This window comes from Microcoleus sp. D2_18a_B4 (assembly GCF_036702475.1).
Lineage (GTDB): Bacteria > Cyanobacteriota > Cyanobacteriia > Cyanobacteriales > Microcoleaceae > Microcoleus.
In genome coordinates this window covers 1-57671 of the sequence record NZ_JAUBTL010000036.1, presented here as the reverse complement: position 1 = coordinate 57671, position 57671 = coordinate 1, and the positions used below count along the sequence as shown (strand labels likewise).

At 44.9% G+C, this 57671-nt stretch carries 46 protein-coding genes (1 of these 46 running past the window's edge); 19 read left to right on the top strand and 27 right to left on the bottom strand.

The window, feature by feature from the left end; all coding sequences use genetic code 11:
• Positions 1–510, bottom strand: partial view of a class I SAM-dependent methyltransferase gene (locus tag QUB04_RS20060; protein WP_333143063.1) — the 5' portion only. 228 nt of this gene lie to the left of the window's left edge; 510 of the gene's 738 nt are visible here — the first part of the coding sequence; it begins with the start codon at positions 508–510; the stop codon falls past the left edge of the window.
• Positions 511–517: 7 nt separating this feature from the next.
• The gene (locus QUB04_RS20055; RefSeq protein WP_333143062.1) at positions 518–715 is read right to left on the bottom strand and encodes a hypothetical protein; all 198 of its coding nucleotides are present in this window, start codon (positions 713–715) and stop codon (positions 518–520) included.
• 576 nt (positions 716–1291) lie between these two features.
• Between QUB04_RS20055 and QUB04_RS20050 the strand changes: the two genes are divergently transcribed.
• Positions 1292–3835: a mannose-1-phosphate guanyltransferase gene (locus tag QUB04_RS20050; RefSeq protein ID WP_333287010.1), complete on the top strand. Its 2544-nt coding sequence runs from the start codon at positions 1292–1294 to the stop codon at positions 3833–3835.
• Between the two features lie 56 nt (positions 3836–3891).
• On the opposite strand, the gene QUB04_RS20045 is transcribed toward QUB04_RS20050, so the two are convergent.
• A complete protein-coding gene (locus QUB04_RS20045) occupies positions 3892–4056 on the bottom strand; it encodes a hypothetical protein (RefSeq protein WP_333287008.1) in 165 nt (54 codons plus the stop codon).
• Here QUB04_RS20045 and QUB04_RS20040 point away from each other — a divergent pair.
• Positions 4043–4600 (top strand): single-stranded DNA-binding protein, encoded by a 558-nt coding sequence (locus QUB04_RS20040; protein WP_333287006.1) that lies wholly within the window; start codon positions 4043–4045, stop codon positions 4598–4600. The two genes, QUB04_RS20045 and QUB04_RS20040, sit on opposite strands and share 14 nt — an antisense overlap.
• A gap of 150 nt (positions 4601–4750) precedes the next feature.
• Here QUB04_RS20040 and QUB04_RS20035 read toward each other — a convergent pair whose 3' ends face one another.
• The 3 genes from QUB04_RS20035 to QUB04_RS20025 form a co-directional block, all read right to left on the bottom strand.
• Entirely contained in the window at positions 4751–5098 is a 348-nt protein-coding gene (locus QUB04_RS20035) for a hypothetical protein (RefSeq protein ID WP_333287004.1), read from the bottom strand.
• Positions 5099–5549: 451 nt separating this feature from the next.
• Positions 5550–6812, bottom strand: a complete 1263-nt coding sequence (locus QUB04_RS20030; RefSeq protein ID WP_333287002.1) for an RNA-guided endonuclease TnpB family protein — start codon at positions 6810–6812, stop codon at positions 5550–5552.
• 258 nt (positions 6813–7070) lie between these two features.
• Positions 7071–7253: a hypothetical protein gene (locus tag QUB04_RS20025; protein ID WP_333287001.1), complete on the bottom strand. Its 183-nt coding sequence runs from the start codon at positions 7251–7253 to the stop codon at positions 7071–7073.
• Positions 7254–7392: 139 nt separating this feature from the next.
• Between QUB04_RS20025 and QUB04_RS20020 the strand changes: the two genes are divergently transcribed.
• Positions 7393–7617, top strand: a complete 225-nt coding sequence (locus QUB04_RS20020) for a helix-turn-helix domain-containing protein (protein ID WP_333107432.1) — start codon at positions 7393–7395, stop codon at positions 7615–7617.
• A 66-nt stretch (positions 7618–7683) separates the two neighbouring features.
• Here QUB04_RS20020 and lipB read toward each other — a convergent pair whose 3' ends face one another.
• Complete coding sequence (lipB, locus tag QUB04_RS20015) at positions 7684–8367, bottom strand: lipoyl(octanoyl) transferase LipB (protein WP_333286998.1); 684 nt, start codon at positions 8365–8367, stop codon at positions 7684–7686.
• A gap of 152 nt (positions 8368–8519) precedes the next feature.
• Between lipB and hpf the strand changes: the two genes are divergently transcribed.
• Both hpf and QUB04_RS20005 read left to right on the top strand, forming a co-directional pair.
• Positions 8520–9173: a ribosome hibernation-promoting factor, HPF/YfiA family gene (hpf, locus tag QUB04_RS20010; protein WP_333143055.1), complete on the top strand. Its 654-nt coding sequence runs from the start codon at positions 8520–8522 to the stop codon at positions 9171–9173.
• 175 nt (positions 9174–9348) lie between these two features.
• The gene (locus QUB04_RS20005) at positions 9349–9987 is read left to right on the top strand and encodes a Uma2 family endonuclease (protein WP_333286996.1); all 639 of its coding nucleotides are present in this window, start codon (positions 9349–9351) and stop codon (positions 9985–9987) included.
• 316 nt (positions 9988–10303) lie between these two features.
• Here QUB04_RS20005 and QUB04_RS20000 read toward each other — a convergent pair whose 3' ends face one another.
• From QUB04_RS20000 to QUB04_RS19990, 3 genes are all read right to left on the bottom strand, one after another.
• Complete coding sequence (locus tag QUB04_RS20000; protein WP_333208814.1) at positions 10304–10762, bottom strand: peroxiredoxin; 459 nt, start codon at positions 10760–10762, stop codon at positions 10304–10306.
• A gap of 476 nt (positions 10763–11238) precedes the next feature.
• Positions 11239–12135, bottom strand: coding sequence for a metal ABC transporter permease (locus QUB04_RS19995; protein WP_333286994.1), 897 nt, complete (start codon positions 12133–12135; stop codon positions 11239–11241).
• 140 nt (positions 12136–12275) lie between these two features.
• The gene (locus QUB04_RS19990) at positions 12276–13085 is read right to left on the bottom strand and encodes a metal ABC transporter ATP-binding protein (RefSeq protein WP_333286992.1); all 810 of its coding nucleotides are present in this window, start codon (positions 13083–13085) and stop codon (positions 12276–12278) included.
• A gap of 102 nt (positions 13086–13187) precedes the next feature.
• Here QUB04_RS19990 and QUB04_RS32565 point away from each other — a divergent pair, with 102 nt between their 5' ends.
• On the top strand, positions 13188–14747 hold the full coding sequence (locus tag QUB04_RS32565) for a metal ABC transporter substrate-binding protein (RefSeq protein ID WP_445301076.1): 1560 nt from the start codon (positions 13188–13190) through the stop codon (positions 14745–14747).
• A 269-nt stretch (positions 14748–15016) separates the two neighbouring features.
• Here the strand turns inward: QUB04_RS32565 and QUB04_RS19980 are convergent, their stop codons facing one another.
• The 3 genes from QUB04_RS19980 to QUB04_RS19970 are packed head-to-tail and all read right to left on the bottom strand — an operon-like array spanning position 15017 to position 21994.
• Positions 15017–18679, bottom strand: coding sequence for an ATP-binding protein (locus QUB04_RS19980; RefSeq protein ID WP_333286990.1), 3663 nt, complete (start codon positions 18677–18679; stop codon positions 15017–15019).
• Positions 18679–21711 (bottom strand): hypothetical protein, encoded by a 3033-nt coding sequence (locus QUB04_RS19975; RefSeq protein WP_333286988.1) that lies wholly within the window; start codon positions 21709–21711, stop codon positions 18679–18681. Before QUB04_RS19975 ends, QUB04_RS19980 begins: the two co-directional genes overlap by 1 nt.
• 13 nt (positions 21712–21724) lie before the next feature.
• Positions 21725–21994: a YciI family protein gene (locus QUB04_RS19970; RefSeq protein WP_190741349.1), complete on the bottom strand. Its 270-nt coding sequence runs from the start codon at positions 21992–21994 to the stop codon at positions 21725–21727.
• Between the two features lie 160 nt (positions 21995–22154).
• Here QUB04_RS19970 and QUB04_RS19965 point away from each other — a divergent pair, with 160 nt between their 5' ends.
• The gene (locus QUB04_RS19965) at positions 22155–22727 is read left to right on the top strand and encodes a Uma2 family endonuclease (protein ID WP_333286986.1); all 573 of its coding nucleotides are present in this window, start codon (positions 22155–22157) and stop codon (positions 22725–22727) included.
• A gap of 70 nt (positions 22728–22797) precedes the next feature.
• Here the strand turns inward: QUB04_RS19965 and pheT are convergent, their stop codons facing one another.
• Positions 22798–25284, bottom strand: a complete 2487-nt coding sequence (gene pheT, locus QUB04_RS19960) for a phenylalanine--tRNA ligase subunit beta (protein WP_333286984.1) — start codon at positions 25282–25284, stop codon at positions 22798–22800.
• Between the two features lie 405 nt (positions 25285–25689).
• Here pheT and QUB04_RS19955 point away from each other — a divergent pair, with 405 nt between their 5' ends.
• The 6 genes from QUB04_RS19955 to QUB04_RS19930 all read left to right on the top strand — a co-directional run bounded on the left by QUB04_RS19955 (position 25690) and on the right by QUB04_RS19930 (position 34942).
• Positions 25690–26919 (top strand): transposase, encoded by a 1230-nt coding sequence (locus tag QUB04_RS19955; RefSeq protein WP_333286982.1) that lies wholly within the window; start codon positions 25690–25692, stop codon positions 26917–26919.
• 250 nt (positions 26920–27169) lie between these two features.
• Positions 27170–28801, top strand: coding sequence for a serine/threonine-protein kinase (locus QUB04_RS19950; RefSeq protein WP_333286980.1), 1632 nt, complete (start codon positions 27170–27172; stop codon positions 28799–28801).
• Between the two features lie 8 nt (positions 28802–28809).
• The gene (locus tag QUB04_RS19945; protein ID WP_333286978.1) at positions 28810–28986 is read left to right on the top strand and encodes a hypothetical protein; all 177 of its coding nucleotides are present in this window, start codon (positions 28810–28812) and stop codon (positions 28984–28986) included.
• Between the two features lie 2 nt (positions 28987–28988).
• A complete protein-coding gene (locus tag QUB04_RS19940; RefSeq protein ID WP_333286976.1) occupies positions 28989–32165 on the top strand; it encodes an MASE1 domain-containing protein in 3177 nt (1058 codons plus the stop codon).
• Between the two features lie 163 nt (positions 32166–32328).
• The gene (locus tag QUB04_RS19935; protein ID WP_333286974.1) at positions 32329–34137 is read left to right on the top strand and encodes a PAS domain-containing sensor histidine kinase; all 1809 of its coding nucleotides are present in this window, start codon (positions 32329–32331) and stop codon (positions 34135–34137) included.
• Positions 34138–34459: 322 nt separating this feature from the next.
• Positions 34460–34942 (top strand): hypothetical protein, encoded by a 483-nt coding sequence (locus QUB04_RS19930; protein ID WP_333286972.1) that lies wholly within the window; start codon positions 34460–34462, stop codon positions 34940–34942.
• A gap of 120 nt (positions 34943–35062) precedes the next feature.
• Here the strand turns inward: QUB04_RS19930 and QUB04_RS19925 are convergent, their stop codons facing one another.
• Positions 35063–35575: a WbuC family cupin fold metalloprotein gene (locus tag QUB04_RS19925; RefSeq protein ID WP_333286969.1), complete on the bottom strand. Its 513-nt coding sequence runs from the start codon at positions 35573–35575 to the stop codon at positions 35063–35065.
• Between the two features lie 76 nt (positions 35576–35651).
• On the opposite strand from QUB04_RS19925, the gene QUB04_RS19920 reads away from it, so the two are divergent.
• Positions 35652–36875 carry a tetratricopeptide repeat protein gene (locus QUB04_RS19920; RefSeq protein ID WP_445301075.1) on the top strand — a complete coding sequence of 408 codons (1224 nt, stop codon included), beginning with the start codon at positions 35652–35654 and terminating at the stop codon, positions 36873–36875.
• Between the two features lie 125 nt (positions 36876–37000).
• Here QUB04_RS19920 and QUB04_RS19915 read toward each other — a convergent pair whose 3' ends face one another.
• The 3 genes from QUB04_RS19915 to QUB04_RS19905 all read right to left on the bottom strand — a co-directional run bounded on the left by QUB04_RS19915 (position 37001) and on the right by QUB04_RS19905 (position 40353).
• A complete protein-coding gene (locus QUB04_RS19915; protein ID WP_333286965.1) occupies positions 37001–37948 on the bottom strand; it encodes a radical SAM protein in 948 nt (315 codons plus the stop codon).
• A 31-nt stretch (positions 37949–37979) separates the two neighbouring features.
• Positions 37980–39311, bottom strand: a complete 1332-nt coding sequence (gene tcmP, locus QUB04_RS19910; RefSeq protein WP_333286964.1) for a three-Cys-motif partner protein TcmP — start codon at positions 39309–39311, stop codon at positions 37980–37982.
• Positions 39312–39480: 169 nt separating this feature from the next.
• Positions 39481–40353 carry an S-methyl-5'-thioadenosine phosphorylase gene (locus QUB04_RS19905; protein WP_333286962.1) on the bottom strand — a complete coding sequence of 291 codons (873 nt, stop codon included), beginning with the start codon at positions 40351–40353 and terminating at the stop codon, positions 39481–39483.
• A 209-nt stretch (positions 40354–40562) separates the two neighbouring features.
• Between QUB04_RS19905 and QUB04_RS19900 the strand changes: the two genes are divergently transcribed.
• Entirely contained in the window at positions 40563–40769 is a 207-nt protein-coding gene (locus QUB04_RS19900) for a hypothetical protein (RefSeq protein WP_015177188.1), read from the top strand.
• 582 nt (positions 40770–41351) lie between these two features.
• Here QUB04_RS19900 and QUB04_RS19895 read toward each other — a convergent pair.
• The 3 genes from QUB04_RS19895 to QUB04_RS19885 all read right to left on the bottom strand — a co-directional run bounded on the left by QUB04_RS19895 (position 41352) and on the right by QUB04_RS19885 (position 44255).
• Positions 41352–42191: a Tab2/Atab2 family RNA-binding protein gene (locus QUB04_RS19895; protein ID WP_333286960.1), complete on the bottom strand. Its 840-nt coding sequence runs from the start codon at positions 42189–42191 to the stop codon at positions 41352–41354.
• Between the two features lie 294 nt (positions 42192–42485).
• On the bottom strand, positions 42486–43706 hold the full coding sequence (locus tag QUB04_RS19890) for an adenylate/guanylate cyclase domain-containing protein (protein WP_333286958.1): 1221 nt from the start codon (positions 43704–43706) through the stop codon (positions 42486–42488).
• Positions 43707–43712: 6 nt separating this feature from the next.
• On the bottom strand, positions 43713–44255 hold the full coding sequence (locus QUB04_RS19885; protein WP_333286956.1) for a peroxidase-related enzyme: 543 nt from the start codon (positions 44253–44255) through the stop codon (positions 43713–43715).
• 589 nt (positions 44256–44844) lie between these two features.
• Between QUB04_RS19885 and QUB04_RS19880 the strand changes: the two genes are divergently transcribed.
• Positions 44845–46158 (top strand): valine--pyruvate transaminase, encoded by a 1314-nt coding sequence (locus QUB04_RS19880; protein WP_333286954.1) that lies wholly within the window; start codon positions 44845–44847, stop codon positions 46156–46158.
• A gap of 253 nt (positions 46159–46411) precedes the next feature.
• Here QUB04_RS19880 and QUB04_RS19875 read toward each other — a convergent pair whose 3' ends face one another.
• On the bottom strand, positions 46412–48583 hold the full coding sequence (locus QUB04_RS19875; protein WP_333286952.1) for a caspase family protein: 2172 nt from the start codon (positions 48581–48583) through the stop codon (positions 46412–46414).
• A 207-nt stretch (positions 48584–48790) separates the two neighbouring features.
• On the bottom strand, positions 48791–49972 hold the full coding sequence (gene sat / locus QUB04_RS19870) for a sulfate adenylyltransferase (RefSeq protein ID WP_333286951.1): 1182 nt from the start codon (positions 49970–49972) through the stop codon (positions 48791–48793).
• A gap of 192 nt (positions 49973–50164) precedes the next feature.
• Here sat and QUB04_RS19865 point away from each other — a divergent pair, with 192 nt between their 5' ends.
• Complete coding sequence (locus tag QUB04_RS19865; RefSeq protein ID WP_333286949.1) at positions 50165–50896, top strand: FkbM family methyltransferase; 732 nt, start codon at positions 50165–50167, stop codon at positions 50894–50896.
• A 179-nt stretch (positions 50897–51075) separates the two neighbouring features.
• Here the strand turns inward: QUB04_RS19865 and QUB04_RS19860 are convergent, their stop codons facing one another.
• The 4 genes from QUB04_RS19860 to QUB04_RS19845 all read right to left on the bottom strand — a co-directional run bounded on the left by QUB04_RS19860 (position 51076) and on the right by QUB04_RS19845 (position 55977).
• Positions 51076–52188, bottom strand: a complete 1113-nt coding sequence (locus QUB04_RS19860; protein ID WP_333286947.1) for a glycosyltransferase — start codon at positions 52186–52188, stop codon at positions 51076–51078.
• Positions 52189–52258: 70 nt separating this feature from the next.
• Positions 52259–53320, bottom strand: a complete 1062-nt coding sequence (locus QUB04_RS19855; RefSeq protein WP_333286945.1) for a DUF6745 domain-containing protein — start codon at positions 53318–53320, stop codon at positions 52259–52261.
• A 241-nt stretch (positions 53321–53561) separates the two neighbouring features.
• A complete protein-coding gene (locus QUB04_RS19850; RefSeq protein WP_333286944.1) occupies positions 53562–54161 on the bottom strand; it encodes a hypothetical protein in 600 nt (199 codons plus the stop codon).
• Positions 54162–54504: 343 nt separating this feature from the next.
• Positions 54505–55977 (bottom strand): site-2 protease family protein, encoded by a 1473-nt coding sequence (locus QUB04_RS19845; protein WP_333286942.1) that lies wholly within the window; start codon positions 55975–55977, stop codon positions 54505–54507.
• A 33-nt stretch (positions 55978–56010) separates the two neighbouring features.
• Here QUB04_RS19845 and QUB04_RS19840 point away from each other — a divergent pair, with 33 nt between their 5' ends.
• Positions 56011–56685: an MBL fold metallo-hydrolase gene (locus QUB04_RS19840; RefSeq protein WP_333286940.1), complete on the top strand. Its 675-nt coding sequence runs from the start codon at positions 56011–56013 to the stop codon at positions 56683–56685.
• Between the two features lie 289 nt (positions 56686–56974).
• Positions 56975–57535 (top strand): sugar O-acetyltransferase, encoded by a 561-nt coding sequence (locus tag QUB04_RS19835; RefSeq protein WP_333144761.1) that lies wholly within the window; start codon positions 56975–56977, stop codon positions 57533–57535.
• The last annotated feature ends 136 nt before the right edge of the window (positions 57536–57671 follow it).

The window sequence follows — 57671 nt, the reverse complement described above, 5'->3', positions numbered from 1 at the left end:
CATGACAATACTCCAATAGTCGATGGGATAGTAACAGCTAAAGCCTGTAGCGAGGCATAAATCGAACTGAGCCTCCTCGTAATTTAACTGGTGAGCGGGGGCCCATTCTACGCCTTTGAACAGCTTAGAATTGAGCTGAGGGCCGCGAGCGTTTAAGGCGTCTCGCGCTGCGCTGCTGATTTCTTGACCGTAAAAATATGCTTCCCAATCCCGCCAAGGGTAGATGAGAAAGCTGACTCCGCAGCCAATGTCTAAACAGCGCTGATTTTTTTGAGGTTTGGCAATTTTCCAGAAGGGAGAAACTGTTTTTGCTTGGAGAGTTCCTGCAACTGATTCTAGGAAAATCGGCATTGCTTCGACTTCTTCGGGTAAGGCGAAAGCTTCTCCTCGGTATTCGCGATCGAATCGAGAAGCGACTTGCGACAGTAAGACTTGCCAGCTATCTGATTTTCCTTTAGCAAACCAAGTCTGCTCCTGACCCGCTACTGGGCGATCGGACTTTTTAGACATTCTTGAATTACCTTTTAGAAGCTTTGAGAGCTTTTGTAAAGTTTTGGCGGTAAGGCTTATTAAAAATTAACGCGGGCCAGAGCAGGGAGAGCTTCAGGCGATTTGTAAAACTTCTGTCGAAGTTAGTGCGATTGAACCCATTCCAAAATTTCCAAATACCGCCACCGTAAGCGATCAGCAATGCCAAGCTAATTAACGTACTCATTTAAAAAACCCCTAAGCAATGGATAGGATTTTGGGTCAGCTAGTCAAAGCGCTACCCTTAATCTATCATTTATCAGATGCCAAAGCGCACCGATCCCCGTAATAATTCCACCTTCACAAAGAGACTTCAAAATCCCCGCTGGCCACAAACTTAAAAATAACACCCCTGAAATAGCTTTCACGGAGCAAGCAAGAAGGGGCTTCTGCCAAAAGTCGATCGTTCTGAGGACTTACACCATTTTAGATGGAAGAATTTAAGAATTAAAGAATTGGGAATGACTGATGAGATAAGGGTTTGGAGCACGGGCCTACAGTTGCATTCTTTTTTTTAACTGGTATTACCCAACATCCCTACAAATCCGAGCTCGACCGGGGGATTGGTGCGATGCCGCAAGTTCTAATTCGGTTGAAATCGGTTGCTGTTGGGGGACGGCCTGGCCGAACGGGATTTCACAGACGTGTCACTACTCAAAGATAATTAACTAAGAACTGATAGCTCGCGGCCGACGAATTACAGCAGGCAAACTTTTTCTAGCGGACAATAGCGGTAGAGAGCTTTCTAAGCAAGGAGGATTTTATGCGTGCAGTGCTGATGGCTGGGGGATCGGGAACGAGGCTCAGACCCCTGACGTGCGATTTGCCCAAACCGATGGTGCCGATTCTTAATCGCCCGATCGCAGAACACATTATCAATTTGCTAAAAAGGCATCAGATTACGGAAATTATTGCGACGCTGCACTACCTTCCCGATATCATGCGCGAATATTTTACTGACGGGGCAGAGTTTGGCGTTCAAATGACTTACGCTGTGGAGGAAGACCAACCGCTGGGTACGGCTGGTTGCGTCAAAAATATTGCTGAACTGCTCGATCGCACTTTTCTGGTCATCAGCGGCGACAGCATCACAGACTTCGACTTAACCGCAGCGATCAAATTTCACCGCAGCCAGCAATCCAAAGCCACGTTAATTTTAACTCGCGTTCCCAACCCGATGGAATTCGGGGTCGTGATTACCGAGGAAAATTACCGCATCAGTCGCTTTCTGGAAAAGCCTTCTAGCAGCGAAATTTTCTCCGATACTATCAATACCGGCATTTATATTTTAGAACCCGAAGTCTTGGATTACCTGCCGACACATCAGGAGTGCGACTTCTCCAAAGACTTGTTTCCCCTGCTACTGGAAAAAAACGAGCCGATGTACGGCTACATCGCCGAAGGTTACTGGTGCGATGTCGGCCAGCTAGATGTTTACCGGGAAGCTCAGTACGACGCGCTGCGGGGAAAGGTCAAACTGGATTTGAGCTACTACAACGAAGTTCGATCGGGACTTTGGGTAGGTCAGAATACTTTTATTGACGATAGCGCGATCGTCGAAGTACCGGTCATGATCGGCAACAATTGCCGAATTGGAGCCCGAGTTAAACTCGATGCAGGTACTGTGATCGGAGATAACGTGACAGTCGGGGCCGATGCCAACCTCAAACGTCCCATCGTCTGGAACGGAGCAATTGTCGGCGAAGACGCTCATCTGAGGGCCTGCGTGATTTGCCGGAGTACCCGCGTAGACAGGCGCGCTCACGTCCTAGAAGGTGCTGTCGTCGGTTCAATGTCCATCGTGGGAGAAGAAGCACAAGTGGGGCCAAGCGTGCGCGTCTGGCCGAGCAAAAATATTGAATCCGGCGCCCTGTTAAATCAAAATTTAATTTGGGGAGAACAAGCTAAGCGGAATTTGTTTGGTCAGCGTGGGGTTCAAGGACTGGCAAATGTGGATGTTACCCCGGAATTTGCAGTGAAATTGGGCGCGGCTTATGGCTCGACTTTGAAACCCGGGACTGCGGTATCGGTTTCTCGCGACCAGCGGAGCATTTCGCGGATGGTTTCGAGGTCTTTGATTGCGGGTTTGATGTCGGTGGGAATTAATGTGATCAATTTGGAATCGACGGCAATTCCGATCGCGCGCACGGTTTCGTCTACGCTGTCGATTGCTGGCGGCATCCACGTTCGCATTTCGCCCGATCGCTCCGACCACATTTTAATTGAATTCTTCGATATCAAAGGCATCAATATTACTAAAGGAGCTGAGAAAAAAATCGAGGGGGCTTATTTTAAGGAAGATTTGCGCCGAGCTCTAATTCCCGAAATAGGAGAGATGACCTACTTTAACCAAGCTCTCGATGTTTACAACCGCATTTTTGAGAGGCAGATGAATGTTGAGGCAATACGCTACAGCAATTCTAAGGTGGTAATCGATTACGTTTACGCGGTTTCTGGAGCAATTCTGCCCCAAATGCTCGCCAAGTTCGGCTGCGATGCGGTGGTCCTCAATGCCAGCCTCAAGCAGACTTCTCTAAGCAACGGGGAACGGGAATATTTGCTCGACCAACTTGGCCGGGTGGTGAAAGCACTCAGCGCTAATTTTGGAGTGCAGGTATCGGCTAACGGCGAACAGCTCATTTTGGTAGATGAGTCTGGGATAGCGATTCGTGGGGAAATGCTGACGGCGTTGATGGTAAATTTGATGCTGACTTCTCATCCCAAAGGTACAGTAGTAGTGCCGGTTCATGCGTCTTCTGCGGTGGAGGCGATCGCCCGACGCTATCAAAGCAAGGTAATCCGCACGAAGGCGAACCCAACTGCTTTGATGGAAGCTGCTAACAGGAACCCGAATGTGGTTTTGGGCGGCAGCAGCCTTATGGGTTTTATTTTCCCGCAGTTGCATCCCGGATTTGACGGAATGTTCTGCATTGCTAAAGTGATAGAAATGATGACGATTCAGGAGCGATCGCTCGGACAGATCAAGGCGGAACTTCCCCGCATCACCCACCGCAGTTACAGCGTCCGCTGTCCTTGGACGATCAAGGGTTCGCTGATGCGACATTTAGTAGAAACTCATTCGCCCGATCGTTTAGAATTATTAGATGGAGTGAAGATTTTTAACTACAGCGACGACAATTGGGTATTAGTTTTACCCGATGCTAGTGAACCGACCGTTCATATCTTCGCCAACAGTGAGGATCGAGATTGGGTATCTGAAACGTTGAAGGAGTACCGCGCCCTCGTTCACGATTTTGTCAGTCAAGCCGAGGCGGCGGTTCTCCAAGATAAATTTGGTCACGTGTAATCCGTCATCGGTGACAACTAATAGCGATCGGGCGCCGAAAAATCCGTAATTACCCATTACCACTTGGCAATTGGCAATTCCCCAAAGCAAGACGCACAAGTCATCGGTACAGGGATAGCTATTTCTTCCTTCTTCCGTCTTCCTTCTTCCGTCTTCCTTCTTCCTTCTTCCTTCTTCTTCCAATTCCCAATTACGCACAGAGAACAGATGAATAGCTGCATTTTGATGGCGGAAATAATTCAACAACCGCAACTACGTTATACTCCTGACAATCAACTTCAAATCGCTGAGATGTTGGTGCAGTTTCCCGGCCCAAAACCCGAAGATCCACCCGAACATTTGAAAGTGATAGGATGGGGAAATTTTGCTCAAGAAATTCACGAGAAATATCACGAGGGCGATCGCGTGATTATTGAGGGACGGCTGAGCATGAATACGATCGAAAGAGATGGTATTAAAGAAAAGCGCGCTGAACTGACAGCTCAAAGGATTTACAGTGTCGGCGCCGATGCCATGAGTGCGGCTCCCCCAGCTAGAACCGCCCCGGAACCGGCTCAAATTCGCGACAGCGCCCCGGCTAATGTGCCGAGCAATGTAGTACCTTTAGGCTCGCACAAGCGCAGTTCTAACAGCGCTCCAGGCGGCGCTAACCGCACGTCTAGTTCGGATTGGAACTCGCATCAGTCTTCAAATTCTGAGTCCGATCGCCAGTCGGGTTCGTCTAACGAAGCTGACAATCCCGATTACGATCCGATTCCATTTTAAAAATTAGGGTGCATCACTTTACAACTCGACTGTTGGATCGAAAGTGACGCACCTTAATTTAAGGGCGATCGCACTTCACGAAAAAAAGGGCGATCCTCTTCGAGGGCTGCGCTAACGAATTTGGCTGAACTACGAGCTAAATTGCAAATTTTACAGCTCGATCGTCACAACTTTTTTCTTGCTTTTTTCGTCGCGCAGCACGACGGTATTGTAGGGTGATGTATCCGTCCCCAGCGGAATTGGCAGCTTAAAGCTGCCGCTCTTATGCTTAAGTTCGCCTAAATCAATGCTTTTCGTTATATTGCCATCTGTTGCCAGATAAGCGCTAAGTTCGCCTTTATAATCTTCAATCAAAAAGTCTCTGAAGAAAAGAACTTCCCCAGGACCATCGACATCGATAGCAAGGATGACCGTACCGCTAAACGTTGCGCCTTTTTCTTCTTCATCAACCGTCGCCATTTTAATTTCCGAGGGGTCTTGACCGGACATATCTGGCATAAATTTTTTCTCCTGAGCAAAGCGCAATAATTAACAAGAAGCTTACCTGACGCTAGGGGCGAGCGCAAAACTCTTAGGACGTATTTCTGCATCGGTCTTGCTTCTGTCTGAGGTTAGAGAAGCCCGCGATCGCGCATTATACCCCCAAGTCTCGCAAACACCGCCGCGTTAATTCGATTCGATATTTAGCATCCTTAGTGTGGAGTTTTTAAGTGATTGGGTGGAGAATTGAGCCTGATGTTGTTGATAATTTAAGAGCGATCGCCCTTCACTCAAGAAAGGGCGATCGCCCTTAAAGATTATTCTTTCCAGTAACGGGTTAAAATCCGCATTACTTCACCTGCTAGAGGGGAGGGTAAAGGCGGGCTCCATTCCCCAACTTCTGCAAAACCCAAGACGTGAAGTAAATTGATGATGCTTTCCACTCCTTTGGGAATCCGTCCTGAAAAACTTACCCATAGCTACGCAAATCTAGACTTAGCTGGACATGAGTGCTTGTGGTGTTAACTTCCTGTTTCACAGTAGTGATAACATGACTGTTATCGGGTTTGTCTACTCCGCAGGCTGACACGGTGGAACTCACCGCCAATTCTGAACGTTTTGGAATAAATATTCCTTCAAGCCAACGTTCTATGTTTCTTGCGGCATTCAAGTCACGGTCTTGAATATTTCCACAACCGGGACATTCAAACGCTCGGACTCTTAATGGCATTTTATGCCGATGATTGCAGCAACTTGAGCAAATTTGACTGCTAGGAAAGAATCGATCTATAAGCGTCAATTTTGAGTTAAACTTTTCGGTTTTATATTCAAGTTGACGCTTGAATTCGTACAGGCCGCAATCAGCGATTGCACCAGCTAATTTGTGGTTCTTCAAAAATGCCTTAATATTTAAATCTTCAATCTTGACCTCACTGTGGTTTTTGGCGAGGTAAGTTGTTAACTTGTGAATGGCATCTTTTCTGATGTTTGACACTTTTAGGTGCAGCTTGGCTAGTTTAGCGATTGCCGAATTGCGGTTATTAGACCCTTTGACTCGCGCACAGACACGCCGTTGCAGACGTTTCATTTTACGGCTCATCCGACGATAAGCTTTGGGGTTCGCAAAGACCTCACCGTTAGAACAAACAGCTAGCTGCTTGATGCCGATATCAACTCCGATGGTAGGACGGTCAGAGCGAGCTGCGGGCTGCTCAATTTCGCACTTAAAAGCAATGAACCATCTGTCAGATTTTCGACTGATTACGCAGTTGTGGAACGCCGTAATTGGTAATGGTTCGTGTAGCCTAACCCAGCCAATCTTAGGTAACTTGACACGCTTGCCGTCGTTATTAATTCCTGGCTTTGCTTTGGTTCCTTGTTCGAGGTAGAAGGAGTCACTCGATACACCTTTCTTTTTGAATCTAGGCTGTTTAGATACCTTTTTGAAGCATCTATCCCATGCCGTTCTTAATTCAGTCAGAGCTTGCTGCGGGCTTGCCTTGGAAGATTCGTAATACCAGGGATGCTCATGTTTAACTTCCGCTACTAAGCGCTTGTGAAGATCAATTGCAGAAGGGATTTTAACAGTTTTATCCGTCTCCCTGATTTTTAATGTTTCAAGTATAATCGAATTAGCCCAATTGTAAGCGTGTCTTGCTAATCCGCAATGTTGCCGAAATCTAGTCACCTGTTTGTTATTAGGTTTTAATTCCGTCTTGAAACTGAGTAACATTTGCTTTTACCTCATTTCTGCTTTACTCTTATTGTATGCGGAATAAATGCGGAACAACAAAATGCCTAGAAAAAAGATTTACAGCGAGCCTAAACGTAAGGTCAACCTAAGCCTGACCGAGACTGCTACTAAGTGGTTAGAGGAAAAACGAGTTCAGCTTACCGCAAGCAGTCTTAGTGACGTTATCGAGAGACTTGCTAGAGAGTTACCCAAAAATTCCATCAATGGGTAACTTTGTCTAAGAATCACGTTACAGCTTTAAACCCGCAAATCAACAATCGGATCGGTTGTTTGTCGGTGGGTGCGCCGGTAATTTCTTCGCGCAGGAGTTCGGGAACTGACTTTGGTTGTGATATCATGAGTTTTAACTACAAAATGGTCGGATAGCGATCGCCCTTGAGTTTTCGAGGCAAAGGGGCGATCGCTTTTCCGTTTGGACATTCTGAGTATAGCTCAGTTTCCCAAATTAGTCAACTGCCAACCTCAAATAATTTACCGTAGCGGTTAATTAAAGGATAGTGAAGGTTGCGGGATGGTAACATCAGCTTGCAAACTCCAGGCTATTAATTGAGCATCAACAGTGGTCATCCGTTGGAAATTGGCAGTTGTAATGGCCGAGCGAAATATCAGCAATAAAGAGTTGGCTGCTTTGGTGGGAATGCACCCAACTTCGTTTTCGAGACTCAAAACCCGCCGTCGCCTCACGAGAATTGACGAATCCACTCTCAATGCTCTGTGCAAAGCGCTAAACTGCCAACCGGGCGATTTAATGGTGTATGAGGAAGACGAGCCCGATCGCACTTAAAGAACCGAATGCGATCGTTAGGAGTAAGGTGGACAGCGACGCACCCTACACATTCGTGAAGCGAAGCTATCCCGTAGGGAATCGCACAATTTCCACTGCAAAAACGCGAGCAAACTCAGCGACAAGGATCGATCGCACTCGATCGACCTCAATTCCGGGGATAAACTGCTCTAAACTCCCAACAGGTTTATCTGGAATCCCGCAAGGTACAATTTGCCCAAAACCGGCCAGATCCGGACAAACATTTAAAGCAAAACCGTGCATCGTAATCCAGCGGCTGACTTTAATGCCGATCGCACCTACCTTGCACCCATCCACCCAAACCCCAGTCATACCGGGAACCCGCGAACCCTTCAACCCCAAAACTTCCAGCACCCCCAGCAGCACTTCCTCCAACTGCCGCAAATACCAGTGCAAATCAGGCTGGTGACGGCGCAAATTTAAAATCGGATAGCCCACCAATTGGCCCGGACAGTGGTAAGTCACCTCGCCGCCCCGCTCAACTCGGTGCAGTTCCGGCAGAGTTTGGCTTGGGTCAAATTTCAGAAATTCCAGCTTTGCTCCCATTCCCAAAGTGTAAACCGGCGGGTGTTCCAGCAAAATCAGGACATCTGGCAAATCTGGCTTGTCGCGGCGTTCTTGCACAAGTTTTTGCTGGATTTCCCAAGCTTGGGAGTAGGGAACTTGTCCCCAATCGAGGAGCAAGCAGGGTTGTGCATTTAACTGTTGAGGGATGAGAGGATAAATCATGCAAAAAAGTCAATAGTGTTATTACGGAATATTGGCGCAGTTTAAATCAAGAATTGTCAACATATAATAAAAGATTTGGAAGATAAGTGTTTTCGAGAATACATAGTGCTACTGTATAAAATATACCGAAGTTACAGAAGGGAGGGAGCTCTATGAAGCTTGTTATCCAGGGTAAAAATATAGAAATCACCGATGCGATTCGCGAGTACGTCAATCAAAAGGTTGAAAAGGCAGTTAGCCATTTTCAAAATTTGACTACAGAAGTGGACATACATCTATCGGTGGCTCGTAATCCCAGGATCAATCCTAAGCAGACTGCTGAGGTGACAATTTATGCTAACGGCAGCGTTATTCGGGCTGAAGAAAGCACGGAAAGCCTGTATGCCAGCATCGATTTGGTTGCCGACAAGATAGCTCGTCAACTGCGGAAATTTAAGGAAAAACGCCACGACAACAAGACCCACAGTAGTGTTAAAACGGTTACGGCAGTTGAAGAACATCCTGTAGTAGCGGATCTAATTGGCGATCGAACTCCCGAACTTCCTGCTGAGGTGGTACGGACTAAGTATTTTGCCATGCCTCCAATGACTGTGCAACAAGCTTTGGAACAATTGCAGATTATCGATCACGATTTCTATATGTTCCGTAATGCGGAAACAGACGAAATTAACGTACTCTACGAACGAAAGACTCACGGTGGCTATGGAGTTATCCAACCCCGTCACAGCAACGGTAACGGTAATAGCAAAAATGGCAAAACTGCCGAAAGCGCTACATCTGAAAAATCGAGTGTTGCGAAAAGCTAGATAATTGCTGAGTGCTAATTGTTAATGGCTGCAAGCCGTTAGCAAAAAAGGACTAAAGTCCTTACTACGAACCACGAGTTTTTAGTAAGGACTTTAGTCCTTTCTTGGTTTTTTAAGATAATGATTCGTAGTCACGACTTGCGTGATATTTCCTAGAGAAAACGGATGAACAATTATGCTATTGGAGTTAAGACAATTAAAGATTCAACCGGGTCAGCAATTACTGGTTGAGGATGTTAACTGGCAACAATTTGAAAGTATTTTGGCGGAATTGGGAGAACGTCGTGCTTCCCGACTTTCCTATAGTAACGGACGGTTAGAAATTATGGTTCCTCTGCCCGAACATGAAAAAGCCAAGGAAATTATTGGCGACATGGTAAAAATTTTGTTGGAAACACGACAAATAGCATTTGAGTCGTTAGGTTCCACAACGTTGAAAAATGAACGCATGAGTCAGGCTGTCGAACCGGATACCTGTTTTTACATCCAAAATCAAGCAGCCGTTATCGGTAAAAATCGCCTCGATATGAGTGTTGATCCGCCCCCAGACTTAGCTATAGAAATTGATCTCACCTCTCGCACGCAGTTGGATAATTATCAAATTCTAGGAGTGCCGGAACTTTGGCGATACGCACGGCGAGGGCTACAAATCAACGTCTTGCAAGCCGAACAATATATTGAGTCTGATGTTAGTCCTACTTTCCCCAATATCCCGATTGTCGAACTGGTGAATCAGTACACTCAGCAGAGTCAAGTTGCTGGTAGAACCCACGCTATTCAAGCTTTTAAAACTTGGGTACGGGAAAATCTCTAGTCTCAGAACTTTCTTCTTCACTAAAAACCCTTAGTTCGGAATCAGGAATTTAGTTTTTTATGGTTTTTTAGACAATGAGGCATGAGGACTTTTGCAGGGCGGTTTCATTTTCTTGTAGGGGCAAACCCCCCGTGGTTGCCCCGATGCCTGAAATTCCCCTGAAATCATCTGTGGCTGGGGGCGGGCACGGGGGCACCGCCCCTACAAAATCCTGGTTTTCCGTAGGGGCAATCCGACCCCTACTCCCCGTGGTTGCCCCGAAACAGCCCTGATTACTTTCGTCCTCACTACCAACAATATATTTAAGAAAGTCCATCTAACTTTTGATGGTTTCTAAAGTTTTGAGTGCTTCGGCAACGTGTGCTTTGAAGTCTAACATGGAGTCAAAAATATGCTTGACAACGCCTTCTTTGTCAATGACATAAGTTACTCTACCGGGCATAATCCACAGGGTAGCTGGAACTCCGTATAATTGCCGCACTTTGTTGCCGGTATCGCTCAGCAGTGTAAAGGGTAGCTGATATTTGGTGGCAAATTGCTGGTGTGATTGTTGGGTATCTTCGCTAATTCCTATGACTTCTGCACCTGCGTCTTTGAAGACTTCGTAACTATCTCGAAAAGCGCAAGCTTGAGTCGTGCATCCGGGTGTGTCGTCTTTGGGGTAAAAGTAGACTATGACGTTTTTTTTACCTTTAAAATCTTTGAGGCTGACTGATGTGCCAGTTTGAGATGGTAAGGTAAAATCGGGTGCGGTGTCTCCTACTTTGACGGTCATGTTTTTTTAACTTAGTAGAGCTGTTTGCGGGAAATTTTAACTTTTGTTATTGTACAGTTTTTTGTGACCAATAGTTCGCAGTTGCGATCGCCCGCTGCGACAGCCTCCCATTTTTGCTTTGTCGCACTCCTAAAAAAAACCGTTTTTACCAAATCTGGATGCAGCCGACGATTCGCAGTTACGCGGATTAATTGAAGAGGCTTTTTTGAAGCGCCCATCCACAGGGATTAACGAAGATTTTTATTAACAATGGGATGGGCGGCGCTGAAGCGTTACTACTGAGATGCTGCACCATTCTCAATAAGCCTTTTAGGAACAGGCAAGATGCCTGTTCCACAAGAAAATTCACTCTTTGTGGAACAGGCCGAAAAGCCTGTTAAGGGCCTGTTCCACAAGAAAATTCACTCTTTGTGGAACAGGCCGAAAAGCCTGTTCATGAGAATTGTGCAAGATGTGAGTTACTACAAAGTTATTTGTTATCGGCCTTTGGTTAAATTTTTCAATTCTCGCCAGATTGGAGGAATTTGGCCGGAGTGTGTGCGGGGCTGGGTGAGGATGCCTTGAGTGGGACTGAAGAGCAATGATAGCACAAATAACCCCGATGCAACTAAAACTATTGCGGGCCCGGATGGTAAGTTATAAAAGTAGCTGAGATACATTCCGCTAATGCTGGAAATAACTCCGATTATTGCGCCTAAAATCATTACTTGGTGCAGGCGAGTGACTAGGAGATAGGCGGTACTTGCGGGTGTAATTAATAGGGACAAAACTAGCACTACGCCAACGGCTTTGAGGCTGGCAACTATTGTGAGGGCGATGAGTACCATCAGTCCGAAGTTGAGCAGGTTTACTGGCAAACCTGTTGCTTGGGCTCCTAATGGATCGAATGTGTAAAATAGCAGTTCTTTGTAAAAGAATACTACAACTAATAAGACTACGGCGACTATGACGGCTGTGTCGATCGCATCTTGGGGGGTAACGCCGAGGATGTTGCCGAAAAGAAAGTGGTTGAGGTCGATTTTGTTGTCTTTTTGGACGATCGTAATTAGGGTGATGCCGAGGGCGAAGAATGCCGAAAATACGATGCCCATTGCGGCGTCTTCTTTGATTGTCGATCGAGCTTTGATCCAAGCTATGATTACTGTACTCAAAACTCCGGCAATGAAAGCACCGAGAAAGATGTTTGCTCCGAGAATAAATGCGATCGCCAATCCGGGCAAAACCGAGTGGCTGATGGCGTCTCCGAGCAAGGCCAGCCGCTGTACCATTAGGTAGCTGCCGACGATCGCGCAGACGATGCCGACGAGAATGGCAATTAGGAGCGATCGCTGCATGAATCCGTACTGCAACGGCTCAATTAAGGTTTGTATCATAAAACGATAAAATAACAGCTAATTAATGACTAACAACCAAAGCAACCCGGTTTTATCCGAGATTTATCGTTGCCAAACCCAATATTATCAAAGAAACCGGGATCGAGAGCGTAACTCCTACATTAATGACTGCTGGCTAATTAAGCTGCTTGTCCGGCAAAGAACATTACTTGTCCGCCGTAGGCGCGGTAAAGGTTTTCTTTTGTTAGCACTTCTTGGCGCGAACCAGCGGCAATCAGTTCTGTATTTAGCAAAATTAAATCGTCAAAATTGGTGATTGATTCGCCTAAGTCATGGTTGACTACTAAGACGATTTTCCCGGCATTTGCTAGCTCGTGGAAGATGTCAAAAATAATATTTTGAGTTTTTTGGTCAACGCCGACAAACGGCTCATCAAAGCAGAAAATAGCAGCTTCTTGCGCTAAGGCTCTAGCTAGAAATACTCGCTGTTGCTGTCCGCCGGAAAGTTGCCCGATCGGTCTGTCTTTGTAAGCACTCATGCCTACTCTTTCTAAGGCATCGGCAGCGGTGCGGCGGCTAGCTGCCGAGAAGCGGCGAAACCATCCGGCTTTTCTGACTCTTCCCATCATCACGACATCCCAAACGGTGGCGGGATAGTTCCAGTCAATTTGCGATCGCTGGGGCACGTAGGCTACTGTTTCGAGTCGATCGGCGATCGCTTCTTCGCCCCAGGTAACAGTGCCGCGATCGGCGGGAATTAAGCCCAACATTGCTTTGATTAGGGTGCTTTTGCCGGCACCGTTGGGGCCAATAATACCCGTCAGCCTTCCCGGTTTGACGGAAAGATTGATATCTCTGAGTGCCTCTACCGTGCGGTAGTTTACTGCTAAGTGCTTAACAGCGATAATTTCAGTGTCGGTAGCGCTGTCTTTGAGGTGGCAAACCATTTTAGACCAAGGATTCTCGTTGGGGAAGGCGGCGGTATTCATGGCGGTGAGTCTATCTCCTTTTTATTAAGTTTACTGTAAAAATGAAAAGAATATGAAATCATCGGTAAATAGGAATAATCTGGAACGCACGAGAGGTAGATAATGGGACAGTGCAAGCTCGAAACCCCTCAAACCATAGGTTTGGCGGCGAAAATCTCAAGTCGGTTAAAACTTATATCTTCCACCCTTCTCAATAACAGGCAAGATGCCTGTTCCACAAAGAGTGAGTTTTCTGGTGGGGTGGGCATCCTGCCCGTCAAGAAGGGGCAAGATGCCCGTTCCACAAAGAATCAGTTTTCCTGTGGCACAGGCATCTTGCCTGTTCCTAAGCAAGTTATTGAGAATGGTGTCAGATGTGACTTAAAACTGATATCTTCCACCCTTCTCAAGAACAGGCAAGATGCCTGTTCCACAAAGAATCAGTTTTCCTGTGGCACAGGCATCTTGCCTGTTCCTAAGCAAGTAATTGAGAATGGTGTCAGATGTGACTTAAAACTGATATCTTCCACCCTTCTCAAGAACGGGCAAGATGCCCGTTCCACAAAGAATCAGTTTTCTTGTGGAACAGGCATCTTGCCTGTTCCTAAGCAAGTAATTGAGAATGGTGCAAGATGTGAGTTAAAACCGACGGCAATTGTGAAGCAACTTGATAAAGGGGAGTTTAGCCGTGAGTCGGGGATGGAAACCGCCGCCCCTGGATGGGACAAGTCCAAGGCATTTTGGATTAGAACTATTGCTTGCGGCATTTTGACTGTGGGTTTATTTAGTTGCGCTCAAACCCAGGGCGATCGCCTCTCTCCAGAGGCAGATGCTAAACCCAAGGTAGTTGCTACCAGCACAATTATTGAGGATTTGACCGATCGACTAGCGGGCGACGAAATTCAGTTAACAGGAATTTTGCAGCCGGGAACAGATCCTCACGTTTACGAACCGGTGCCAAAAGATTCTCAAGCTTTAGAACAAGCTAACTTAATTTTGTATAACGGTTACAATTTGGAACCGGGATTAATTAGGATGATGAATGCCGCCGGAATTAAGGCGCGGAAATTAGCAGTGGGGGAAGTCGTCAAGCCTTTGCTACTGAATAAACAAGGCAATACTGTACCCGATCCGCACGTTTGGGGAAATGTGGAAAATGTAGTTCAAATGGTGGAAGCAATTCGGGATGCGCTAATCGAACTGTCGCCGGAAGATCGGGAGAAGTTTACGCAGAATGCTGTGAAACTTACTGAAGAGTTAAAACGTTTGGATAGTTGGATCGAAAAAGAGATTAAAACTATTCCCGAAAAGCAGCGCAAATTAGTCACAAGTCACGATGCTTTTCAATATTACAGCCGCGCCTACGGATTGGGAGAGGCTAACAGTTTGATCGGGATTAGTACCGAGGAACAGCCGAGCGCTCAAACGGTGCAAAAGTTAGTAGAATCGGTGAAATCTGCGGGAGTTCCTGCTATTTTTGCTGAGACTACAATTAACCCGCAACTGATTAGAACAGTGGCGGAGGAAGCGGGGGTGAAATTGGCGGCGCAGCAACTTTATTCGGATTCGATTGGGGCACCCGGAAGCGAGGGCGATTCTTATGTGAAAATGATGTCGGCTAATACTCGCGCCATCGTCGAAGCTTTGGGGGGGAAATACACGCCGTTTGAAGTTAGCAAGTAGCAAGTATAGCCTTTCTCGGTAACATGAGGTACCCGACGTGCATAGGGCATAGGGCATAGGGCATAGGGCATACCTCACCACGCTTGAAAACCGCTATATGGTGCGTCAGAATAGTTTTATTTTCTGTGCGGATAGGGTGACAGCTAACTGATAGCCGTTTCCAACAAGAATGCAACTGTAGGTAATATCTAAACCCCAATAGTCATCCTTGATTCCCAATCTAAAATCTAAAATCTAAAATCTAAAATCGTCTGACGCACCTACAAGTTTCAGTTTACCTGCTTCGACAAAATTAAATTGAGTACGTTCAATTCGTTGGAACTTAAAAGATATTTATCTGTAAAAATCTTTTCTCGACTTTGCTCTAAACTGTAGCTTCTAAACACAATAAATGGGAAGTCTTGATACTTGTGCCCGATCGGCATTACACTATCTACAGGGTAGATCGATCGCACATAAGCCGACAAAATATCCCGAAACCGCCTATCTTCCGGTTCTTCCAGCTTGCTGTCAGCAAAATACTCCTGCATTTCCTCAGCGCTGACAAAAGCAAACAGCGGTATGGCATAATAGCGATCGAACTGCTGACTCTGCTCTTCAAAATACTGAGTTTTCTCCACATCGCTGTTGAGAAATTGCAATAACTCGATCGCACCTCCTCTTATAGCCGATATTACATTCTCCGGGGACGAATCGCTATCCCTAATTAGACGCATTTTGTGCAGCAACTTCTTCTCTAGACATTCCTTGATTTCTCGATGAAGCCGAATCTGATATGTTTCTACCAAAGTGCGATCGGCTAGAGGTACGATCAACAAACTACCGCAAACATGACCGAGTTCTAAATTATCATAGCTCAACAAACCATCAAGAGGATTGCACTTCTCCAAAAATTTACGATTAAAATCCTCCCGCATTTCCAGATAGAAATCGCTCTTTTGACGAGAATTATCAGAAGTTTTCAAAACATAATCCCCGCGACTCAAAAGCTGTTCCAGGCTCGTATAAACCTCCTTAAACAACATATTTCCTCGCTGGCTCTCGCTCTTTAATGTCTTAATAAGAGCCGCCATTTTGCTGCTAAAAGTATCCCCGACTGCGGAAACCGACTTACCGCCGATGGGAATCATCAAAAACTTTTCCCTACCTAAATAACCGTATCCCGAAATTCGCGTCATCACCGCCGTCTTCAGAATTAGCAGTAAATTCAACAAACTCAATTTGCTTTCTTGCAGGGAAAGTTCCGCATCATCAGCGTAATAAACTGCGGTATCAGATAGGTAAAAAACCAATTGTTTGTCTTCACCATCAAGGGTTTTACCGTTGTCATATTCTCCCCGTCCCCGATAAATCACCTGTATGATTTCCATCAGATTTTTCTCAATTTGGAAGCGGGGAATATCCACTAAAATATGCTTAGTTTTCGGGAAAGAAAGTCCACGACTTCCCGATGCAGTCATAAAGATTACTTTAGCTGTATTTTTGTATTTCTGTATTTTTTCTTTCTCCTCTTCCGAGATATTCGCGTGAATTTCCAGATAATCGGTAAACTGCTCAAACTTTTCGCGACTATCTTTAATTTTTTCAATTAATTCTGCCAATCTTTGCTTGTTCTGAATGTATACTATAATTTGTTCTACACCTGGGATTGCTAATCGCTGAGTGATATCCTCAATTATTTCAGATTGTACCCGCTTTACTAAATTAGTATTCTGTTTTAAAGGCGCATTTTCACTGTATTTAACAGTTTCGACAAATACCTTATAAGTTATCTCTAAACTGCGCGCAGGGTAGGAATTCGCATTAATCACCTTTGCAGCTAGATTGTTAAATTTAAAAGGAATAACTTGTAAAGGTTGAATTTCTTCCGAATCTTTCGCTAACTTTTTAAAATAGATTTTGTCCGGTTCCGGTGACGTGTTATCAAGGTGTTGTTTGATGACATCGCAGTCCACAATCGAAGCATCTGCGACAATAATTTTAGTATTAAAGCCGTGTTCTCGCTTGTGTAACTCATGTTTTTTGACAATCTTAGCAATTCCGGCTAAAAACTCAACCCCACCATCATCTCCCGTAATTTCATCTATCATAATGAAAATATGTTTGATACGACGGGATATTTCTTGCATCTTAGCGGAAATGACCCGTTTGTCCCGTTTATTGTAAGTATCTTGAAAAATTTTATCTAAATGCTCTAGGGTATTTTGTCGGTTTTCTTTCATCTTCACCGATTGAATAGAAACGGTAGCTACGATATTATTAGATACCTGGCAATTTATCAGCGCGTATATACCTTCGCAAATACTCTTAAGCACTCCATTTCCTTTGGAATTAATGGGTTTAATTACTGTTTCTCCCTTTTTTTCAAGTTCTGATTGATGATATTCCGTCCTCTGAATTCCTGAATCATCCTTGAGGAAGCGAACAGTTTTTTTTGTCAAATCGTCGCGATAGCTATTCGATGCGTACTTGACGGTACAGTGTCCTGAATTACTTTTGATGATATCGGCGTTAGTGTTGATACAAAATAATCGATTGTCGCACAGCAAACCAGTATTTTTATCTTGAAATTTTTCGAGAATATCTAAGTTTACTTGCTTGCGGGGACTTACGTACAGGAATAAGAAACCGTCCTCGATATGGCTTTTGAGGAAATTGGCGATCGCAGTTGTTTTCCCTATTCCCGGATTCCCCGTCAAAAAGATATAAGTTTCATCAGACTGAAGCGCTTTCACAATCAATTCAGCGTGAGCATTTCGCAGGTCTAATCCGCGAGAAATTTGCAAGTCATCTGCCAGTTTATCTGATATAATATCTATTGAATTAACAAAATTCTCGATTGTCTCTGTATGACATACAGGTTCAGTGGCATTTTTCCCAATTCCTAACAGAGAATCGACAAATTTTCTGCCTTCTTTGAAACTGCGAGCCCCGTTGAGTTGAATCACATCCAAAACTTCGCTGCGAGCATCGCTGATTTCTTGCTTCCTAGATTCATTTTTGTAAATTTCAGAACAAGTTGCTAACAGCTTAAGTTTGTCCGTGCGTAGGGAAATTGTGCTAATATTGCGATCGCCATAACCAACCACATTAAACAAAACCTCAGCATCACTTGAAATTATACCTGTTTGTTGCAAAAATCCATAGAAGCTGTGAGCGTAGCTACCCGCCTGAATCAGCTTAGCGCTTTCCTTATCCTTATACTTAAAAGCTGTAAAAAAGCGTTTTAAATCCTCCGAGAAATCCACACCTAAAGTGCTGGTATCCATCCGCAGATTAGAAAAAACACTTTTCGATCGCAAATAGCTAATTTCTCGGAGCAAAGACTTCCGCATCACCTCTATTTCGTTCAAATTCTCGACTTTTTCCGAAGCCAACGGGGGAGTAAACACAGATAAATCAACGCACAGAATTCTAAAATCCTTACCATTCTGTAACAAAAGCAGGGTATCAGCTTGCAAAAACTCGCCTTTTTCCTTGTAGCGACGGATGTAGGAGTTAATTTCATCGCCTGATAAATTAGGTTTCGCAGTTTTCAACTGACATAATACCTCTTTAAATCCTGCTTTTGCATCCTTATTATAAGTTCTGATACTGTTAGCATCGCTAAAACTGCACTGACAGTACAAAATCTTCACCAAATTTAAATTCCAGCCAGTAGATTTGATGTACTCCCGGAAAAAATTCAACCCACCTAAAAAGCCTTTTTGAACAAAAAATAAACTCCATTTTTCAACAATTTTAGCATCCAAACTACCGAGCAAATTAGCTTCTCTAGTAATTTCCGCCATCATCTTTGGCAATTTGAGTTTCTGCAAATCTAGACGATAGGAATCCCCGAAATTATGAGCTATATTTTCCCGCTGAATATATGCCAGAATGCCGATATTGAATCCTACTTCAAACAGCCGCCCAAAATCTTCACCGATCATTATTTTGTACCTCTCTCACCGACATTTAATACTTCTCTTACCTTATTCAAAAAAGCCAGCGAGTTAAACTCAGCATTCCCGCCCGGATGACTAAACACAGATAAAGCACCAACGGATTCATCACCGATAATCTGCTCGTAGGGGTCAACTTTAAAACTCATATCTTTTTTGCGAGCTTCATAGCGATAAAAGTGAAAAATTGTCAAATAATGTAGCAACGTATCTTTAATAGCACCGTCGTAAATTAACCCTTGGTGAAGGTCTTGATCGTCCAGAATTCCGTCGTATATATGCAACAGAGTCGAGTAGGAAATCACACCGTTATAAAAGTTTTTCTCCTCCTTTACCTTAAGTCCGTTAAACAAGTTAAAAAACATTACAGCTTGTTGACTGGTATCTGCAAACAAGCTCGAAAGCTCCATAGCATCCTGAATGTAAAAAGGTTTTCCCTTATCACCTAGGAAACTGCGGACATAGTATTTATCAAAAAACATCGGATAAATTTTGATATCTCGTCGCTCTCCCTTCAAAGTTCGGAGCAATTTTTTTGACATAAAAGACAATTCCTCGTCTTCCTCAGTCTTTGTAATATGCAGCGTACTCATGTAAGGTGCTTGCGAAATATATGCGAAATTCCGATATCCTTGCTGATAAAGCTGACTCATTGCATCTTCAAGGATTAACGGCTCAGTATAAAGGCGGCTGACACTGTAATTCTCGGAAAAAGTTTTCAGCACTTTGACTTCAATTGCATCGTCTTCGAGGCGATTAATCCCAATAGCTTCTCCGATTAAACTAGCTGTTCTTTGGAAGCGGTTTTTATTACTTCTTTTAGCATCACTGTCGCGACTGGAAACAACAATGATTGCTAAATTATCTAACTCTGGAGATAACTGCACATTGCTAAATTTAAATTTTTTAGGCAGAATTGAATACATTGAACTCAAACCGTTATGAACTTTGTAACTATTTGGATCTTCTCTAATACGAAATCCCTGAGAAGTTGAGCGTTGTTTTTCACTCAAAATGTGAGATAATGTTTTGGAAAGGTTAGCCATAAATTTTTCTGAGGGCGAAGGGTGTTTGTCGTCACCTTCATGCAGCCTCACCATCGGAATAAATAAGTTTTTTGCAGTATTTTCGAGTAAAACTCTCAGGCAGATATAAGACAGCAGCAACATCGTAAATTTATACACAAAAGCCGCCGCAGGTGGTAAACCTTTATCACCGCTGTCTAGTCGTTTGTCGTCATAAGGAAACAAAACTAATTTTGTTAAAAAATGCTGGCTGTAAATTTTTCTCGAACGATCGGCTTTAGGTGCTGAAAGCATCGGCAAAATATCGACACCTTTGATATTGTATTCCATGCTGAAATTTTGGCGTTCATCAGTAGGAAAATAGCGGACATCTTCGATAGTAATATTTATCGGTAGCTGACAGATTGCTGTTTCATCAACACTAGGCTGTTCGACGACAATATAATGCAGTGTCTGCTTGTAATTTCGATCCAGAACTTCATTAAAAAATTTACCATTATCCAAAATATTGTCAATGTCTTCTAACAGACCTCTTTTGAGGTTTACGTGTCGCGTTTCTGTGCGGCTTGGCAAAATTGTCTGGCGTTCGATAAAGCCTTTCAGCATTCTTTTAAGATGGGTGATTTTATGTTTAACATTAACCTGCTTAAAGCGTGTGATAAAATTTCGGAAAAGTCTTTTTTTGATTTCCTCATTATCACGATTTAATACATCTTTCATGAGTTGCTCAAAAGCCGGAATAGGATTAAATTCAAGTTCCAATTCAGGGTTATAATTTGGCGAGCCTGGAGTGTGGGGAGATGCAAACACACAGTGATACAAAAATGCTATTTTTAACACTTTGCGGACGAAGGTTTCGGTATTAGCATCTTCGGTAAGTTCTGCTTTGTGTTCCTCACTATCGGGATTTAGCAGATTCAGATGATATTCAAATACGTCCTTTCCACCGCGCGCTTGAACTGGGTTGTCTAATTTTAGTTTGAGACCAAATATAAATTTACGTTCGTTCCGATGATTGTCCGTGCTTTCTCCCAAGTAACCTTCTACCAGGGGAATAATTGGCAGCGCATCTAAAAATTCCGATCGCGCAAAAATCTCTCTGTAATTAACTCTAACACCAGCATAATTGGCAGCATACTCGCCATCGGATTTATTACTGTCGTTGATGTAATCTTCTATCAATCTGAGACGACGAATCAAATCTTTTAAATAGATGATTCCTACAGTATCTGTGCTGCTAGCGCTGATGTGTTCCAGCAGATACTCCAAATAAGTAATCTTGGCTTCTTTGTTAATTTTTCCTAGGGTTTCTTTGTCAACCAGTCGGAGCAGTTTATGAAAATCCGAGTATTCATTATTAACCATCTCATCAAGACGCTGGTTCAGTTCTTGCCTATCGTTGCTATTCTCGGCATTTTCCCTAATGTAGTTTTCTAAACCCTCCTTTAGCTGTTGTTGAAAAATATCGGTATTTCGCACAGCAATAGTCAATTTATGCAGTTTTAAAGTCCCAGGACTTCCAGAAACCCGGCGTTCCAAAGTTAGCTTTTCTTTTTCTAAAGAAGTGTGGCGAGTACCAAAATCGTATTTGAGACCTAGCTTTTTGCCGTCTCCCTGAAAAGAGGATGAATCTAAAGGAGTGATTAAGCTAGCGACAAACTTTTCAATTGAAGTATTTTGTGGGAGCAATTTAGATGCTAAGTGCTGCCGCAAACACTCTTTAATCTGCCTGACTCGATCGCCAAAAATCTCCTCAACTTCCGGCGGAAAATTAACCGTAGCAGCATCTGCTTGACGTTCATAGGAACCCAATGGTGTCGGCACTTGCATTTTTGCAACATCAGCAGCGATCGCATCAATATCGACGATCAGACGGCGGCGGTCATCTGATATATTAAACGGGTTTTTCGATTGCAAAACTTCTAAAATCTTGTCCAGCAAATCGCCATAGTCCACTGGAACTAAATCGCTGTCACCCAATGTTAAGCGGTTCACCCTGTTCACCCCTTCAAAAAGCTTGAATCCACTCTTTCACATCGTACTCAGTCCAAACCCCATTTACCCAATAAGGATCGGCTTCCACCAATTGTCGCACGGCCGCCTCATCTTCCGCTTCGTAAATTGCAAAAACTTTTGTTAAATCTTTCGTGGGCCCGATCGTACTTAACACACCCGATTCCTTCTGCTTAGCCAATCCGGCTAAATGAGCATCTCGAAACGGAGCGCGTTTTTCGAGAACGTCTTCGCAGTAACTTCCCCACATCACATATTTGGTCACGGTTTTGAGCCTTAGATGAATTTGTTTAAAAGTTATTGTACAATAAGAGTAAGAGGATTTAACGAAAATTTTAACGATAAGATTAATGAACCGCAGAGGGCGCAGAGGGCGCAGAGGAAGAGGGGAAAGAGAGAGGATTGTTAGATAGGAGAAGATGGCTATGACTTTATTAGATATTCGTTTGTTGACGGTTCAAGAGTATCACCGCATGGCAGAAATTGGTATTTTTGAGGAAGACGAACGAGTTGAATTATTGGCAGGACAGATAGTAAAGATGGCTGCAAAAGGAACAGCACACAGTGCAGCGGTGACACGCACAGAGAAGTTACTGGAAAACCGTTTGGGAGAGCGAGTTTTGGTGCGGCTGCAAGATCCAGTTCGGCTCAATGATTACTCGGAACCTGAACCCGATCTTGCTGTGGTCGTACCCGATCCGCTTTACTATGAAGACCATCATCCAACTCCTTCTGAAGTTTATCTGATTATTGAAGTAGCCGATACTACGCTGAGAACAGATTTGGGGATAAAAGCAAATCTTTATGCTCAGTCAGGAATTGCTGATTATTGGGTTTTGGATGTTAATAATCGGCAACTTCACGTATTTCGAGAGCCGACTCAGGATGGCTATGAGAGTATAGTAGTTCTTGGAGATGATGCGAGTATTTCTCCTTTGCAATTTCCTGATTTTTATTTTATGGTTGGGGAGATGTTGCGGCCGTTGGTGACAATTTAATTAACGTTAAAAATTGAGTCCGCCAGGGAATTCATTCCCTGGCAGTTTCCATTGCTGAGTAGCAGCCTCTTTAGCTTCTCAAACTAACGCCGAATTTCTCAACTAAAACATCGCGAACTTTTTGTTGTGCCGGTTCGACATCGCTTTCGCTCAAAGTTCGATCGCCCGCGCGGTAAATTAACCGAAAAGCCAAACTCCGCTGTCCCGCCGGCACGTTGTCGCCCCGATATTCGTCGAACAATTCCACGGAATCCAGCAAACTACCCGCCGCCTTTTTCATCGCACTCTGCATCTCAACAACCGGAACTTCAATCGGGGCGAAAAACGCAATGTCTCTGTCAGAAGCGGGGAAACTCGAATAACCCGCGAACTTGCGAGTTAAGTTGTTCGATCGCCCTAATTCACCCAACAGCACCGCTAAATCTAATTGAAACACGTAAACCTGCTCTGGCAAATCCTTTTCCTGCTGCAATTGCGGGTGCAACTGTCCGAAAACCCCTAAATGTTTCCCGTTTAACGATAACGCAGCGGTGCGGCCCGGATGCAGCCTTGTGGGGCGGGCATCTTGCCCGCCACTAATAGGATAAACATCCTGTTTACCATCATCTTGTCGATATTCCACCGACAAACCCAACTCTTGAAATGCGCTTTCCAAAATACCTTTGGCCTCAAACCAAGTCAAAGGTCGATCGCGCCCAGACTGCTGCCATTTCCACACAGTCGGATCGCCGCCGATAATCCCCGCAACTGCATCCGCTTCCTTCATTGCATCCCCATCTTTCCAAAAAATGCGGCCGACTTCAAAACCGTTTAGTGCGCCATTTCCCTGTTCCAAATTGTACTGGAAAGCATCAATCAAACCCGACAGCATTTCAGTCCGCAAAGCTGAATACTCCACAAACAGCGGATTCGCCAGCACTACTTGATTGTCTCCCTCAGTTTTCACTAAAGAATAGTGCATCAACTCCGTCAACCCGGCCGCCCGAAAAGCCGATCGCACATTCCGAATTGCCGCATATTCTGGTGACAGATAACCGGGTTCCGTTTTGCTGGGCAGAGTATCGCAGAAATTGTCATAACCGTGGAGTCTGGCAACTTCTTCAATTAAGTCAATTTCCCTTTCTAAATCGCGGTAGCGGTAAGGAGGAACAGTTATCGCAAACACCCGTTCTTTTTCCGTCTGCACAACTTCGCATCCCAAAGCTGTCAGGATATTTTTCACCTCTTCCGGTTCCAGATATTTAGAACCGCCGGTTTGTCCTCTTTTCAACTGCCCCAAAACCAGATTTACTCGGTCTAAACGCAATTCGAGCGATCGGCTAAAACTCAAATCATCCCCCGAACTCGCCGTTTTCTGCACCGTCGCAGTGCCTCCAGCCAACTCCAAAATTAGGGCAACAGCGCGGTTGCAGGCCGTCGTCAATGCCGCCTGATTTACCCCCCGTTCGTAGCGGATCGATGCCTCGCTGCGGAGGCCTTGAGCGCGCGCAGAACGGCGAATCGTTGCCTGGTCAAAAATCGCTGCTTCCAAAACTAAATTTTGCGTGCCTTCGTGAACTTCCGTATCTTCGCCGCCCATTACGCCAGCTAAGGCAACGGGTTTGTCGCTAGCAGTAATTAACAGATTTTGTGCTTGCAAATTGCGGTTTTGTCCGTCCAAAGTTTTGAAGGATTCCCCTGATGAAGCAAAGCGGACGCCGATGCTGATATCTTGAGTACCGGTGAAAGATTGCAGGCGATCGCGATCGAAAGCGTGCAGCGGTTGTCCCCATTCCAGCAAAATGTAATTAGTTACGTCAACTACATTATTAATCGGCCGCACTCCCGCCGCCTGCAACCGCTGCTGCAACCAAGCTGGAGAAGCAGCAATTTTCACACCTTCAATTGCCGTGCCGATGTAAATCGGGCATCCTTGCGCTTCCGATATTTCTACTGCCAAACCTGGACTTTCTTTGCCCTCAATCACAACACCATTCGCTTCGGGAATTCTCAAACTCGCCCCAGTCAGCGCCGCCACTTCCCGCGCTACACCCACCATGCTCAAAGCGTCAGCACGGTTGGCAGTTGCTGTCAAGTCTAAAATCACATCGTCTAAACCCAAAAGCGGGCGAATATCGCTGCCCAATTCGGGATTTTCTAACTCGAAAATGTGAATTCCGGCTGACTCTTTAGATAGTCCCAATTCCGCCAGAGAGCAAATCATTCCTTCGGAAGGAACGCCCCGCAATTTAGCAGGTTTAATCTTTAAATCAATAGTCGGGAGAAAAGTGCCGACAACAGCGACAGGCACGTAAATGTCTGCCCTAGCGTTGGGTGCGCCGCAAACAATATTCAAAGCTTGTGAAGAGCCGACATCCACTTGACAAACTCTCAATTTGTCTGCATTCGGATGCTGTTCGCAGGCGATAATTTTGCCCAAAACTACACCGCTTGCCCACGGGCGGCGGTCTTCGATTTCTTCAACTTCAAAGCCTGCCATTGTCAGGGTTTCGGCTAATTCTTCCGGCGATATCGCCACATCCACCAATTCCCGGAGCCAGTTTAGAGAAATACGCATAATTTAGTCAGTAGTCAGTAGTTAGTTGTCAGTAGTTAGTTGTCCGTTGTCCGCCCCGGCGAACTTCGACTGTGTAGCCTCAGCATAAATTATCGGACACTTATACCACATTAGTTTATTTTTGTCAACACCTTTTTGTGATTGACGCAAAAACGAGCGATGAGTCCAAAGGTCACTAATTGGTGACAAATTAGTAACATTCTCAAAATAGAATGAGGTATGCTAGAAGTATCTGACAGGACAAAGAGCATCTAAATTTAGCTCAATAGCTTTCATCTCCGCACTCTATCCGATCGAGGATGAGTGGCGGGATAAAAGCCCGCCCATCAAGGGGGTTCGAGGCCCCGTAGATGGACAATTATTTTTTATTTCAAGACTAACTTTCAAGCATGGTATAATTATGGCATGATTAGAGCATATAAATACAAATTACGTCCTAACTCATGGCAAGCCAATCAATTTGATGAGTGGCTTAATTTGTTGCGGATGCAGTATAACTATAGGCTGTCAGAGCGTTTTAACTGGTATGAGTCCACTCGTTGCCCTCTCGATTCATGCTCTCTGGTATCATGCAGTATTGCTCCCATACTCGAACAGCCAGATTATTACTGGCAAAAGCGAGACTTACTCAATACCAAAAAGCTATTTCCTGAGTACAGACAGATTCATTCTCAGGTATTGCAGAATTGTGTTGAGAAAGTTAAAAAAGCTTTTGATCGATATATCAAGGCTGACAAAACTGGTCAGCGTTCTGGCAAGCCAAGATTTAAAGGGAAAGGTAGATATCACAGTTTCACCTATAGCCAGATGAAACAGGACTGCATCAAAGGTAATCGCATCACTTTACCGAAAATTGGTGACGTGAAGATTATCTTGCACCGTCCTATTCCCGATGGATTTAAAATCAAAACTGTTCAGATTGTCAAAGCTGCGGATGGTTACTATGTCACCTTGACTTTACAAGATGTCACCGTGCCAACCCTACGCTATGATATCAATCTCGATCGTGCAGTTGGTATTGATATGGGACTCAAGGATTTCTTGATAACCAGTGATGCTGATACTGTAACCATTCCTCAGTTTGCTAGAAAAGCCCAAAAGGATAAAAAACTGCGAAATAAATCTGTCTCTCGCAAAAAGAAAGGCAGTAATCGCAGACGAAAAGCTGTTAAACGTCTTGCTAAACATCATCAAAAAGTGGCAAGGCAACGCAGAGACTTTCATTGCAAGACTGCAAAGCGATTACTAGACAAATACGACCTAATTGGCTTTGAAGATTTGAATGTCAAAAGTTTGGCTAGAACTAGGATGGCAAAGTCAATCCTAGATGCTGGTTGGAGTGAATTCCTATCTATTCTGGTTTGTAAGGCTGAAAGTGCTGGCAAATTGGCTATAGCTGTGAATCCAAATGGCACTACCCAAAATTGTTCTAGTTGTGGTACTCGCATCCCTAAAACTATTGCCGACAGATGGCATAGTTGCCATGTCTGCGGTCTTGAACTAGATAGGGATGTGAATGCTGCAATTAATGTCAAGAATATTGCTGTCGGGCGGACAGTGATTAAAGCTCAGCGTGCTTCCGATGCAGATGCAGGATTAGCTGAGAAGCCCACCCTATACTCGTCCGCGAGTTAGGGTTGGGAGTCGTCACCAAGTCTTTAAACTATCTTCAAGGATAATCTACCGAAAAAACTCACAGCAGCGAGATAATCAAAATAGGGAAAAGATATCGGCCTAATAGACTTAGGTGCAATTCCAATTCGCAACCGGACGCACGGCCCGCCGGCAAATGATAGATCAGTATTTCTACCAGAAGCAGGAACAGGCAATTTGTGCGTCGATCGACGCTGACAAGATCAGAACAACATAGGCAAACTCAATCAACATGAGCTACTGCGTAAATCCGGGCTGTCCACATCCTCAAAACCCTGCTGACTCTATTCTTCAGTGTCAGACTTGCGGTGCGCGGTTATTGCTGCGCGCTCGCTACCGAGTCATTGAACCGTTAGGACAAGGAGGTTTTGGAGCTACATTTCTGGCAAAAGACATCTCATTGCCCGGTCAACCGAGTTGTGTAGTCAAACAACTGCGACCCAGTAGTTCGTCGCCGCGAGTTTTAGAAATGGCGCGGGAATTATTCAAGCGAGAGGCAAAAACCCTCGGCCAACTGGGCGACCACCCGCAAGTACCGAGGCTGCTAGATTATTTTGAAACGGAACAGCAATTTTACTTAGTTCAAGAGTATGTTAAAGGCTCGACATTGAAACAAGAAGTCAAGCACTCAGGTCGTTTCAACGAATCGGATGTTAAAAATTTTCTATTAGAAATTCTGCCAGTAGTGCAATATATCCACAGCCAAGGAGTAATTCACAGAGACATCAAACCCGCAAATATTATTCGCCGAGTTCAAGACGGCCACTTAGTTCTGATTGATTTCGGAGCGGTAAAAGACCAAGTTAGCCAAACAATATTATTAGACCCCGCCGACCAAAGCGCCAACACGAAATTTTCAGTCGGCACATTTAGTTTTGCTCCCCCGGAACAAATGGCGCTGCGGCCGATATTTGCCAGCGACATCTACGCGGTGGGGATGACTTGCTTGTACTTGCTGACAGGAAAATCGCCCAAGGATTTAGATTTTGATGGAGTAACCGGCGAAATTGTTTGGCAGCCCCACGTTCAGGTAAGCCCAAATTTTGCGCGGATTCTCGAAAAAATGCTGAAGCCGATGGTTGGTCACCGCTTCCAATCAGCAGCAGATGTCCTCAGAGCTCTCTCTGGCGAATTTGAAGACCCAAGTCTTGTCGATGGCTTGGCAACTCAATTCAACGGCTCTTCTCGTGCAGTTGAAGAACCGACAATATTTAATGAGGAGGGTTCTTCGTGGTCACGGCCTGAGAGCAAAATTAATCACGATTTACGATCGAACCACACCCGCGCTGGTAGAAGTTCCTTCACCCAATCCGGGAACACGGGGATGCAGCCCAGAGTTTCCCGGACTCTGGCTGAGTCAGGCAGAACTTTCGGAACGGTTGGACATTCTAGCGGCAATTTAGCAGCGTCAAAGCTATCGAAAGTTGCTCCTAAGTGGGACACCAATAGCTTGCGAGCGGCATATTTTAAAGGCAAGCGCGATTTTGCTGACTGCGATCTGTCTGGCCTACAACTGCAAAAATTGCAGTTAGCGGGAAGTAATTTTTATCAGGCTAGGTTGGTGAAGGCAAATTTGCAAGCAGCGGATTTGTCGGGGGCGAATTTGGGTCACGCCCGGTTAATTCAGGCGAATTTGCGAGATGCCAACTTGACAGAGGCTTATTGCAGCACTGCCAATTTTGAAGGCGCGGATTTCCGAGGTGCTGACTTGACGGGGGCTTATTTGACTAAGGCGAATTTGCGGGGAGCAAATTTGTGCGGGGCGAATCTTACGAACGCTACAGTTTCTGAGGAACAACTGGCAATGGCAAAGACCAATTGGCTTACTGTTAAGCCGGATGGTAAGCGGACTTTTGGATTTTAATAAGTCAGTTGTCAGTTGTCAGTTGTCAGTTGTCAGTAGGCAGTTGTCATAAGTTAACAGTCAACAGTCAACAGTCAACAGTCCACAGTCAACTCCCCCAGTCAGGTGAGTCGTCAGGAGGAAGCTCGATCGCCCCAAAGCCGCCTAAATTAAGAACTAGGAATGGAGGATTCGATCGCACCTAAACATGAAACTGCTCAACCGCCGCACTCGAACGCTTCTGTACACCGGCATCCTGGCGCTGGCCTACTTTGTTACCGGAAAACTCGCAGCGTCGATGCTGGGACTGGTGAAAGGCGAACCCTCCCCCGTGTGGCCGCCCGCCGGTATTGCTCTAGCGGCACTGCTACTGCAAGGGCGACGGATGTGGCCGGGAATTGTCCTCGGTTCGGTGCTGTTAAACTCTACCGGCGGTATACCGTCGGCTGTTATTGCCACATCGGCCTTTAGCGTCACCCTGCAAGCGCTGGCTGGAGAGGCTTTACTGACTTGGAGCGGATTTTCTACCAAACTCGATCGACTGCGAGATGTTCTGGCTTTAGTAGCGGGCGCTGTCATCGGGTCTACTCTTGTGGGTTCTATCCTCGGCAACTTGGGTACGTGCATTTTTGGTTGGGCTCAGTGGAGCAATTTCTCTCGCAACTGGTGGACTACGTGGCTCGGAGACGGCATGGGAATTTTGATTGTAACGCCCGTGCTGCTGACTTTGAACCACGTCGTTAACAGTTTTAAATTTCCACTAAAACTCAGATATTTCATTATTCTCAATTACTTGTTTAGGAACAGGCAAGATGCCTGTTCCACAAGAGATGAATTTTCTTGTGGAACAGGCATCTTGCCTGTTCTTGATAATGGTGTAAGAGGTGAGAAACAATCTCGGATTATTTCTATTTTAAAACCCTTTTTTAACTGGGAAAGTTACCAATCACAAGTTACAAATTATCCCCGGAGATTTCCTGCACCTGAAAACCGCTACAATCTTCTATTTTTAATCATTAATTATTCAGAAATAGCGCTCTGGCTGACTCTCTTGCTGAGCGTTAGCTGGCTATTTTTTTGCTCAAAAACACAAGCGGCGATCGCTCAGTATCCGCTGGAGTATCTGCCTTTTCCTCTAATAGTTTGGGCTGCCCTGCGGTTTCAACCGGCGGGAGCGATTTTTGCTTATTCGATCGTCTCTTACATCGCGATTTGGGGAGCAGTGCAGGGAGGCGGCCCGTTTTTGGCCAAAAGCGATAATCTCAAACAGGCGGTTTTATTTTTACAAGCTTTTACCGGTACGATCGCCCTTGTGGCTCTGATGTTGGCCGCCGCCGTAGCAGAACGCCAGCAAGCGCTGGTGGAGGTGCGCCGCACGGCAGCCATGCTGCGCGATCGCGAAGCTAGTTTAGCCAACGCTCAGCGCATCGCTCACTTGGGAAATTGGGATTTAAATTGCGCCGCCCTCACAGCAACTGACAACTGCCAAGAATCCGCAGAACATCATATATCTAATATCGAATTGCGGTGGTCAAACGAACTTTACCGCCTCTTGGGTTTTGCTCCTGGAACTGTCAAACCGACACCAGAAGTTTTTTTGCAGGCGGTACATCCAGAAGACCGAGAATTGGTGGCGCGATCGCAGCGCCAAGCTATGTTTGAACGCCAAGCCTATTGCATTAACTACCGAATTGTGCTGGCAGATGGCTCCGAACGTACTGTCTGCGAACAGTCGGCAATTGAGTCAGGGGCGATCGCCGCCACAGTCCAAGACGTTACCGAACGCCACCGCGCGGAAACCGCTTTGCGGGCGTCCTCCGATCGCGATCGCTTGCTCTCAGAAATCGCCCTGCGAATTCGCAACTCCCTCGACCTCGAAGAAATTCTCAATACTACTGTTGCCGAAGTCCGGCAATTTTTCAAGGCAGACCGCGCTTTCATCGGTATTGTGGACGCGGACGGGGTAAATCTTCCTAGCCCGGTGTACGGTAAGGTTGTGGCCGAGTCTGTGGGAAGCCAATGCCGTTCTCTTTTGGGGTGGGTACTCGCTGACGAGAATCATCTCGAAAGCCAGAAAACTTTTTATGCTAACAACCGCGTCCGATCTATCTCCGATTCTGCTAGCGTTCAACTCAGCGTTCCAATTGCCCAATTGTACAGCGACTATCAAATTCGCGCGACGTTAAATGTGCCGATCTTCCTGGGGGATGAATTGTTCGGGATCTTGGCCGTCAACCAGTGTTCGGGGCCCCGCCAGTGGCAGGAATTTGAAATTGATTTGTTGGAAAAACTCGCTACCCAAGTGGCGATCGCTCTACAGCAAGCCCAACTTTTGCAGCAGGTAAAAGCTCTCAATGCCAACTTGGAATCTCAAGTCGAGGAACGCACCCACCAACTACAGCAAAAAATGCACGAGTTGCAAGAAAGCAACCGCTTGAAAGACCTATTTTTGCACGCAGTTTCTCACAATCTCCGCACTCCTGTTATGGGAATGTTAATACTGCTAAAAAATTTGCTCAACAAATCGCCCTCTGACTCTCTACAAGATGTTCCGGTTTCTCGATCGATTTTGCAGCGCATCGTTCAGGCCAGCGAACACCAGTTGACTATGGTTAATGCCCTGCTCGACGCTCACGCTAGCGAGGTCAAAGGGATTGTTCTCAATACTGTACCGCTGCATTTGCCGTCTTTAGCTTCAGCCATTGTTGCCGATTTAGAACCGATGCTGGCCAAAAATCAAGCAAGTTTGACTCAGGATATTCCGGCGGATTTGCCACAAGTCAATGCCGATCGCCAACACTTGCAGCGGGTGCTAGAAAATCTGTTGACTAATGCTATTAAACACAATCCTCCAGGAGTCAATATAACTTTTAAATCCGAGGTAATTGAAGTTGAAACAGCGCTCAGTTATGAAGAAAATTCCCAGGTTTTAACATCGCCCAATAATCCGCTTGCCCGCTGTATCGCTAATGGGATATCTGCTGCGGGCGATCGTCCTAGGATGGGCGAGACCACCCTGAAAAATCAGGAAACCCTGGCCAAATTCAACCTCGACGGCAGTTGCAAAATGCCCCGCTATCAGGGTCAAATTGGCAATATCGGCAGCAAATTGCCCGGTGTCACCGTAAAAATGGTTCGCTGTACTGTAACAGATAATGGAGTGGGAATCAGCGCCAAACAGCGGGAATCTTTGTTTGAACTTTACGTTCAAGACCCGAATAGCCGACAATTAACAGGGCTGGGTTTGGGATTGTACCTCTCCAAGCAAATTATCAAAGCTCACGGCGGCGAAATCGGCGTCGAAAGCACTCCCGGAGGTGGCTCGACTTTCTGGTTTTCGCTACCTGCTGTTAACTCGGATGATCGATCTTCCCCAATCCTTTAATCTCTAATCTAAAATCCGCGCAACCCCTAAGTTTTGGGACTCACAGTCAACAGTCAACAGTCAACAGCCAGCAGTCAACAGTCAACAGTCAACAGTCAACAGTCAACAGTCAACAGTCATTCCGGTGCAACCGGAATTGATATAATCTAAAAGCTAAAATGGTATGACCTATTTGGGCAATGCAAAACCAGTTCAGGCATTAACGGTTTACGAGGGGTGGCGCGATCGCTTCCTCCGAGATCGGCTGCGCCCTGCTGTCGGAATTGCCATCTTTTTTGCCTTCACAATAACTGTCTATTTTCTGGGCGAAAGATTCTTCGCTCGCCAGGAGTTTGAAAGTGTTTATTTGTACACGAGCGCTGCTGTAGAATTGGGTTTATTGACCTGTTTTGTGTTGCAAAAAACCTCCTTCGGACAGCGCTATCCCGGTTTGCTATTTTTGGGTTTTTCGTGGTCGCTGACGGTGATTGTACAGCTTGGGCTAGCTGTCGCACAAGCCGGGGAATTACCAATTTTTACCTGGAGTTTAGCGTTTCTGATCCAAGCTACGGTGATGCCCGTCCGCTGGCGTCTCCACCTGATTTCTCAACTCGGCGTTTTGTGTTGCCACGTCGGGATAAATTTGGTTTTAAATCTAAGTTTTGCTAAGTATACTCCTTTTAAGTTGACCGGGTTGTACTTATATTTGTTTTGGTTTTGTTTGATTTGTGACTTGTCCGTTTATTGGTACGAATGTCTGCAACGGAAAGAGTTTAGTACGAGGCGTGAGTTGGAATCTGCTTACCAGCAGTTGGAGGCGGCGGAGGCGAAGTACCGCAGCATTTTTGAGAATGCCGGCGAGGGGATTTTTCAAAGCACTCCCGATGGCCGTTATATTACTGCCAATCCAGCTTTGGCGCGGATTTACGGCTGCGATTCCCCGGAAGAAGTGACGGCAAAGTTTACTGATATTGAGCGGCAGTTGTACGTCGATCCGGCTCGCAGAAATGAGTTTTTGCGATCGATCGAGAAAAGCGGCACAGTATCGGATTTTGAATCTAAAATTTACCGTTCAGACGGCAGTATTGTGTGGATTTCTGAGAAGGCGCGGGCGGTACGGGACAGCAGCGGCGCTGTGCTTTATTATGAGGGTTTAATTGAGGATATCACGCAGCGCAAACAGGCACAAGAATCGCTGCGGCTGTTTATCCACGCTCTTTCTCACGACTTGCGAAACCCGGTAGCGGGAATGTTAATGGTGCTGAAAAATTGGCAGACGAAACCTGGGGATTCGATCGCAATTCCCCGTTCTGTTTTGGATCGGATGATTCAAGGTAGCGAGCAGCAATTGCGCTTGATAAATTCGCTGTTGGAAGTTCACGCCGGGGAATTGCGCGGTTTGGTTCTGCACTGCGAATCGGTTAACTTGAGGGCGATAGTTGAAGCCGCTGCGACCGATTTGGAGCCTTTAATGAATGAGGGTAAAGCTACTTTTAAAAATTTAGTCCCGGATGATTTGCCAGCCGTGAATGCTGACAAAACTCAGTTGTGGCGCGTGTTATCTAATTTAATAGCTAATGCTTTGAAACACAATTTTCCGGGACTGAATTTAACAGTTTCTGCTCAAGTAATCAAGGCTGAAAAATTAACTATAAATCAAAGGAGAGCCAAACAAGACATCGACAAATTACCGATTACCAATCCACAATCCCCCATTACCAATCCCCAATCCCCAATCCCCAATCCCGGAAGTAGGATGATTTACTGTACCGTGGAAGATGACGGGGCGGGAATATTGCCGGAACAGTGCGAACATCTTTTTGACCTTTACGTTAGGGGTGATCAATCCCGACACTCCGTCGGTTTGGGTTTGGGTCTATATCTTTGTCGGCAAATTATTAATGCTCACGGCGGCCAAATAGGGGTAATTAGCACTCCCGGTGCTGGGGCAAGTTTTTGGTTTACTTTGCCGCTGGCTGAGAATTTTCGGTAATTTTTTGGTATTTTAAATTACATTTAATCTAGCAATCGTGTCATATATTAAGAACGTTCTTAATTGCGGAAACCCTTGCGAAATATGCTTCTGCCTTCTTCCTTCTTGCTGCGGCTATACTTGTGTTGTGCCGTCGCAGGTGCTTTTTGAGTGGTTCAAGCCAAATCAGTAGATCGGACTATTTCGAGCGGACTATTGATATTAATTTAAAACCGTGGTAGAGTGAGCAAAATGTTTTCCAAGGAAAAATAAATTTCAGATCTTCACATTTTCTTTAGAAACATCATTTAATCTAGAAAATCTCTAAAACTAGATAAAAAATATGCAATTTATGTTGGTCGAGCAAAGCTCAGAAAATACAGCTAAAGACGATGCAGCTAAATATAACGAGCGGTCGTTATCCACTTTAATTCGGACGCTCCGTCTTTCCCAAGGTTACTTTTCTTTCGTTTTAGTCAACTGCAACTCGCTGGCTTTGCGGCAGCAAATAGTCGATCGCCTGCAAGTAAATTGTCCCGTGAAACCGCAGCAACTGTTTTTGCCCAAATCGGCTACAACTCTCTACAGGACAATCGCAGCAGAAATAGACGGGGAACAGCCTCCAGCTTTAATGCTCCTCGGTTTGGAATCAGTAGAGGCGATCGATAGATTGCTGGTTTCTACCAACCTACTATGCAGCGAATTCAGCAAAACATTTTCGTTTCCCCTCGTCTTTTGGGTGACGGATGAACTTCTGAGAAAAATCATTCGCACCGCCCCGGATTTATACAATCGGATGACGACAATTAGATTCATCAGTCCTTAGTAATCAGCCGATCGATTTTAGATTTTAGATTTTAGATTTTAGATTTTAGGTTTTTAACCGTCAACAGTCAATCGATTTTAGATTTTAGATTTTAGATTTTAGATTTTTAACAGTCAACAGTCAACAGTCAACAGTCAACTGTCTATTGTTAAATTCGGCTTCCCAAATCCGAACTAATTCTCGCGCCGCCGCAGTTCCCTCCGCAGGAAAACTTGCCAAAAAGTCTTTATCAGCCCCCACGTCGTAAGGCCCTTCCTTAAACTCCAAAATCACAGTATCCGGTGTCAAAGCTACTAACGTGTGAATAGTGCCCTCTGGCAGTTCGACAGCGCGAGTCGGGCCGGCCGCGCTGACTCGCAAGGAGCGCAGGATTTGACCGTTTTCGTTCAAAATAACAATACCGACTTCTCCTTGAATCACCACAAAAAACTCAAAACCGTTAACTGCAGGCGGGCGCAGGTGTTGGTGAGGGCGGACATAAGTGCCCGGTTGCAGCACGTTGACAAACCGCTGCACCTTTTCAGACAAATCGTGGAAATTGTAATTTTGTCGCTGGCGGGGACTGCGGCGGGAGGAAGCGGCAACTTCGTCTAGCAATTCTTGCGTCAGCAATTTGATCGGAGGGGACTGCACAACAGATATCCTGTATTTAAGAGTTTGTGAACAAATGGGCTAGTCTGGGATCATCGTTATCAGCATCTCTTGACACATGGAAATCGCAACTCAGGTGCGTATCACTAAGGCAATGCGTTTGTCAAGTATCTTTAGAACAACTATTAGCCCGATCGCCCTTTTGACTATTCTAGTCTGCGCCAGTAGCGTTTCTGCCTCTGAACCGAGGGTGGCACTGTTGGTTCAGCAGGAATTCTCACAGCAGCAACTTAAAGAAGAAATTCGCGATCGAGTTCAAGAAGAAGTTGACATTGCTTTCGGGCGCATAGCCGTACTGCTTAACGGGCTGATAATTGCCCTAACTTTGTTTCCGACAGCAGCCGGAGTCGGGGTTTGGTTTCTGTTGAGTAAATTGTCCAAGCAGACAACAATTGCCCGCCAAGAAATTGAAAGTCTCCATTACGATACAATCTCTCAATTAAAACTATTAATTTCGGACGCTGAAACTATCTTAGGCGAAATTCAACACCAAAGTCACGCGGCGGATGCAGAAACAGACTTGTTATTTCCCGACGCCCAAATTCAAGAATTTGCTCCGGTTAACTATGGCAATTACCAACAGCTATTGACGGCCGCCGACTATGCTAAACAGGGAGATGCTTGTTTCTTTGAAAACCGTTATCAAGATGCGATCGCAGCTTACGATCAGGCCCTGAAGATTCAGCCGGATTTAGCCGATACTTGGAATAACCGAGGAGTAGTGCTCACGAGAATGCAGCGGTATCCAGAGGCGATCGCCTCTTACGAACAAGCTACTACAATTCGTCCGAATTATCCCGATGCTTGGAACAATCGAGGCGTGGTATTGTTGGAGTTGCAGAAGTACCAGGATGCGATCGGCTGTTACGAACAGGCAATTCAAGCCAAACCCGATTATGCCGATGCTTGGAACAACCGAGGCGTTGCTTTTTCCAAAATGCAGGAGTACGAACAAGCAGTAATTTCTTACAATCAAGCCCTACAAATTAAAAATGATTATACTGACGCTTGGAACAATCGAGGCGTTGCACTCTCCAAATTGCAAAAATACGAAGATGCGATCGCTTCCTACGACAATGCTGCTAAAATCCGACCTGATTTTTACAGAATTTGGTACAACAAAGCCCGATGTTATGCCCTACAAGGTAAAATTGAATTAGCAATTGAAAATTTAAAGCGCGCCCTCAATCTCAATCCGAATGTGTGTAAAGAGTTGGCAAAAAGTGAAGCTGATTTGGAGAAGATTCGCGAACATGAGGCATTCAAGCAGTTGATAAGTTAATACATTGAGCCTAGGGCTGTAATTAAGAAACCGGGTTTCTCTATAATATTTTTTAGAATGCCCAACTTGTCTGAGAAACCCGGTTTCTGGTTCAAGTAGTTGAGCTTTAGCCCATTCGAGTAGCACTAATTCCATTTTTCTATAGTGGGCTTATATAGCCAATGATTAATTTTTTCTTCATTGACAAAACCTTTTAATGACGGATCGGGCCAAATATGTATTTTTTCTAAACATTGTAGTTCTGTTGCTGCTGTTTCAATAAATCCCCATTGTCTCATAAAAGTTTCAGCCCAAGATTTTTTAGTCATAATTGACTTGGCAAAATCTAAACCTGCTGCTAACATTCTTTGACCATTTGAGCCTCTGGCATTAATGGGTTCCCAAAATATTAATTCTGGATTAATTTGCATAAATTTATCTAAATTAAATCTAAAGTCATCTAAAGTCATCATAGGTGGAGTGGGAGCCATTGCTACATATAAACGACAATTAGCCTGATATGCCTTTTCTAAGGCTTTATATCTATCGGAAGATAAAGGTGCTTGTGGTTCAATTTTTTTTAGTAATTCATCATTTATACAAGGAATACTCATACCTAATGTAATATTAGGATTAACGAGAATATCTAAATCTTTTTGCCACAATAAACCACGAGTTAAAATTCTAATTTTTTTATTATGTTTAAGTAAAATTTTTATTGTTTGACGAGTAATTTCTGCTATTTGTTTATTTTGATAAGGATCGGTGCCGGAACAAAGTAAAACAACTCCTTTACCTGAAGGTGTATTTTCCCATTTTCTTTTCCTGGTCAAAACATTTTCTAATTTTTGGGGAATTTCCTCTCTAATAAAAAGATATTTTCCCCAATCTAATTGAGGATTATCTACTCCTTTTTGATGTAATCTTTTTTGTTGTGTTCTAATACTTGGAGTCGAAGGAACATAACAAAATGTACATCCATGTAGACAGCCCGATGCTATGTTAACAACATAGTCACATAGACTTTTTTTATTTAAAGCACTCTTCTGGAGTGGATTGACTATTGTTTCTGTCCCAGTAATCATAATTTTCATCACAATTGAACTTAATTAATCTTTGAGAAATTTATTTTTTCATATGAAATCTGTTAAATAAAGATAACTGTTTCATATTTGTCATTGTTATTATATCACAATTTTCAAGATTATTACTTTGAGTTTCTTTATATAAATTTGTTTGTTTATTTTTTCTCATAATTTTTATTTGTTTCTCTTCTCTTAAGAGTTTAAGATATTCACAATAATGTTCTCTAGTCGCAGGATTGAATTCCATTGTTTTATTACAAAGTTCAATAAAGGTAACGCCTTCAGAATTATTTTCAAGGACTAAAGTATCTAAATCATTACTAAGTCTTTCAATACAAGCTATTTTACTATGCTGGCTAATATCTAGCTGCAAATCAAGCTGATGTTCTTCATAATAAGATGCTGTTCTAAATCCATACCCATAAATTTCATAATGATATTGATAATTAATGTTGTTATATAACCAACTACTATCTTTCATAACTTCTAAAGCTCTTAAATGACTACAAATATGGATTAAATAATATAAAACTCTTTTATCTTTAGTAGGAATCATTGCAAATGTGAAAACTTTTTTAGCATTTCCTTTCTCTCGAAATAATCTCATTGATTCATCTCGAAATTTTGCCTCCCTACCAAAACCTTGTAATTTTTCTAAATTTTTAAAATAATCTTCTGCTTCAAGTTTTTTATAAAAATTTTCTCTTTCTTTACCATTTTTGTCAATTACAAATCTTTCAATATCTCTAGCCATAAGTGTATATATTATTTCCGATTTGTTCAAGCTATTTATTTTTCTAAAGCTTTCCATAGAAACATTAAGATATCCATAAGGATCTAGAAAGAATAAAGAATGACCTCTTCTCTGTTCAGCTTGAAAAACGCAATAATTAACCTGGTTTTCAAATTCATCACTAATAAATTCACACTGTTCTATTCGTTGGCCTATTCCTTTAGGAAATTCCGTTGTAAAAGTATGTATTTGTTCATCCAATAACTCTTCAAATCCTGCTTGGCACATAGCAACATTTTTAAGACATTTTAAATGCTCTTTATTTTTTTCTATAAAAATAAACTTTACATCTAAAGAATAAGTCCTTTGTGATTTTAAATAACCTTCTCTCACGGCATTTATTAAGCGAATAGGTGAACCCTGCCAAGTATTATGTGATTCTCGATCGTTATAAATACCTCCTCCAGAAAAACCATCAACAATAGTAAAAGTTTTGACCCCATGTTTTCCTGTCCCATAAAGCGTACAAATTAAATCTGTAACATATTGCTCTATTAATAAATGCTTAGTTTTAGTATGAGGTGCAATATTAGGAATGTTTGTACCATCAGCAGACCATGTAGTATCAGAGTTACTCATTGTTTAGACTCCTTGGATAAGCGCTCTATTTATTTTAATATATTTTACTAATTTTCACTACCCGAATCTGGCGATCGGTTAGTTGTCTAGCGCATAGGCTAATCTTACTCAATTAGATTGAATGCCCCATGCTTTTAGGCGATGGGGCCCATGCCCGATGCCTTATTCGCTACAAATATTTCTGCAACAACAAACCCATTTTCTCCTTAGTTGCGGCCGGCACTTGATCCAACCGAGTCAGAATTGCATATTTTAAAGCTGAATGTGCATCAGATACTGGGGGATTTTCTGTTAGTCTACGGACTGTTTCTTGAATGACTTTTTGAGCATTCTCTGCATTTCGGTGCAAATTAGCTATTACCATTTCTACAGTTACGCTGTCGTGATCTTCGTGCCAGCAGTCGTAATCGGTGACTAATGCTAAAGTTGCGTAGGCAATTTCTGCTTCTCTGGCTAATTTTGCTTCCGGCAAATTTGTCATTCCGATGACTGTCGCCCCCCAACTGCGGTAAAGGTGGGATTCTGCTTTTGTGGAAAATGCGGGGCCTTCCATGCAGACGTAAGTGCCGCCCCGGTGCAGGGTAACGTCGGTGAGGTTCAAGGATTCGATCGCACTTGCCAATACTTTAGCCAATTCGCCGCAAACCGGATCGCCGAATGTGATGTGAGCAACAATTCCTTCTCCAAAAAAGGTAGAAACTCGATTTTTTGTGCGATCGATAAACTGATCCGGCACTACCATATCTAAAGGTTTCGCCTCTGTTTTCAGGGAACCAACCGCCGACGCTGAGATTAAATACTCAACTCCCAAACTCTTCATGGCATAAATATTTGCGCGATACGGCACTTCTGAGGGCAAAAAAGTGTGGTTGCGGCCGTGTCTAGCCAGAAATGCTACCGGCGTACCGTCCAATGTTCCCACAATGGCGGCATCGGATGGCGCTCCAAAAGGTGTATCAATTTTCACCTCTTCAATATCCTTGAGGGCCTCCATTTTATACAAACCGCTGCCGCCGATAATTCCGATTTTTGCTTGTGCCATTTTTACTTTCTGCCTGAGTTTTACAAGAGTGATTCTATCGGGCCATCGTTAAGTTGGCGTAAAGATAATTCAAGATTTCGTGACAATAGTGATCTTACTTACAATATATTGTCACAAAATATATGTGATCTTAATCACAAAGTAGCTTCACAAAATCTTTAAAAATAAAGGTACACAGTTCTGTTACCTACCTTTAGCGTGTTAAGACCATGACAGTCAGCTCTGCTAACCTGCCCAAAATCTCGATCGAGGCGATTGTCGAGCGCATCTTTGCTTTTCGCCAGATTACCCCCCTTGACAGACGGCTGCTGAAATCAGCAATGCTAGCCCAGAAAGGTCTGAACGAAAAAGACCAGTGTCACATCAACCGAGTGTGTCAGGGCATCCAAAACGGCTTGATTTTAGTTGTAGAATAAATTTGCAGCACTATCTCTTGCGAGATCAAGAAGGTGTTTTAAAATTTGTGTCTGAGTCTGTATCTGCTGGAACTGCGTTTGGGCGCCGTTTTAGTATTTTTCGCGAGCAATTGAGCAACATCACAAATAATATTATTTATATCGTTTCCGGTTGCATCGGAATTAATAAAATCGAGTCAACAGTTAACATTCAACCATTCAGTTTTTCGACCCCTCCTTCTACAGTCAGCAGTCAGTCGATTTTAGATTTTAGATTTTAGATTTTAGAATTGATACCAATTTTTTATGAGGCCCCGTAGAATCCGATCCCCCCTAGCCAAGGGCGGGCACGGGGGCACCGCCCCTACTAAGGGTGGGACAAGATTCCGATCTTTCGTCCCCCAACAACCAGGGGGAGTAGGGGGTATGCGAGGGGGATCTAGATATGTGCAACTTCACATTAAATTGGTATGACTCCACAGATGAATCGGGAAGCTGGAAATTAGGTGTAAAATATTTCGCTTGTCAACAGTCAACAGTCAACAGTCAGCAGTCAACAGTCAACAATCATTTCGCTCGTGCAACCGGAATTGATATTACGTCTTATCGATCAAAATTCAACAACCAAAAGCCTGTATAAGTCATGCCACTATCATCGGGCTGGACTAACAAAAAATGCAATCCTTTACTTAATTGCTTGCGCTGTTGGTAGATTTGGGCCGCCGCTTTCACCTCGCTATCTTCAAAAGTAGCCACAACCCACCTATCTACTAACCCAGCTTCCAATATCAATCCGTCTGGTTCTCCAGCAATATAATTCAAAGCAAAAGGTTTGGCATCCTGAAGCCATCTAGCCAACCGCATAGACTGGCGCCCGCCGTCAATCACAACTCCCGGTACGGGTACTGTTGAGGCCAAGCCCAAATTGAGCGGTAACAGCAATTCTGGCATTTCCAAGATGGGCAAGGGACGCCCTTGGAAAGCCTCTTCAATGTCGCCGGCGGGTAGGGAAGCAAAACGCCAGCCATCGCCCCAGAGGTTTTCGGGTAAGGGTACGGGCGGCGGCGAGTCGAGGGCGATCGCACTGTAAGTTTCACCTGTATAATTAGGCATACTCGAATATTCTTTGGCGCGTTGTTGCAGCAGCAATTTCAGAGCCGCAGTGCGCCGAGTCGCTTCCACCTTGACGCCCAAAACTTTACCCGCAGCTTCGATTAAGCCCAGAGACTGAGGCCTAAATACTTTAATCAAATCTGGCAAATTCTGAGTTTGAGCTTGCTGCTGCAACTGCGAGGCTAGCCAATTAGAATTTGCGTCCCCCTGGCGACAAACAGCGCTAAATTGAAAACGGCCTTCCGAGTCGCAAATTAAGAGTTCCCACAGTGGTTTGCCAGTTTCGTCTTGGAGAGGGCGGCGGTAAAAATCAGCTTGCCAAATACGCATAAATAATTAAAATTTAAAATCTACAACTCGATAATTTTAATATAGCTTGGGGACACTGCGATACAATACCGCTCCCATGAGAAAAAACTTCGAGCGATATATTCTCAGTTCCTAGTTGACTTTTGTTTCAATATCTTACACCCGTTAAAAAAACTGCAAGTGTAGGCCAGCGCTCCCCACCGTGGTAGTAATCAGTAATTCCCAATTATAAAATCTAAAATCTAAAATCTAAAATCTAAAATAGAATAACGGCTCGCTTAGCCATTTTCCCTTAGTAATTAGCCATTCCCAAATTTATTTAAGATGGTGAACCAAATACATATCCAACTCTCCTTTATTTTTAGCATAAATTTTGCCTCGGTATTCGCATTCAAAAAAATCTCTAACTAATTCAAACGTTTCCTGAGAGATATTGATATTTCCAGGTACGCCGGAAGATTCCATCCGAGAAGCAGTATTAACTGTATCTCCCCAGACATCATAGGAAAACTTTTTATGGCCAATTACCCCAGCAAGTATTGGGCCTGAATGAATGCCAATGCGGATATCCCAATAAGGAATATTTTGTTGAGCTTTCTGCAATTTCCGCAAATCCATGAACTGTCGGATTTCTATGGCAGCAAGTACAGCGTCAAAGGCGTGTGTTGCGCGAGGCGTAGGAATTCCCGCCGCGCACATATAGCTGTCGCCAATAGTTTTCAATTTTTCCATAGAGTATTTATCCATCACGCGATCGAAATAAGAAAAACAATAGTCTAGTTCGTCAACTAACTCTCGCGGCGTCATGTTTTCAGATAACTGAGTAAAGCCTTTAAAGTCAGTAAATAAAACCGATACGCTATCATAATAAAGTGGTTCCACTTTGCCGTTATTTTTGAGTTCCTCGGCAATTTCAAGCGGGAGCACATTCAACAGTAGCTGGTCAGATTTGTGCTTTTCGGCATCGAGTTCGGAATACAGGCTATTTATCTCTTTAAAGCGTTCAGCATTTCGGATAGCTGAAGATAGTTGCAAAGCCAAAAGATAGCCAATCCGCAAGTCTTCTTGAGTGTAAGCCCCCGGCTTAGTTGTGGCAAAATTTATTGTTCCTAAAACCTTACCTTCGCTTTCCAAAGGAAGGATAATCTGCGAAGCGTAGGGGGATAAAATAGCACTAGCATCCGCTTGTTGAATTAATTGAGGTTGACGTGTTGTGAAAGCTTTCTTAATAGGGCCACCCTCTGTCAGGGCTGAAATATCTACAGGGATATGCGGGCCAAATAAAGTCATGCAAGCATTAGTGCTGTGCAGGCAAACGCTACAGTGTTCAAAGTCCAGCAGCCATTTGGCTTGCTTACCTACTACCCGCAAAATTTGGCCCAGATCGAGGGTGCGGTTAATGGCAGTGGCAATTTCGTTGACGGCGGAAATGCGGATGGAAAGCGCTTGAGCTTCTGCTAACAAATGGCGGGCTGTCAACAGAAGCTCTTCTCGATCTTGATCTTCTAGCCGATCGCCCATAATAGGGGTATACAATATAGATTACAGAGCATCTATTTCGAGGGCTATTGAATCCGTATATCGGTTGACAAAGCTAAACAGGTCGGCTGTTGCAATAATCTCAAATATTTCAGAATCATCTAGCCCTAAATCCCGCAGGTTTTGGTAATCACTTTCTGTCACTTCCAGGGGTTTAGTAGCAGCAAGCAAGCCAAAGGTAATTACGGCTTTATCACGTTTTGGCAAAGGGCAGTTGGCAAAGTCAGAAACTAGGGTTCGCAGGATTTCTTCGCTCATCCCCAACGCTGACAATCCGTGCAGGTGAACTTGGAGAGCGTACTCGCTATTATTGGATTGGGAAATAGCGACGCCCACCATTTCTTTAAGCGTGCGGGGTAAGTCTCCTTGCAGGATGGTTCCCCGGAATTTTTTCCAATTTGCTTCTAATATGTCAGGGTTGATTGCCATTGACTTGAACAGGTTGGGGACGATGCCAAACCCCAAGTCTGTCAAGATTTCTTCGTAAACTGCTTTGGCTTTAGGATCGGTAAGTTGCTCGTATTCTATAAGTGGAAAGTGTGTCATTGTTGTGTGGAACTTGACGGCAGTTAATTTGGGTTGGGATTTACGTATTTGTTATGTAACACCACTCAAAGGGCGAGGTTACGAGCTATCTGGGCTTTAGTCGGATTGATAATAAAATGCACCGCTGTCAGCAAACCGCGAATCATGAAAATGAGCTAGCAACAAATATAATTATTGAGGCTGGATTAAACCTGCAATTAGAGCAGTAACCGGAGCCAAGAAAATTATTTTGCGATCGGGTTATAGTGCTAATCTTAGATGTTTCCAATGGCTGCTGTCAAGTATGGGCAATTCATGAGGCGCGGCGGTGTGAAATCTTACCAAAACTCTTGAATTAGATAATGCTGTTCCGTTCGCTAATTTTTAGGCAAAAAACACTGTTCGATCAATCGCTCCGGCTCCACAAATGCCCGAAATCTTATGCTCCGGGGCGCGTACAGGGGAAGAAACAAAACGCTGTGCGATCGAGTTTATTGAATTAATCAGAAGCTCGATCGACAACCCATGCCCCAGATAAGCTAGGCTAACGCCTGCGACTGGAGTTATTATGGGTAAACTGTAAACTTCTATCATTGTCGCTGCATTTGCTATGAACCCTGCCCTGACTCAATTTGGCGCTCAGATGTCCCACCTCACGGGAGTTCGGGCAATTATGAAAGATATTATTGAAACTCTCAGAGCCGGCAGCGGGCAGGAGTTTATCAATTTGAGCGCCGGAAATCCGGTGATTTTGCCGGAAGTCGAGCAGTTGTGGCGCGACTGCACTGCGGAACTTTTGGCGGGCCCGGAATACGGCGAGGTGGTTTGTCGCTACGGTTCCAGTCAAGGTTATCAGCCGTTGATTGATGCGGTGCGGACGGATTTTAATCAGCGTTACGGACTGAATTTGACCGATCGCAATATCCTAATTACTCCCGGAAGTCAATCGATTTACTTCTACGCAGCCAACGCTTTCGGCGGCTACACTACACCCCCCCCATCCCCCCCTTACCAAGGGGGGGCTAGGGGGGGTAGCCTTAAAAATATTGTTTTACCGCTGAGCCCAGACTACACAGGTTACGGCGGCGTTAGCTTGATTCCCGAAGCGGTAGTCGCTTGCAAACCCACTCTCGATATTGATGCGGCTGCTCACAGGTTCAAATATCGCCCGGATTTCAGCCAATTGTCGATCGACCAAACCACCGGTTGCGTCATTTTTTCCCGTCCCTGCAACCCCACCGGCAACGTTCTCACCGACGACGAAGTTAAGAAGATTGCCGATTTAGCAGCCGCTTTCGACGTGCCGGTGTTCGTTGATTCCGCCTACGGCCCTCCCTTTCCGTCCTTGAATTTTACCGAAATGACGCCGATTTTTGGCGGCAATATCGTGCACTGCATGAGTTTGTCGAAAGCCGGATTGCCGGGTGAAAGAATCGGAATTGCGATCGGCGATGAAAAAATCATTCAAATATTAGAATGTTTTCAGACCAATATGTGCATTCATTCGCCGAGATACGGACAGGCGATCGCAACGCGGGCCATTGCTTCCGGCGCTCTTGCTGATATTTCCATCAACGTAATTCGGCCGTACTATCAAAGCAAATTTGCGATCGTAGAAAGCACTCTAGAACAAGCAATGCCGAAAGATTTGCCGTGGTTTTTGCACCGGGGCGAAGGAGCAATATTCGCATGGTTGTGGCTGAAAGATTTGCCAATGACTGATTGGGAACTGTATCAAGAGTTGAAGAAAGTTGGCGTAATTGTCGTGCCAGGAAGTTCTTTCTTCCCCGGTTTGCGGGAAGATTGGCAGCACAAACATGAGTGTTTACGCATCAGTTTGACTGCAACAAATGATGAGATTGAAACTGCCATGAAACGCTTGGCTCAAATGGTAGAAAAGCTTTATCAGTCAGTTGACAGTTGACAGTTGACAGTTGACTGTTAACATTCCCAATACTTCGGGTACGCGGTTCCCGATCGACTCGTGCTAAGCGTAGCCAAAGTAATAAGATGTTCTGCATTTAAATGGTCTGTGAAAAAACAATCAAACTCTTGTGGGATGGGCGTCCTGCCCGCATCTAACAGGCAATTTAAATGCGCGACAGCTTATCGATTTCGTACTGGGATAGATTCAGATTATAGGTTATAGAAAACATTCCCAAGTCCCCATTTTTCACTTAAACAACCCGATAAACAAAACTCAGAGTTGCCCAAACATTCACATCCAAAGCCCAATCATCCGTCGATATCCCCACTTTCTGCACCCCCGGAATGCTAGCCGCGTGCAAATCTTCGAGCACCGCCCGCGCCACATTTAAAGGATTCAACAACACTCGAATGGGCAGGGCATCCCTCGTTTGCTGCATTTCGGCTTCTATTGCAGCCAGAGTTCGATCGAAGGTACTCTCACTAAATATAATCATAGTTTCCGCAAGTCCGATCGGCCCCGATACCGCCCACCCGCTCGCCCCAGCCGCCGGCACGGTCAAATTCTCCCCAGGAGCGATCGCGCGCGACATAACCCCCACAGCGTCTTTGCTCTCAGCGCCGAGCACAGACAGCCGTCCCGCGCAGTCCGAGCAAAACACCGCAAAGTAAACCGGGCGATCGCTGTCGTTATACAATCTGTACCGAACTCGGCTGCCCTCGGGTAAACTTAGTATATGAGCGCTTGCGGATTTCTCACTTTCCCCGCTCAGCGGTTCCAGCCGATAATCACCGCCGGCCCGCACAGGCTCTCGCTGCGCCACAGCCCGTGCTTGCGGTGCGAGAGTTGCCAGAACCGCCCGCACCTTCAGGCGCGAAGACCCCTCATTGACTGTCAGCCGCAGCAACTTCCCCGCCTGCAGCGCTTTCAACTGGGGAGTCAAGCGCTGCACCGCCACCTTGACTGCTTCTCCCCCGTCGCCCTGAGTATCGGGAATCAGCATTTGAGCCAAAGAAAACAAACCGTAACGGCTGGGATACGAAGCAGGCTCGTGAGCTGAGACTGTTTCGGCTAAAGTTGTTTCCGGGAGTCTGCCGAACCGACAGTCAGCCGGTTGCTCACTGCCTACCGCCGCAAGTTGCGGCAAAGTCGCAAAGGCACTGGTAGCGTCCACCCGCTCGATGCGTTCCAAACCTGAGTCCAAAGCTACTGTCAAACCGATATTTCGCGGCAATACCCGAACTTCTTCCCTCACCAGTTCGCCGACTGTTAATTGGCCGTTTGTTTGAGCAGACCCATCTAAAACTTGGGCTTTAGCAGAAAGGCCCGTGTGTCCCCGCAGCAAAAGCCTCGCGCCCTCCGAAGAATCCACTGCAAACACAGAACCCCCGGAGCACTCCAAAACCGAGGGCGACAACCCGCCCAGCCACAACTGCACAGTTTTGCCCCCCTCTTCCACCGCCGTCACAGCGCCGTCAGATGCAGGGGAATTGAAGATTAAATTTGAAAAATTTACCGCCGGCGCGGTTGTTAAATCGTGATTGAGAATTTGCGGTTGCTGCGATAACCCCGCGATTTGCTCGACATTACCCGCCGCACGACTAAAACTGACGCTGAAGCTGCTAGCAGGAGTTGCCCACCACAAAGTTTGGGTGAGGGCGTAGGTAAACAAACCTGCGGTAAATCCGTTCCACTCTTGTTCGGCGGCGAGTTGGGAATTAGCGCCCGCGGCAAGTACGGCGGCCGCAGGGCGGAGATTTGGGCGGGATAGGAGGTCTTCGGCAAACGTTAATTCTGCGATACCCAGCTCGCCGATGGTGGGGCGGGGGCGGGAGCGAATGCGAAAGTTGCCGTTTTTGGGGAAACCCGGATAGGTGTAGCTGGTGTCGAGGATGGCGATCGCATTTTCTGTCGCGAGCGATCGCATCAACAGCAACAGCGTTTCCTCTAAAATATCGTTTACCGCCCGGTTGGCTAACAGCGGCAAAACATCATCCGCCGGCACCAAACTGTTTTGCATTTTTCCAGGAGACTCGGCCAAACTGACTCGACTACCGCAGCCGCTAAAGTGAAAAACTACCACGTCACCGGGTTTTGCTTGTTCGCCCAAGTGAGTCACAAAAGCCGTCTCGATATTTTCCCTGGTAGCTTGAGCGTCAGTCAAAGTCAAAATGTCCGAGGGCACAAACCCAAACCGATATATCAGCAGTTCCCGCTGCATTTCCACATCCGTGACGCAGCCGTGCAGGGGCGAGTCGGGATATTTGTCAACGCCAACCAACAAAGCCAATTTCCTGGCTGTCGGCTGCGCTAAGGCTTGGAGGTAGCGATCGCCCAACGGCAGCCACAAAGCCTCGCTGATGCCGATGGCGGCCAGCACCCGGCCAGCTTGCTGCAAAAATTCCCGCCGCTTGAGTCCCATTTTTAAATAGCTTTGAATTTTAAGCGTTGAATTTTAAGTTAAATTCCCCTCACTAATTTTAGGGGAATTAATTAGATTGTGACTGTTTAGGATTAAGGGAGTTTTTAAGTTTTAACTTTTGAGCTTTAAGTTTAAAATTTCCCATTTAAAACTCAAAACTCAAAATTCAAAACTCTGCAGAATCTCGCCCACACCCAAGTTCAAGATTTAAATCTCGTAATTGAAAATATTCATGGCCTTGGCTAATTCTGCGGCGACTTCCGGCCGGGAAAACTGCGGCGGCGGCAATTTTCCAGCGCGCAGCATTTCCCGAACTTTGGTTCCCGACAAATGCACCCGTTGTTCGGGAGTGCTGGGGCTTGTTTTAGTTGTAGCCATTTGTTCCGTCAGCGTGCAATAGAAAGCGTGCTCGAATTTCATCGGCACAATTCCCAATTCTCCCGGCTCAAATTCATCAAAAATATGTTGGGCATCGTAAGTGCCGTAATAATCGCCAACTCCAGCATGATCGCGCCCCACGATAAAGTGAGTGCAGCCGTAGTTTTTGCGGATTAAAGCATGAAAAATTGCTTCTCGCGGCCCGGCGTAGCGCATTGCCGCCGGATTAATTGCCAAAATTACGCGATCTTTTGGATAGTATTTTTCTAGCAGAATTTCGTAGCAGCGCATCCGCACGTCAGCGGCGATGTCGTCATCCTTAGTCGTCCCGACTAGCGGGTGCAAGAACAAGCCGTCTACTGTTTCTAAGGCGCATTTTTGGATGTATTCGTGAGCCCGGTGGATGGGGTTTCGAGTTTGGAAACCGACTATGGTTTTCCATCCTTTTTCTGTGAACAGCATTCTCGATTTTGCCGGGTCAATTTGGTATTGGGGAAAGCGGACATCTAGTTCGCGTTCCAGCAGCCAAATGTCGCCTGCGAGGTTAACAGGCCCGGATTTGTCTACTACCTGGACACCCGGGTGTTTGAGGTCGTCGGTGCGATAGACGTTGACGGCTTCTTCTTCTTTACTGTAGTGATATTTTTCTGCAAGTTCCAAGAGCCCGACAAATTTGCCCGCCGGCGAGTCTAGGCGCACTAAAGTTCCTGCTTTCAGGGGGGCGGCGACTTCTTCTGTTACCGAGAGGGTGATGGGAACCGACCACGGAAGGCCGTTGGAGAGGCGCATTTGTTTAACGACCGATCGATAATCAGCTTCGTTCATGAACCCTTTGAGGGGACTCAGGGCGCCGATGGCGATCATTTGCAGGTCGGAGATCGATCGATCCGAAAGCTGGACTCGCGGCAAGACTTCTGCTTTGTCGAAAAATTCTTGTCTTTGGTCTAGTGTGGCAATGCGGTTGACCAGGATGCCGCCGTGAGGGGCAATGCGGTCTGAATGCTGGCTCATGTCGATTTGAAGTTGTGGGTTTTAGCTGCCAGAGTACATCTTACCAAAGTATTGTTACAATTAATTAATTTTATTCAGTAAGTCGGCACACATGGTTTTGAATCTTGGTATTAACCATAATTTATTCCGCCACTCATGAAACTTTATCATTTATTAGTCAAATCTATCGATTTCTGGCAAAAGCATTCAGGATTGAGCAATCTCAAAACTCATACTATTTATTCTAAAATCCTAGACTCTGAGTCTTTAGTGATCGATTTAGGCGCCAATGTAGGTCAATTTAGCGAAGCGATAACTCGCGAATTCAATTGTAGGTGTTACGCCATAGAAGCAGTTCCTTCTGTGTATTCTCAACTCCCCGATAATGGCTTAGTTAAAAATTTTAATTATGCTATATCAGACCGAAATGAGCCATTAAAAATATATACTTCAGACAATCGAGAATGTAACAGTATTAGTCAGGAAGCTGCTAGTGTCTACGGCCTTCTGGGAGAGATATCAGTGGATGGTATCACTTTAGAAACTTTTCTGAACAACCAGAGCATCGAGTTAGTTGATTTGTTGAAGATAGATATTGAAGGTGCTGAAGAAGCCGTCTTTAACTCAACTAGCGATGCCACGCTCTGCAATGTTAAGCAGATAACTATAGAGTTTCACGATTTTATGCCAGGTTCTATTAGCACTGAGGAAGTTAACAAAATTACCAACAGGTTAAAAAGATTGGGTTTTATCTGCATCCCATTTTCATACCTGTTCCCTGACATGGATACCTGTGACTTCTTATTTATTAATACGAATCGATGTAAAATTCCGTATAAAGACTGGCTGGGTTTTCAAATGATTAAGTTGCTTCTAACAATAGAAAAAACTAAGTCATCTCTACTCCGTTCCGCTGGAAAGCGGGAACAAAGTGTTGCCAATTAGCGCGCTGAATACATCGACGGGAAAGTCGAGCGGAATCCCATTCAAATCTATCACTTTTATTTCTCTACAATCCGCTCTGGCAGGGCAATCAAGCAATTTAGTGCCGGGTTCCCTGGATTGATTCCTTCGCAGACTCAGGATGGGAGTAATTCTCCAATCCCAAATCCCAAATCCCAAATCTAAAATCGGCTGACCATTTTTTCATGAATCATCTTCATCTGTGACAATTCTTCCAGCAGTCCCTGCGGTAGAGGAATTTTCACGGCTTCCAGCATACTTTGAATCCGATGCCTCCAATCGTGACGGGCTAAACTCTCAGCATAGTTGCGTTTGTATATAGAATTAAGCCTCACCTCGTCCTGTAAAAGTTCATTAATGAATTCAACACTTTTTTGCGGGTCATCGGGCAACTCAATAGTAGCATCTTCCCAATTCATCAACTCATCCATTAGAGGTGTAGTTGGACGCTTCCCAACTACCGCACCGCCAGTCGCAGTACCATAAAACCAACGCAGTGTAATAAACGAGTAAGGAAACCGGCGCATACCAGGATAGAGAGTGTCAAATGCCAAGGTGAGTTTGCTATGTCTGAGAATGTGAAATAGCAGCAGAGTATCTGGCTCGTCTTTACGCATTTCGTAAGGCAATTTCGGAAATTCCTCTCCCGTTCTGGGCGTAGATTTAAAGTAAATTTGTTCGGAACCAGGTTGATTGAATTTATTTAAAAACACAGTGTCATACTGTGAAGGTATCCGCCCGAAGCTTGTTAAATCAATTGAACGCTTGAGTTGACACGAACCCTGATCTAGAACATCAGCAGCAAAAGGGATCAGCGATACTGGTATACCAAAACGTTTTTTCAGCTCATCTATAATTTCTGGAAGTGCCACGAATAAATGATCTAAATGATAGACATTTTTTGAATAAATTTCCGGTGCCCAAGAATCGAAAATATAAGCGATGACAACATCAAAACGCTCCCTCCACTTAGGTATACTTGAGAGTAGTTCCAGATCGGCTCCTGATATACCAATCATCAGTAAAACATTGGGTTTGTCCGACAATTGAGGTAAAAGTGGTAAATTATATAAACCTGTAGTAGACTTAACAGCTTTACGGACTATTCGATTAGCTAGCGGATAAAGTGTGGATGACCACTGGATTACATCGCGGGCCGATGGTACCAAAAGTTGTGCGTTGCAGGTTCGTACAACAATATTTTCTAATTCATAAACTGGGTCCCAGGATACATTTGAGACTAAAGCCCGTGAAGAAAGTACAAAAATATTCATAGCTAGTTCCTTATTTGAGTAGATTATCCGAGCTATTGTACTAATAAATAAAATAGTAGAGTAGATAGGTTCACGTTTGCACTGCAAAATCTCCTGGATTAGTTCCCCAATTTACCCAGCTAATCGCTTCTTTAGCCGATCGCACTTTTGGCGGCACTCGCAAGGCATGAAGGTGTCCCGTACTGGGGCAAGTCATTTTTAACAAATAAATTGGCTCTATGTCAATATGATTCTCAATTTTCAACAAAGTATATTCTTGCCAAATATCCAATTCAGTTGCTTGCAATTCTTGACAAATTCTCGGATAGCCGATCGCCTGAATCAAAACTCGCCGCACTTCGGCATTATGTTCTGTTAACAGCCATGAAGCTTGCCAAGACTGTGGCGTAACTTGACCGATTATTTCCGGCAGTCGGACGCCACGATAAGAGTATACACTGAACTTGTCAGCAAATTCAACCGCTGGTTGACCTTCTGCGTGGAGCAAATATTCGCTATCAAAATGAAGTTGGATCGGGCGATCGCACACAAAGCACATTTTCTCAAACGGGTAAATCCAGCCGCAGTTTTCCACTAAAGATTTAAAGGCTGAGTATAAAGGGCGATCGTACTCCAAATTTAACACGCCAATACAAAAATCCACCCAACTTCCGTGACAGGCTGACAGTTCGGAAACTATGCTGTTATTATGATAAGCCTGATCGATCAGGAATTTCTGAAATCTCCCGCCCAACTTCCTTGCTAATTTGACGTAAACTTCGTCTTTAACATGAAGGTGCAGTTGATTCATCAGTTGAGCGTACAGCGGATTATATAGTTGGCTGTAAATCTTATTTTCTAATTCCCTGCCGAGTTGACTTCTTAATATATCGTACAATTCATTATGAATTTTGTTTCTGATTTCGCTTGCCATTCCCAGACCAGAATCGCGTATCCTTAGCGGTTCAACTGCTTGCAAAGCTATGTAAGGACTGTCACAGAAAATAATTTCCGGTTCTGGACAGCCGATGATGTTGTAGGCGGTGTTGATGGCGGCTGTCGCTTGCGGGCGATCGATCGGTTTTATCGAAAGTCCAATTTGTCGCCACTTCTGGCGATAAATCGGAATTAGCGCTGTTTGTTCGGGAGTCATTGCGATTATTGGTACAGATATATTAAATGAATTCCGGTTGTATTGGAATGATTAAACCGCAGAGGGCGCAGAGAATACAGAGAAACGGAAGAGACAGATGAATCATTCCGATGCCAACGGATTTGATATTATTTGATTTCCGCTCAATTTTTTTCGCTCTCGCCTCTGGTAAAAAAATATCATTACGTTTGTAATAACCACGTAATTTTCCCTACCCACCTATTTTATTATAGGCGTCAAATTATTCGTATAAATTAACGATTGTTTGCAAAACACCTAAAATCATAGGAACATTATCGAGACAATAAACATCAACATCAATAATTAAATTATTTCCTTCTAATTTAAGAAACCGCCAGACAACGCCAGTAGTTACGCAGCCATATACTGCAGGTATGGAATTGTGTTCGCGTTCGTTAAATAGCTGAGCCGCTACCATTTGTGCTGCACACTGGGGCAGACAAGATTCTATTTCTCCGCTTTTCGTTTCTCTCAATGCAAAAATAGGCACTTTAATTTCAAAATCCAACGGCACGGAAGACAATAGAAAGTCGCATTCCCCATTCAATCCCAGCTCAGAATCTACATCAAATGACCAACCCGAAAAAAGAGAAAATTGTCTGTTGTTCCTTTCTCTCAAATCTAACATGATTGGTGAAATAATCCGTTCGGAACGTTCTTTGGCAGTTGTAACAGCAGTATTAGAACTAATTTCGATGGTTCTCCAAAGCCATTCGGAGGGTTCTACAGGAACAACCTTGGCACTCAAAATAGGACTGAGTGATAGATCCAATCCAAACAGCTCATTTAATTGTTGGAAAGTAAAGGATTTGTAAGGCATATTTCTCTAATACCTAGGTGAAAATAAAGATTACTTCGAGATAGAAAGCGAGTAGAGAAATCCTAAATAGGATTGTAGAAAAACTTCCACCAAAGAAACCTGGGTTCTGCGAAAAATCTTGGTTTGGTAGCGAAGTCTCTAGGAAGAAACCCGGTTTCTCACCGCGTAAGTCCTAATATAGCAACCCTTGCAGAATTGGTAAACCTCTCTTTTCTGCCTTCTTCCCTCTTCTTTCTCTCGCCCGATCGCTCAATCCTTCTACCGTCTTTTTTCTGCCCTCTTTGTTGTTTCTTCTTTCTTCTATCCGTTACATTCGTTACAAAATCCGTTGCCGAACTTCCCTCTAAACATTTAACCACTCAAGGAGTACCCTGGGCGCCGGCAACAAAATCATTAACAAAAGCCCGATCGCCAGCAACCCCAAAAAATCCCGCCGATTATCCAATTCACTGACATCATTCAACGCCGGTTCGTCGTTTAGCGGCGTGAAAAACAAAATAATCGCCCACAGCAGCAAACCCTGTTCCAAAAAAGAAAGCAGCAGCATACAAAGTCTAGCAACTTGCCCGATCGCCATACTCGCTCGCTGACCGAACATCGCGTGTACAATGTGCCCGCCGTCGAGTTGTCCCACCGGCATCAAATTAAACGCCGTCACGATCAAACCCAAATAACCCGCCACCGCTACCGGATGCAAATCGATCGCAGTTTCCGCATTGAAAGCACCACCCAAGGTTAACTTGCTCAACAAAGTCATCAGCAGCGAAAAACTGGGTTTGAAAGACTCAAAATTTAACATTCCCGACTTCTCAGACAGCGGTACAATTGCCGAATGATCCAAACCCCAAATTAATAATGGCACTGCCGCAACTAAACCCGCCAGGGGCCCGGCAATACTCACATCAAATAAAGCTCGGCGGTTGGGAATTGGGCTCCGTATTTGAATGAATGCCCCAAAAGTTCCTAAGAAAAAAGGAATCGGAATAAAATAAGGCAAAGTCGTGCGAATTTGGTAAAATCTGGCCGCTAAATAGTGGCCGGATTCGTGAATTCCCAAAAATGTAATTAGAGCCAGCGAGTAAGGCAAACCCTGGAGCAATATTGACGGGTTAGACTGCAAAGCTTGTTCAGTAACTCCGGCAAGTCGCGCCCCGACAAGCGTAGTCGTAAACACCGTGATTAGCAGCAAAGCTAATGCGAAAAATGGCCTGGTTACAGATTCGGTTTTGACAGGAGTTTCCCCTGATTGGTGGCTGGGATTGGGAACTATAGCAAAAAAAGGTTGACCGCTCAAGCTGTTTTGAAATACTACTAAAAAGCGATCGCCAAAAAGCCTCTCCACATTCTCCCGAATTGCCTGATAAGCCGCCTCCGGGTTCGTCCGCAACTGTCCGCGACAAATTACAGCCTGCGGCCGAAATTCCAAATCTCGCAGAAAGTAAATTGACCAAGGAAAACAATCGCGCAAACTCGCTTCTTCTTCTTGATTGATCGGGCGCACGGGCGGTTTTGGCTTTACAGGTTCAGTCGCAGAGTCTGGTAACTGCTCAACAGTTTCGGCGGTAATTTTCTTGCGCCCCAACTGTACCAAAAACCAATACAAAAAAGGGCAAACCAGAAAAGGTATAATTACCAACTCCGGCGGTACAGTTTTGCTGGTGCCGTAAACTAAAATCCAACCACCCCAAATCAGCGCCGGTGCCATCATTACCAGCCACAGCATCCATATCGGAGTCCTGGTGATGCGGCTGGTGCCGTTCTGCAACAAGTAGTACGATATGAGTCCCAATACGAACAACCATAGTAAAAAGAACATAATATTTATCCCATTCCCTTCTGAAATACTTCCTTGAAACAACAGAGTTCAGTCTCCAAACAACCCAGGCCCGTGCTCGACAATATCCTTGCTTTCCCGCCCAACCGGGATACCCTGGGTGCAACAGCCTATTTCATTGTAGAAAACCAAACTAACATCCTGGTGGATTGTCCCGCTTGGGATGAGATTAACCAAACATTTTTGCGGGAACACGGCGGCGTGCGACTGCTGTTTCTCACCCACCGTGGCGCTATCGCCAAGGCGCGGGAGATTCAGGAAGCCACGGGGTGCGAGATCCTGATTCAAGAGCAGGAAGCTTATTTACTGCCGGGTTTGAAGGTGACGGTTTTTGAGCGAGAATTTGTTGTGAGCGATCGAATCAAAGCATTTTGGACTCCTGGCCATTCTCCTGGTTCCTCTTGCCTTTATCATAGTGGCAGCGGTGGAGTGCTGTTTTCGGGTAGGCACTTGCTCCCCAACCGAGAAGCCGCCCCAGTACCGCTGTTGACAGCAAAAACTTTTCACTGGCCCCGGCAAATTAACAGCGTGAAGTCAATTATCGATCGATTTTCGCCGGAAACTTTACAGTATATTTGTCCCGGTGCAAATACTGGTTTTTTGCGGGGAAAAGGATCGATCGATCGAGCTTTTGAGAAATTAGCCACTCTGGATTTAGCTGTTTGTTTGCAGTCCAAACCTGAACCCTAAATGTATGCTGCAACATCAAAAAATGATCTGACGCGCTAATTATAGCGGTAAGGTGCGCCTAAGCTGTTGTGTATTTAAATTGTATATTTCGAGTCCCGATCAAAAATCGTCAAATCCTCTCCCCCTCTCCCCTTCTCCCCCTCTCCCTCTCTAGTACCATAGGCAATCTAGATGCAACACAGCTTAGCGCACCCTACATTATTCTTCAGTCTCTTAGAAAGGAAGTTCGTTGGTGAAGTAGCGGTTTCAACCGCCGATTCTTACCGTGGAAAAAACTGTGGAAAAAACTGTGGAAAAAACCGAAAAACAAAAAATGCTCGCCGGCGAATTGTATTTAGCTGCCGATGAGCAATTAATTTTAGATCGCCAGCGAGCCCGCCGCCTCGCCAGAACCTACAATTCTACCCGCGAAGACGAACCAGACAAACGGTTAGAAATTCTCGCCGAATGGTTCGGTGCAGTTGGCCCAAAAGTTGAAATCGAGCCACCTTTCTACTGCGACTACGGCAGTAATATTTATGCGGGAAACGGATTGTACATGAATTTTGGCTGCGTGATTCTCGACTGCAATCGAGTTAACATTGGCGAGAATTTGCTGTGTGGGCCCAACGTACAAATTTACACCGCTTTTCACCCCACAGACCCGGAAATGAGAATTTCTGGCCTAGAACTCGCCGCTGAAATTAATATTGGCAATAATGTTTGGATTGGCGGCGGCAGTATTATTTGTCCAGGAGTCACTATTGGCGACAATAGCACGATCGGCGCAGGCAGTGTTGTTGTCAAAGATATTCCCGCAAACGTCGTGGCGGCGGGGAATCCTTGCCGAATCATCCGGCATCTACCTTGATGTGGTACGATCGACACAATCGTGCGATCGGCTCCTTGGAGCTTAACCAAAAAATTTTAGGTATTGTAAAACTTCGTTGAGTTTATAAGCAATTATAAACAAGAATGGTATCATATCGCTATGAGTGTTGAACAAG

What these genes read in the sequence shown, in the direction of transcription:
- QUB04_RS20055 (WP_333143062.1), bottom strand. Translation starts at nt 715, where the DNA reads ATGAGTACGTTAATTAGCTTGGCATTGCTGATCGCTTACGGTGGCGGT.
- QUB04_RS20050 (WP_333287010.1), top strand. Translation starts at nt 1,292, where the DNA reads ATGCGTGCAGTGCTGATGGCTGGGGGATCGGGAACGAGGCTCAGACCC.
- QUB04_RS20040 (WP_333287006.1), top strand. Translation starts at nt 4,043, where the DNA reads ATGAATAGCTGCATTTTGATGGCGGAAATAATTCAACAACCGCAACTA.
- QUB04_RS20045 (WP_333287008.1), bottom strand. Translation starts at nt 4,056, where the DNA reads ATGCAGCTATTCATCTGTTCTCTGTGCGTAATTGGGAATTGGAAGAAG.
- QUB04_RS20035 (WP_333287004.1), bottom strand. Translation starts at nt 5,098, where the DNA reads ATGCCAGATATGTCCGGTCAAGACCCCTCGGAAATTAAAATGGCGACG.
- QUB04_RS20030 (WP_333287002.1), bottom strand. Translation starts at nt 6,812, where the DNA reads ATGTTACTCAGTTTCAAGACGGAATTAAAACCTAATAACAAACAGGTG.
- QUB04_RS20025 (WP_333287001.1), bottom strand. Translation starts at nt 7,253, where the DNA reads ATGTCCAAACGGAAAAGCGATCGCCCCTTTGCCTCGAAAACTCAAGGG.
- lipB (WP_333286998.1), bottom strand. Translation starts at nt 8,367, where the DNA reads ATGATTTATCCTCTCATCCCTCAACAGTTAAATGCACAACCCTGCTTG.
- hpf (WP_333143055.1), top strand. Translation starts at nt 8,520, where the DNA reads ATGAAGCTTGTTATCCAGGGTAAAAATATAGAAATCACCGATGCGATT.
- QUB04_RS20005 (WP_333286996.1), top strand. Translation starts at nt 9,349, where the DNA reads ATGCTATTGGAGTTAAGACAATTAAAGATTCAACCGGGTCAGCAATTA.
- QUB04_RS20000 (WP_333208814.1), bottom strand. Translation starts at nt 10,762, where the DNA reads ATGACCGTCAAAGTAGGAGACACCGCACCCGATTTTACCTTACCATCT.
- QUB04_RS19995 (WP_333286994.1), bottom strand. Translation starts at nt 12,135, where the DNA reads ATGATACAAACCTTAATTGAGCCGTTGCAGTACGGATTCATGCAGCGA.
- QUB04_RS19990 (WP_333286992.1), bottom strand. Translation starts at nt 13,085, where the DNA reads ATGAATACCGCCGCCTTCCCCAACGAGAATCCTTGGTCTAAAATGGTT.
- QUB04_RS32565 (WP_445301076.1), top strand. Translation starts at nt 13,188, where the DNA reads ATGGGACAGTGCAAGCTCGAAACCCCTCAAACCATAGGTTTGGCGGCG.
- QUB04_RS19980 (WP_333286990.1), bottom strand. Translation starts at nt 18,679, where the DNA reads ATGATCGGTGAAGATTTTGGGCGGCTGTTTGAAGTAGGATTCAATATC.
- QUB04_RS19965 (WP_333286986.1), top strand. Translation starts at nt 22,155, where the DNA reads ATGACTTTATTAGATATTCGTTTGTTGACGGTTCAAGAGTATCACCGC.
- pheT (WP_333286984.1), bottom strand. Translation starts at nt 25,284, where the DNA reads ATGCGTATTTCTCTAAACTGGCTCCGGGAATTGGTGGATGTGGCGATA.
- QUB04_RS19955 (WP_333286982.1), top strand. Translation starts at nt 25,690, where the DNA reads ATGATTAGAGCATATAAATACAAATTACGTCCTAACTCATGGCAAGCC.
- QUB04_RS19950 (WP_333286980.1), top strand. Translation starts at nt 27,170, where the DNA reads ATGAGCTACTGCGTAAATCCGGGCTGTCCACATCCTCAAAACCCTGCT.
- QUB04_RS19940 (WP_333286976.1), top strand. Translation starts at nt 28,989, where the DNA reads ATGAAACTGCTCAACCGCCGCACTCGAACGCTTCTGTACACCGGCATC.
- QUB04_RS19935 (WP_333286974.1), top strand. Translation starts at nt 32,329, where the DNA reads ATGACCTATTTGGGCAATGCAAAACCAGTTCAGGCATTAACGGTTTAC.
- QUB04_RS19930 (WP_333286972.1), top strand. Translation starts at nt 34,460, where the DNA reads ATGCAATTTATGTTGGTCGAGCAAAGCTCAGAAAATACAGCTAAAGAC.
- QUB04_RS19920 (WP_445301075.1), top strand. Translation starts at nt 35,652, where the DNA reads ATGGAAATCGCAACTCAGGTGCGTATCACTAAGGCAATGCGTTTGTCA.
- QUB04_RS19915 (WP_333286965.1), bottom strand. Translation starts at nt 37,948, where the DNA reads ATGAAAATTATGATTACTGGGACAGAAACAATAGTCAATCCACTCCAG.
- tcmP (WP_333286964.1), bottom strand. Translation starts at nt 39,311, where the DNA reads ATGAGTAACTCTGATACTACATGGTCTGCTGATGGTACAAACATTCCT.
- QUB04_RS19905 (WP_333286962.1), bottom strand. Translation starts at nt 40,353, where the DNA reads ATGGCACAAGCAAAAATCGGAATTATCGGCGGCAGCGGTTTGTATAAA.
- QUB04_RS19900 (WP_015177188.1), top strand. Translation starts at nt 40,563, where the DNA reads ATGACAGTCAGCTCTGCTAACCTGCCCAAAATCTCGATCGAGGCGATT.
- QUB04_RS19895 (WP_333286960.1), bottom strand. Translation starts at nt 42,191, where the DNA reads ATGCGTATTTGGCAAGCTGATTTTTACCGCCGCCCTCTCCAAGACGAA.
- QUB04_RS19885 (WP_333286956.1), bottom strand. Translation starts at nt 44,255, where the DNA reads ATGACACACTTTCCACTTATAGAATACGAGCAACTTACCGATCCTAAA.
- QUB04_RS19880 (WP_333286954.1), top strand. Translation starts at nt 44,845, where the DNA reads ATGAACCCTGCCCTGACTCAATTTGGCGCTCAGATGTCCCACCTCACG.
- QUB04_RS19875 (WP_333286952.1), bottom strand. Translation starts at nt 48,583, where the DNA reads ATGGGACTCAAGCGGCGGGAATTTTTGCAGCAAGCTGGCCGGGTGCTG.
- sat (WP_333286951.1), bottom strand. Translation starts at nt 49,972, where the DNA reads ATGAGCCAGCATTCAGACCGCATTGCCCCTCACGGCGGCATCCTGGTC.
- QUB04_RS19860 (WP_333286947.1), bottom strand. Translation starts at nt 52,188, where the DNA reads ATGAATATTTTTGTACTTTCTTCACGGGCTTTAGTCTCAAATGTATCC.
- QUB04_RS19855 (WP_333286945.1), bottom strand. Translation starts at nt 53,320, where the DNA reads ATGACTCCCGAACAAACAGCGCTAATTCCGATTTATCGCCAGAAGTGG.
- QUB04_RS19850 (WP_333286944.1), bottom strand. Translation starts at nt 54,161, where the DNA reads ATGCCTTACAAATCCTTTACTTTCCAACAATTAAATGAGCTGTTTGGA.
- QUB04_RS19845 (WP_333286942.1), bottom strand. Translation starts at nt 55,977, where the DNA reads ATGTTCTTTTTACTATGGTTGTTCGTATTGGGACTCATATCGTACTAC.